The sequence below is a fragment of the Paenibacillus sp. GSMTC-2017 genome (genome assembly GCF_016019935.1).
GTDB lineage: Bacteria > Bacillota > Bacilli > Paenibacillales > Paenibacillaceae > Pristimantibacillus.
On record NZ_JAECMT010000008.1, the window covers coordinates 1 to 57,671 of the forward strand.

The window sequence follows — 57,671 nt, forward strand, 5'->3', positions numbered from 1 at the left end:
GCTTTACGATCCGAAAACCTTCATCACTCACGCGGCGTTGCTCCGTCAGACTTTCGTCCATTGCGGAAGATTCCCTACTGCTGCCTCCCGTAGGAGTCTGGGCCGTGTCTCAGTCCCAGTGTGGCCGATCACCCTCTCAGGTCGGCTACGCATCGTCGCCTTGGTGAGCCGTTACCTCACCAACTAGCTAATGCGCCGCAGGTCCATCTATAAGTGACAGATTGCTCCGTCTTTCCCGATTCRGCCATGCGACCAAATCGTGTATCCGGTATTAGCATTCGTTTCCGAATGTTATCCCAGTCTTATAGGCAGGTTACCTACGTGTTACTCACCCGTCCGCCGCTAACCATCAGAAGTGCAAGCACTTCATCAAGTCCGCTCGACTTGCATGTATTAGGCACGCCGCCAGCGTTCGTCCTGAGCCAGGATCAAACTCTCCAAATTGGTGTTTGACTTGCTCATTACTTTATATTGCTTTTTCATTACATCCGTTAGGATGAATGAGGCAGTTTCGCTCGTTGTTCAGTTTTCAAAGAACAATCTTTTCTTTCATGTCAACCGTTTGTCTCAGCGGCGACTTAGATAATATATCACAGGTGCCTAGAGGAATGCAAGTACTATTTTAAAGTTATATTAAAATAGTTATCAATTAGCGTTTTCAAATATTACTCTTCATATAATACATACAAATCTTGATACTAGAATCTATCCAATAACTTTTCATTACAAGTCCATATACTTTGCTATCAATACAACTAAATAGAGCTATTATTACAAAGTTTCTAGACAAACTAGTGTTTTTCGCATCTTAAGATGCGCTGCCACTTCTTTTTAATATGCAAACAAAAAGCCCGCCATTGGGCGAGCTCTATCTTTATAAATAATATATTAGTACTCTTTAGCTGTTGTATACTTGCTGACATCTTTTAGCATATCCATTTTCTTATTGCCTTTCTTAAAACCAGCATCAACGGTTGTATCGATTGTCACCCATTTACCATTAAGATAAACTTCATTCCATGCGTGATATACATCCACATATTCTGAATCTCCCATTACAAGCTTCGTTGGTACATCCAGACTACGTAGCATCGCTGCAAATAGTGCAGAGTAGCCGTAGCAGATATCTTTTTTATCCGTAAGTGTACGATCGATACTTGGCAAGTAGTCCGTGGATACCGATGCAGCTAGCTTATCATCATATGCAATATTAGTTACGATGTAATTATAAACAGCCTTAACTTTCTCTTCATCTGTTTTTTTATTTGCAGTAAGTTCTTGCGCCTTTGCAATTGCTTTGTTCGAGCTTGTCCAGCTAACATTTTGTACTGAATTCAAGTAAACAACTTTCTCATCATTCAGATTTAGTTCGACTGTTTCTTGTTTCACAACTTTATACGATTTGCCCGATACGTTTTCAAGCATCATTACTTTATATTCTCCATTGCCTAGTTGTAACGGAAACTGTTCCTTCCCCTTACCAGCAACCAAGTTATATGTATAGTTTTCTGTTCCTTTTGCAATTCTTACCTTTGTTTTCACATTTGCTTTAACATCGAAGTTTATAGTAACAATACCATTCGAAAGCTTTGAAACGTCTAACCATTCTGTTGCTTCGCTAGCTTCTACTGCTACTACGTTTACCGACGTGAACAATACAAATATCGCTACTAGCATAAGTACATACTTACGCATAAAAAAAACTCCCTTCGGTGGCCAGGCTGCCATCTTGTTAGAAGGCCCTTTAGCTTTGCGTCCCTACCTTTCGATAGGTTTGCCGTTATCGTGTAAAGTTTTTGGGTGTTCATTATAGACCTATTATTTGTTCAATAAAGACCTAATAAAAACAAAAAAAGCATATCCATTCGGTAGCTGGCTGCCATCTTGTTAGAAGGCCCTGTAGTTTTGCGTCCCTACCTTTCGATAGGTTTGCCGTTATCGTGTATTGCTTATATAGTTCAATACTACCACATTTGTCCAGTATTGCAATACTAGATTTAAGATTATTTTGGAAGATTACTAGACTATTTAATCTCTCTTGTCGAAATCAGTTCCGTTCTTTATATGAGACAAAAAAAGAAGCAGAGAGTCTAGTGACTCAATGCTTCTTTATAGAACTTAGGCATTTGTTGTTGATGACTTTCTTCTGAGCAAAATACCACCCGTTATAAGTGCCATCAATCCTACTAAATAGAACGGCAATGCGCTAGCTTCACCTGTTTTAGGCAATGTTCCAAGTGGAACTTCTTGATCTTCAACTTGTTCCATTTCACTTGCCGTTGCAGTTTCATCCGCAGGATCAACTGAACCTTGTGGTGTTTCATTCTCTTCAACTTCAACAATTTCTGTAGTTTCTGTTTCTTCAGTCACTTCTTCAGCTGGAACTTCTACTGATTCATCAACCCCACCAAGAGGAGTTTCTGTTTCCTCTACTTCAATAATTGTATCTTCAGTAGGGGATGGTGTTGGTGTTTCTACTGGTGATGTTGGTGTTGGTGTTTCTACTGGTGTTGACACTGGTGTTTCTATTGGTGTTGTTGGTGTAGATTCCGGTGTTGGCACTGGTGTTGGTTCCGGTGTCGGCACTGGCGTTGGTTCCGGTGTCGGCGCTGGCGTTGGTGCTGGTGTCGGCACTGGCGTTGGTTCCGGTGTCGGCACTGGCGTTGGTTCCGGTGTYGGCACTGGYGTTGGTTCCGGTGTYGGCACTGGYGTTGGTTCCGGTGTCGGCACTGGCGTTGGTTCCGGTGTTGGCACTGGCGTTGGTTCCGGTGTCGGCACTGGCGTTGGTTCCGGTGTCGGCACTGGCGTTGGTTCCGGTGTCGGCACTGGCGTTGGTTCCGGTGTTGGCACTGGYGTTGGTTCCGGTGTCGGCACTGGCGTTGGTTCCGGTGTCGGCGCTGGCGTTGGTGCTGGTGTCGGCACTGGCGTTGGTTCCGGTGTCGGCACTGGCGTTGGTTCCGGTGTCGGCACTGGCGTTGGTTCCGGTGTCGGCGCTGGCGTTGGTGCTGGTGTCGGCACTGGCGTTGGTTCCGGTGTCGGCACTGGCGTTGGTGCTGGTGTCGGCACTGGCGTTGGTTCCGGTGTTGGCACTGGTGTTGGTTCCGGTGTCGGCACTGGCGTTGGTTCCGGTGTTGGCACTGGCGTTGGTTCCGGTGTCGGCACTGGCGTTGGTTCCGGTGTCGGCACTGGCGTTGGTTCCGGTGTCGGCACTGGCGTTGGTTCCGGTGTTGGCACTGGCGTTGGTTCCGGTGTTGGCGTTGGCACTGGTGGTGTTGGCGTTGGTTCCGGTGTTGGCACTGGCGTTGGTTCCGGTGTTGGCGTTGGCACTGGTGGTGTTGGCGTTGGTTCCGGTGTTGGCACTGGCGTTGGTTCCGGTGTTGGCGTTGGCACTGGTGGTGTTGGCGTTGGTGCTATTGATGGTGTTGGTTCCAGTGTCGGCCATGGTGTTGGTTCCGGTGTCGGCCATGGTGTCGGTGTCGGTGTCGCTGTTGGCTTCGGTGTCGCCGTTGGCGCCGGTGTTGCCGTTGGCTTCGGTGTTGCCGTTGGCTTCGGTGTTGCCGTTGGCTTCGGTGTTGCCGTTGGCTTCGGTGTTGGCTTTGGTGTTGGCTTTGGTGTCGGCTTTGGTGTCGGCTTTGGTGTCGGCTTTGGTGTCGGCTTTGGTGTTGGTTTCGGCTCTTCACAACGATCTTTGGATTTTTTCAATCCATCAAGATAAGCTGATCCAAATGATTCTGCACCCGAAATAACATAACCTGACCCCGCTGTCCAACTAATTACTTTTTTAGAGTTAACACCACTACCATTTAGGAAACTTCTTTCATTACTCCAAAAATCATAATCATCATCGTCATCGTCATCACACTCTTCGTCGTCATCATCATCTCTACCTTTACTAGAGCCATTCGAAGCGAACGCAGTCCCAACCATTGCGAACACTAATGAAAATGCTAGTAAAAATGAGAGAATAGATTTCAGCTTCATACTACTCGTCATTGTTCTTCTACCTCCATTTAAGATTACGTTCCTTCTATATGAAGAAACGTCTTTTCGTGGCAACAAAAAAGACTGCCACGAATTCTCTCATGGCAGTCGGACGATCATGGTATCGCTAAACACGATACTTTAGACTCCAGGCTTTGCGTCCCACCCTTTCAGATGGTTTGCTATTTACATGACTATAGTATTAATTACTGCTAAATCTTACTAGAAATCACTTCCTAAGGCCTAGTCTATTACGCATGACATTTAATGTCAACCATTTATTTCTAATAGAAATGTGTCGCAACTAATCGTATTATGTCGTACATCAGCAACCCCATCTTTTCAAACAAAAAAACCGCTTGGCTCAAGCCAAACGGTTTCATATTTATTCGCCTGAGCGATGATCGCGCATATGCGGGAAAAGTAGTACGTCACGAATCGAAGGTGCATTGGTTAACAACATAACCAAACGGTCAACACCAATTCCTAGTCCACCTGTTGGCGGCATACCATATTCAAGTGCGCGGATAAAGTCATCATCCATCTCATGAGCTTCGTCGTTGCCTTGTTCTTTTTCTGTCATCTGTGCTTCAAAACGCTCACGTTGGTCAATTGGATCGTTAAGCTCAGTAAACGCATTAGCATGCTCACGCGTCACGATAAATAGCTCAAATCGATCAGTGAAACGTGGATCAACATCATTTTTCTTAGCAAGCGGCGAAATCGCAACCGGGTGACCAGTAACGAACGTCGGCTGAATAAGTGTATGTTCACAACGTTCTTCGAAGAATGCATTCAAAATATGTCCAAACGTCATATGAGGATCAACAGGAATCTTATGCTCTTTCGCAAGTGCATGAGCCTCTTCATCACTCATTTGTACGCTAAAGTCTACACCTGTTATTTCTTTTACGATATCAACCATACTTACTCTACGCCACTGCGGCGTCAAGTCAACTTCATGCTCTTGGTACTTAATCTTCGTTGTACCGAGCACTTCTTGTGCGATATGGGCAACCAAATTTTCTGTTAGTGCCATAATGTCTTTGTAGTCAGCGTAAGCCTCATACAATTCAATCATCGTAAACTCCGGATTGTGGCGAGTCGACATTCCTTCATTACGATAAACGCGACCGATTTCATATACTTTCTCAAGACCACCAACGATCAGACGCTTCAAATGAAGCTCAATCGCAATACGCATGTATAACTGCATATCAAGCGCATTATGATGGGTAATGAACGGACGAGCAGCAGCACCGCCTGCAATAGTATGCAATGTCGGTGTTTCTACTTCTAGGTAACCGAGCGAGTCCAAGTAACGGCGCATCGATTGAATAATGCGTGAACGCAAAATAAAAGTTTGCTGAACGTCAGGGTTAACGATCAAATCCACATAACGCTGACGGTAACGCAATTCCACGTCTTTAAGACCATGATGCTTGTCCGGCAAAGGAAGAAGCGACTTCGTAAGTACATCAACATCTAACGCTTTTACGGAAACTTCCCCAGTGTTAGTCTTGAACACAACTCCCTGCACGCCAACAATATCTCCGATATCAAGTAGATCAAAGGCAGCAAACTTGTGCTCTTCTACCGTATCTTTACGTACATAGATTTGAATTCTACCAGATAGATCTTGAATATGAGCAAAGCCAGCTTTACCCATGCCGCGCTTCTGCATAATACGGCCAGCAATGCTTACTTTGTTTCCTTGTGCTTCAAGCTCTTCCTTGCTATGTCCCTCGTGCGCATCCAAAATAGCTTTGGCATTGTGTGAGCGCTCAAACTTTTGACCGAACGGATCTACACCAAGATTGCGAAGCTCATCAAGCTTATCTCTGCGAATTTGCAAAAGTTCACTTAGTTCTTGCTCGTTATTCTCCTGCTCATTGTTCTGATGATCCACTGTATTCATCTCCTTGATACTATCAATAAACGTTCAAAAAGCTTCCTGCAAGGAAGCTTTCGAAAACGTTAATAGCGTACCTTATTTTTTGATATCGATAATTTTATATTGAATAATGCCCGCAGGTACGTTCACTTCAACGATTGTGTTCTTTTTCTTGCCCAAAATCGCTTTACCAACGGGACTTTCGTTCGATATTTTATTTTGCAGTGGATCTGCTTCCGCAGTACCAACAATTGCATATTCCATTGTATCGCCGAATTCCATATCTTCAACCGTTACAATTGCACCTATGCTTACAATATCGATATCTATATCATCGTTATTAATTATTCGTGCGTTACGCAGCATCTTTTCAAGTGTAATCACTCGACCTTCAATAAATGCCTGCTCGTTTTTAGCATCCTCATATTCAGAGTTCTCACTAATATCGCCATAACCAATGGCCACTTTAATCCGCTCGGCCACTTCACGACGTTTGACCGACTTTAGATGCTCAAGCTCTTCTTCAAGTTTTTTTAACCCTTCTTGAGTCAGAATGATTTGCTTATCGATCATCTTTCCGATTCTCCTGTCGTGTGACTAATTTTCATACTATGTATGAATTCACTAATACATTATTATATTACGCAATATTACCATCATACCTGCCGCTGGCAGACGCAGATTTGCATCTTGTTGTTGGATTATATTGCACGATTATATTGCATGGTTTCACGATTGTCAATCAAAGCCAATGCAACCATTAAAACCATTTCGAATTGCTGGGCAAAAATAGAAACCTCGCAGGAAAGTGGTTAATAATAACGATCACCCTTTAACCGCTTGCGCACGTTTAATGAATAGCTTCCTCAATCGTCTCGTTCGAGGATGTTGTAGCGGATACTAAATCCAGCTCGGCTTCAGCTTCCAATGTTTCAATATAAGTTTGCAAGATCGCAACCATTCTGTCGCGTCCTGTTTCTTCCATAATGACATCTTTAACGCGTGCACCGCCTGGTAGCCCTTTCAGGTACCATGCTAGATGTTTCCGCATTTCACGTACTGCGACAGCTTCATTTTTGATAGCAATTAAACGATCTAAGTGTAGAATGGCTACTTCCATCTTCTCACGAGGAGTAGGGTCTCCTAGAAGTTCACCATTTTCTAAATATTGAATCGTCCGGTAGAGCATCCATGGGTTTCCGAGTGCTCCTCTGCCGATCATGACACCATCACAGCCCGTGTGATCGAGAAGCCTGCGAGCATCCTCAGGCGAGAATACATCTCCATTTCCAATAACGGGAATAGATACCGATTGTTTCACTTCTTTTATAATATCCCAGTTGGCCTTGCCGGTATACAATTGCTCTCTTGTGCGTCCATGAACACTAACGGCCTTGCCGCCTGCGCGCTCTACAGCTCGTGCGTTCTCTACAGCATAAATATGTTTGTCATCCCAGCCGATACGCATCTTAACCGTTACTGGTTTATCGACTGCATCGACAACTGCGGATACCATTTCATATATTTTATTTGGGTCTAGCAGCCAACGCGCCCCTGCGTCGCACTTCGTTACCTTAGGTACCGGACAGCCCATGTTAATGTCGATAATGTCAGCATTCGTTTGCTTGTCTACGACCTTTGCTGCCTCTACAAGTGATTCACGGTCGCCTCCGAAAATTTGCAAACTAAGCGGCTTCTCACGCTCGTCGACATACAACATCTCAAGCGTACGTTTGTTTCCATGCAGAATTGCTTTGTCGCTTACCATCTCTGCGCACACAAGCCCTGCTCCGAATTCCTTTGCAATAAGTCGAAAAGCCGGGTTACACACGCCTGCCATCGGCGCCAGTACTACTCTGTTTTTCATCTCGATGTCTCCGATTTTCAGCATGTATCTCCTTACTCCTCCTTTATTGTCATAAGTTCTTCATAACTAATTCCGAGTGTCTTTGCGATATGATTAAGAAGCTTAGGATCGTTTTTGCGTGTACCTCGCTCTAATGAACCTAGAACGGCTACTGAAACGCCTAGCTCCTTGGCCAATTCTTGTTGAGTATAACCTTTCAACTTTCGAAAGGCTCTGACGCGTTGCGCCAATTGATTGTTTTCCATAACGCGATGCCTTCCTTTCCACCCTGAAGCGCTGCTGCAGCAGTCGTTGCAATCCCTTCATGCAGTGGATGCGAATTCATTAACACATCATGCAAAGGGACAAGCACGAACGACCGCTCCATCATACGTGGATGCGGCAGCGTCAGTTCCTCTTGATCCATTCTGACATTATCGTATAGGAGAAGATCGAGGTCAATGGTTCTCGGTCCCCAACGTTCATGTCGAATTCTCCCGAGGCGCCCTTCAAAATCAAGCAAAGTATGAAGTAGCTTAAGTGGCTTTAGAGAAGTTGTTATCGCAATTACCATGTTCAGAAAAGCCGGTTGATCGGTATATCCTACAGGATCAGTTTCGTAAATACCCGATACTCGCAGGGCGCGAATGTCCGGGTCAGAATCTATGAGCTGGATTGCTTCGAGCAAAAGCTCCTCACGATCGCCTATATTAGAGCCAAGAGCTATATACGCCTCAGCTTTATGCTCGAATTGCCCTACCATCTGCATCCCGCTTTCTCCTGAGCTCTATCGTCACACCGTCAAAATGTATGTCGAACGGTGGATTTGGCTTTGTCACTCTAACAGTAACTTCATTTATCATAGTATAAGCTTCCAATACACGTGATGCAATGTGTCCCGTTAATGCTTCTATTAGTTTGAAAGGAGGTCCTTCAACGATTTCTTTCGTAAGAGCGTGTAGTTCTGCATAATTAATCGTTGCGTTTAAATCATCGGATTGAGCCGCTTTTTCCAAATCCATCTGCAAATCTAGATCGACATAAAACTTCTGTCCTAATCTATTCTCCTCGGGAAATACACCGTGATAACCGTAGAAGCGCATCCCTTTGACGATCATATGATCCATTATGTTTCCACTCCTTTATTGCTGAAAAGTTCGGCGTAAGGCTCACACGCGATAGAGGATCGCGTCCGCCATAAGGGCGGTCCGCTTAATCGCGCGGACATCGTGAACGCGCACGATTTGACAGCCGTGCGCGATTCCTAGGGTGACGGTCGCTGCCGTCCCCTCGACTAGCTCTTCTACCGGCAGATTAAGCGTCTGCCGGATGAATCGTTTGCGCGAGGTACCCAGAAGTACGGGGTAACCGAGCGCTGTCAATTCTGATAGACGACCGAGCATAGCGAGGTTGTCGTCGTGTGTTTTGGCGAAGCCGATGCCGGGATCAAGCCACACCCGGTCGTCTTGGACGCCGGCATCTTGAGCGATGCTGATGCTGCTTCGCAGGTCGGCGAGCACTTCCGGGACGAGGTCGTTGTAGTCCCGGGTATGGCGGTTATGGCTGATGATGACGGGACAGCCATATTCGGCCGCTACTGCGGCCATGTCGGGGTCACCCCTCAGACCCCATATGTCATTGATGATATGTGCGCCTGCTTCTAAGGCATGGCGCGCAGTTGCTGCTTTATACGTGTCGATAGATAGCGCCACGTGAGGTAGTGCTTCGCGAACGGCTGTAATAACTGGCAGCACGCGTTTTAGCTCCTCTTCGGGACTTACAGCCTCGAAGCCCGGTCTGGTCGACTCTCCGCCGATATCTAAGATGTCGGCTCCCGCTTCTACCATTTCAATCGCATGCTGCACAGCACGCTCTACGCTCATATAACGTCCACCGTCTGAGAAGGAATCCGGTGTCGCGTTAAGAATACCCATAATGAGTGTCCGCTTCCCTAGTTCCAGCTTTACGCCATCTCCTAGCTCATAGGATCTTTGCCAAAAAGTTGGTTTTATGTTCATAAATGATGGCTCCTCTCTTTACGCTCTACTATGCCCTCTATGGCACACAATTAACGAGTTGTATCCGCTCTGTATAACGATAGTAGCTTTCTTGTCACTTCCCCAGCCTTGCCGTCACTAATAATCGTTTGCTGGAATGTTGTGTCCGTTAGTGTCGTAATCGGGACCAATTCCTGAATCGAATTAGTCATCCATATTTCTTCACTCCTGAGTAGAGTTTCCCACGGGTACAATCCTTCCTCAGTGCGATATCCTGCATCCGCAGCAAGTTCCAACACTCTTTGCCTAGTTACACCTGGCAATATTCCTGTATCTATAGATGGTGTACGTACAACACCATCGCTCACAAAAAACAAATTGCTTACGATACCTTCTGTCAGCCATCCTGCTTCCGTCAGCATCAAACCTTCTGCACCAGCCATTGGTGCAATATACCCATTATTTCCAGTTACTATATCGGAAAGTCCAAGAAGTTCCCGCTTAGCTAATGTATTGTTCATATAATGAAGTGATTTGAAACGAATAGAACCTTCAGGCGTATTCCGTTTAATATGAAGAAGACGAAGCTCCCGTCCTTGAAAATGAACATCGTCTTGAACGACAGGTAGCTCCTTAACAAGAAGCAGTGAGGTAGGATGTTCATAATCACCAGTAGGTAAACCTAGCGCTGCCTCTCCTGCACTTACCGTCAAGCGTACATAGCCATCGGGCAAACCATTTTCCTCAAGTAATCGCGCTACCCAATCCTCTATCTCAGAAACACTCATACTAAATTCAATTCCAAGCTGAGCACAGCCAGATAACAATCTCTCCATATGCCTTTCTAACAAATAAGAGCGACCTCCGTAAGTGCGGAACGTTTCAAATAACCCCAGACCGTACAAAAAGCCGTGATCATATACTGAGATCACAGCTTCGCTAGATTCTACGATAGAACCATTAAGACCAACTTTCATTACAGTGTTCCTGTGCGATGACGTAAGAAGTTACGCAACATTGATAAACCATGATCTGTAATGATAGATTCAGGGTGGAATTGAACACCTTCTATTGCATATGTTTTATGACGAAGGCCCATAATTTCACCTTCTGCTGTCTCCGCACTTATCTCAAGACAATCAGGTAAAGTCTCTCTGCGAACGATCAATGAATGATAGCGAGTAGCAGTAAAAGGAGATTCCAAACCTTCAAAAATCGACTTGCCATCATGCAAAATCGGTGATGTCTTACCGTGCATCAACTTCTCAGCTCGCACAACTTCACCACCGAAAGCTTGTCCAATAGACTGATGTCCTAGACAGACCCCGAGAATCGGAATTTCTCCCTTGAAACGTTCAATCAGCGACAAGCTGATTCCCGCTTCATTTGGAGAACACGGTCCTGGTGAAATCAAAATATGGTCTGGCGCTAATTGCTCGATACCAGCCAAATCGATTTCGTCATTTCTTTTTACAACGATATCTTCACCAAGCTCGCCCAAATATTGAACCAAATTGTACGTAAACGAATCATAATTATCGATTACAAGTATCATATCCCGCACCCCTTTTTCTATAGCTTATAAGTAGGTGAAACGTATACTTCTTCCTATAGCGACCTTCTGAAAGCTACTCTTTACTTTACTGAATTTACTTCCGAAAAACGCTCGCTATATTGGATAGCTTTCCAAAGCGCCTTCGCCTTACTCAAAGACTCGCTATACTCTCGCTCAGGATCGGAATCGATGACAATACCTGCACCTGCTTGAATATGAACTTGCCCATCCCTTACAGTCATCGTTCTAATAATTATATTAAATTCCATATCGCCATTATAGTCAATCCACCCAAGCGATCCTGTATAGGCACCTCTACGGACGGGCTCGAGCTCTTCGATAATCTCCATCGTGCGAATCTTCGGTGCACCTGTGATTGTACCTCCAGGGAACGTAGCCGCGATAACATCATACGCGTCCTTGCCTCCTGCAAGCTCACCCTCCACTTGGGAAACAAGATGCATGACATGGGAATAGTTCTCTATTACCATTAGCTCCTTCACCTCTACAGAACCATAGGTCGATATTCTGCCTAAGTCATTACGCTCCAGATCGACCAGCATAATATGCTCTGCGCGTTCCTTCTCATTCGTACGCAGCTCATCAGCAAAGCGCTGATCCTCTTCCTCGGTACGTCCCCTTCTCCTTGTTCCAGCAATAGGACGTGTAATTAAACGGCCATTAGACAGCTCTACAAGCAGCTCTGGAGAAGCAGATACGAGCTGGAAATCTGGACAACGCAGGAAACCCATATATGGAGAAGGGTTAACTAGTCTCAACCATTCATACAATTCTTCAGGTGTTGTTGTAAGCTCACGAGCTTGACGTTGTGATAAATTCACTTGGAATACATCACCTTGTCCAATATAGTTCTGAATCGTTCGTACCGCATCCATATACATCTCTCGTGAAGTTGGTGACGTTATACCACTGATGGTCTCCACATCTATATGTAGCGAGTCCTTTTCCATAAGTGATAGCCTGCTCGCCTTAAGCTTATCCGCACTCGCGCGTGCTCTGTCATCCTCAAACCATGTCAGCCAGTAGTCAGACATTCCTTCAAGCCTCGATAAAGCCTGCTCATAAACTGATCTTAGCTCATCATCCGAAGCATCCTTTGCAACTGGGCTATGAACGACACAATATACGACAGATTTCGTGTGATCGACAATCCATAGTTCATTCATCCTTAAAAACAGATAGTCCGGTAATCCTGTATCGTCCGCCGCTAACTCAGGAAGACGCTCAATTGTACGAATAATGTCGTAACTCCAAAAGCCCACACAACCACCTAACCACTTAGGACCATCTTTGTCATGAAGTCTTGGCCCATAACCATCGCTCATCCAAGTACGGACAACATCAAGTGGCTTACCTTGCCACTTCTTCCTAGCAGGAGACTGCTCTTCAAGTGGTTGGAATGAAACCGACTCTGCCTCCATACCTTTACCGCTAATAATACTTTCAGGATGAATGCCCAAATAAGTAAACCGTCCATCCTTACCACTCTCTAGTACAAAAGCATGCGGGGACGCATCTTGCCATACTTCTTCCCATGAAGTGATGTTCCCACCCGCTTCAACCTGAAGAGGCAGTTCCTTTATGAGGGGAAGCGTCGTATATTTTCCTTCTGCACGCCACTGAACCCACTCTTCCCATGTGGTGATCATCACATTCAACTCCGTTCATCTTACTTATTTCGCTCAGTATACAGAATCGTACAGCAAAAGAAAAGCGCCCCCCATTCAACAGAATGGAAGGCCCCTCGTAGCGAGCGATAGCGCTCGATTATGACATATATATTAGTTCTCGAAGTTAAATAGTGGCGTACTTAGATAACGTTCACCGTTACTTGGAACGATAGCAACAACGCGTTTGCCTTTACCAAGCTCTTTAGCTACTTTAAGTGCTGCACTAATTGCTGCCCCGGAAGAAATTCCGCACAGGATGCCTTCTTCTTTCGCTGCACGACGAGCATACTCAAATGCTTCTTCGTTTTCAATAGTAATTACACCATCATAGATTTCACGGTTCAAAATATCAGGAACAAAGTTTGCGCCGATACCTTGAATTTTATGTGGACCTGGGTTACCGCCTGATAGTAACGGGGAAGCAGCAGGCTCAACTGCATATATTTTGATACCTTCGAAGTTTGCTTTAAGCACTTCGCCAGCACCAGAGATTGTACCGCCAGTACCGATACCTGCGATAAATGCATCTAGCTTGCCGTCTAAGGAGTTAATTGCTTCTACAATTTCAGGTCCAGTCGTTTCACGGTGAACTTTCACATTCGCTTGGTTTTTGAACTGTTGCGGCATGAAGTATGAGGAGTTTTCTGCTACAAGTTCCTCCGCTTTACGTACTGCACCGTTCATTCCTTCGGAACCTGGTGTAAGAACTAGCTCAGCACCATAAGCACGAAGCAAGTTACGACGCTCAACGCTCATCGTCTCAGGCATAACAAGAATAGCTTTGTACCCTTTTGCTGCAGCTACTAACGCAAGCCCGATGCCTGTGTTACCGCTTGTAGGCTCAACAAGAGTGTCGCCCGGTTTAATAATTCCTTCTTGCTCCGCAACTTCGACCATGCTGATCGCGATGCGGTCTTTTACACTTGCACCTGGATTTTGGTATTCAAGTTTAACATAGATTTCCGCGCTATCCTCAGGCACGAGACGGTTCAAACGAACGAGTGGCGTATCGCCAATTAGTTCAGTAACGCTTTGTACAATTTTTGCCATGAAGTGGAAAGCCTCCTTATTCCGACTAAAATAGTTGGTTTTGACTAATTCCATCTTATCAATGTCATGCTTCCGTTGTCAATAGATACTTTCTATTTCCTGTAAACTCTAATTGAATTATTCAATAGGAAAAAAGGTCGTATCGTCTACTTCAAAATGACTGCTCCATAACGCTCCAGCAGTTCATCCTCAAGCTCTGGAAGCGGCCTCGCTTGCTCAAGGGCAAGCTTCTTGCGTACAGCATTAAATAAATGAGTTCCTGACAAGCCTGAATTCATCTTGCGGCCTACTAATTGTATAATAGCGAAGCCCTGCTCTACCTCAATTGGACCTTCTATCTCCCCAATGGACATCTCGCCCGCTGTGTCTAGCATCTGTTTATTATAGAAAGGATCATCCGCTTCAATCATGCCTAAATCCCCGCCATCCTCTGCCGTAAACTCATCTTGCGAGTAGTTTCTTGCAAGATCAGCGAATTCTTCACCCTGTTGCAACTTATCCAAAATAGATTCCGCTTGAGTTTTTGTGCCCGTCACAATCCATTGCAGATGAAGCTGCAGATTGGGTTCAAATTGCTCAGGATTTGATGTTATGTATCGCTCTACATCATCGTCGGCAATCGGAATGTTGCGAGTAGCTATCTTCTCCATTAGAAGTCGATAGCGCATCTCGTCCATCACTTGTTTCTTCGTAAGACCTAGATGCTCCTTCATCACGATGAAAAATCGTTCTTCGCTATCATAGCCTTCTAATGTAGTTGCAAGCTCCCGATTAAGTTCCTCTTCGGAAACTTCAATTTTTGTAGCCTCAACCTCGACATCTATCGCAAGACGAACCATCATTACTCTGAGCATGTTATTTCCATATTGCTTGTACAATTGTTCTGAAAGCTGTGCCCTCGTAATAGATTGACCATTTACCGTAGCAACTACCTCAGCCCCTCGCTCAGGATCTGCCCATGTATCCCCATCCGAGTGTGGATCTTTGCCACCTTCTTGATGACGGGGAGGATCAAGCTTATCGTTCCGCTCGTCTCCCTTTGTATTCGATTCCGGCCACACCTTCACTAGCACCATGCCCGTCAGAGCAATCATGCAGACAGCTTGAAGGATGACGACCACCTTCAGCACCTCGTATCTCTTCATCGCATGAACTGCCTTTCGATTATTGGATCGGCTTTGGTTTCGCTTGATCTAGCAGCAGCTCAAGCTGCGGCCGTTCAAACGTATACTTCTCATTGCAGAAGTGACATACAACCTCCGCTTGCCCTTCTTCTTTTATAATTTGTTCTAGTTCGTGCTGTCCCAGACTAATTAATGTAGTCTCGACTCTTTCAGAAGAACATTGGCATTTAAAAACCAAATCCATCTTATCGTGGATGACCAAATCCGTGTCACCTACTACAAAGCGAAGTAGATCTTCTGGAGTATGTCCTTGGTCTAATAGTGAGGTAACTTGCGGCATTGCTGCGATAGCCTGCTCAAGTCTTGTAATTTCTGCATCGGTTAGTCCAGGCATAAGCTGCACAATAAATCCACCTGCGTGTCTAACCGAATTATCCGGGTCTACAAGTACACCAGCCCCGATCGCTGAAGGAGTCTGTTCGGATACGGCAAAGTAATACGTAAAATCTTCGCAAAGCTCTCCAGATATAATAGGAACGCTTCCTTTGTAAGGCTCTTTCATTCCTAGATCTTTTGTCACATAGATATAACCACTTGTGCCGACAGCGCCAGCAACATCAAGCTTACCGTGCACGTTGCTCCCATGATGAGCTTGCGGGTGATCTACATATCCGCGCACTTCTCCGTACGAATTCGCATCCACAACAACCGCACCAATAGGGCCATCGCCTTTCACTTGAATCGTCAGTTTCTCTTGTCCCTTGAGCATAGCCCCCATCATTGCCGCTACTGTGAGCGTGCGGCCTAGCGCTGCTGATGCAGTCGGGAACGTATCATGCCGCTGGCGCAACTCCTCTACAAGGTTCGTCGTACGTGCTGCGAATACTCGTATCTTGCCATCCCATGCTGTTCCTCGCACTAGCACATCCTTTAACTGCTCTTTCATTATTGCCCCTCCTGATTGCGTTCATATATAATACGCAGACCTTCAAGAGTCAGTAATGGATCAACTTCCTGAATAGTTTCCGATTCCGCCGCGATCAGTTCAGCTAGTCCACCAGTCGCAATGACGCGCGGCGTAACACTAAACTCAGCGCGAATGCGATTTACAATACCATCAACTTGTCCTGCATAGCCGAAAATAATACCTGCTTGCATCGACGTAACTGGATTACGTCCAATAACACTTTTAGGTCGGGTAAGCTCGATCCTCGGCAATTTAGCAGCCCTCTGATACAAAGCCTCTGTCGAAATGCCAATACCCGGCACAATTGCTCCACCTAAATAACTGCCGTTCGGATCGATATAATCAAACGTTGTTGCCGTACCGAAATCGACAACAATTAGCGGTGTTCCATACTTTTCGATACCCGCTACTGAATTGACGATGCGATCTGCTCCAACTTCTCTAGGGTTCTCATATCTAATATTAAGACCTGTCTTAACGCCTGGCCCAACTACTAGTGGCGCCTTACGAACATATTTTAAGCAAAGTTGCTCCAATGTCCGCATAAGCGGCGGCACTACAGAGGAAATAATAACGCCTTCGATTTGATCCATACGTACACCTGCGTAATGGAACAGGTTGTGAATATTCATCCCGTATTCATCAACGGTTGCAGAACGATTTGTGCTCAGACGCCAATGGTGCAGCAGCTCCTTGCCTCGATAGATACCGAGTACAATGTTCGTATTGCCGACATCGATGACAAAGATCATACCGAGTAGCCACCTTTCTTTTCATTCAGGTCGAGACTAATGTCCAGTGCCTGGAATGAGTAAGTAAGTGCACCAACTGAAATGACATCTACTCCACAAGCTGCAATGCCGTGAATCGTCTCTAGCGATACCCCGCCGGAAGCTTCAATAATTGTCTGTGGGGACCGTCCTTTAATGAAAGTGACTGCTTCCGTCATTAAATCATTGGTCATATTGTCCAGCATTATGATATCTGCGCCGCAGTCCAATGCTTCCGTAACTTCAGCAATCGACTCCGTTTCCACTTCGATTTTCATCGTGTGCGGAATTTGCTTTCTTGAGGCAGTAACTGCAGCTGTTATACCGCCCGCACCTTTAATATGATTGTCTTTAATCATAACAGCATCATAGAGTCCAAAGCGATGATTAGAACCTCCGCCTACGCGCACAGCATACTTCTCAAGCATTCTGTGACCTGGCGTTGTTTTGCGTGTATCAACTAAACGTACAGGTAGTCCTTGCAAAGCTTGTACAAAAGCATTCGTCTTTGTGGCGATACCGGACAAACGCTGCATTATATTAAGCGCTAGCCGTTCACCAGTAAGCAAACTATGTGTACTTCCTTCTACTTCTATAATAACCGTTCCTTTAACGACCGAATCACCATCTTGAACGAATGACTGGAATACTAATGTCGGATCAACCACATCAAACACCAGCTTTGCAACCGGTATACCTGCAATAATGCCAGATTCTTTCATATGAATGACTGCTTTAGAACGAGAATTCGCCGGAATTGTCGTTTCCGTCGTAATATCGCCGCTTCCAATATCTTCAGCAAGCCAGCCTTGAATTTGATTTCGCAAGGCAGCGTCATATCCGCCTGTCGTCCATTCAAACATTTTCTATTCGCTCCTCGGTAATTCCTTGTATCCGGTGCAATACCGTATGTTTCCTTGAACCCTCATCATCACGTAAAGGGAAATCTTCCCGATAATGTGCCCCTCGGCTCTCTTCTCTTTGCAATGCCGCTTCCGTAGTTAACAGTGCACATGTGAGCAAATTCGCGAACTCAAACTCCTCACGGTGTGAAAGAATGGTTTGGAACAGAGGAAGCTGTCGCTTCAATTCCTCAAGTCCCTTGCTGAGACCTGCCTCGTTACGACGAAGCCCGACATAACGAACCATAATCTTTTGAAGTTTCAACCGTCTTTCAACGACAGCTTGAATGGAGATGCTGTTACGTTCCAATTCATTTTCGATCATTGGCTGCTTTTCAAGATTTGAAAGCTCATTAATTCTTTTTACAATACGGTGACCGAATACAACTGCCTCTGATAACGAATTGCTCGCAAGCCGATTGGCTCCATGGACGCCCGTAGAAGATACTTCACCGCATGCGAATAACCTCTTAATGTTTGTCTCACCATGTAGATCAGTCTTCACGCCACCCATCATATAATGCATTGCAGGTGCTACTGGAATCCAATCTGATGTTAGATCAAGTCCATAGCGCAAACAATATTCATATATAGTAGGAAAACGATGTTTTACCATATCTGCAGATTCATGCGTAATGTCGATGTAGACAAACGTTGACTTCGTTTCTTCCATCTCACTAACAATAGCACGTGCAACGATATCTCGAGGCGCAAGTTCTGCCTGCTCATGGTATTTGTCCATAAACCGTTCACCCTTAATATTACGAAGCACTGCTCCTTCTCCTCGAACAGCCTCAGAAATCAGAAACCGTGGTGCTCCTGGGTAGCAAAGAGAAGTTGGGTGGAATTGAATAAACTCTACATCCTGTATGTAAGCGCCCGCGCGGTATGCCATCGCAATACCGTCGCCAGTCGCAACTTCTGGGTTTGTTGTATAGCGATATAGTTGACCTGCGCCACCTGAACATAATATGGTAGCTTTTCCTCTTACAAATAACCGTTCACCGCTTGGCTTCTGTACGATTGCACCACAACATTCGCCATCCTCTGTTACTAGGTCTATTACAAAATGATCATCCCACACTTCGATCTTCGGATTGGCCATCGCATTTTCGGATAAAGCTCGTACGATTTCGAAACCTGTTGCATCACCATTAGCATGCAAAATACGCCTTTGGCTATGCGCACCTTCTTTCGTTAACGCAAACTCGCCATTTTCCAAATCAAATTGTGTTCCCATATGAATAAGGCTTTGCACACCTTGAGGACCCTCATGTACCAACACATCTACCGCTTCGCTCGAACATAATCCTGCACCAGCAATTAGAGTATCTTGGCTATGATAAGCAGGTGAATCCTCATCCGATATAACCGCAGCAATACCACCTTGCGCATAACGAGTGTTGCTTTCCATTAGCGATTTTTTCGTAATCATGAGTACGGAATTGTTTTCACTTGCCCGAATAGCGGTAAAAAGACCGGCAATGCCGGCCCCTATAACGATTACATCTTTATCTAGCACAGGAAGCTTGCTTAGCTCCACATCGATTAAATATCTAGGAATCATACCGGCTCCTCCAGCTCCAACTCATCTTTGGCAATAGCAGTAGCGCATACTACTTTACAAGTAGCATACGCTCTAATGACAAACGAGCTTTGTCAGCAACTGCAGGTGGTACGTAGATCTGCGGCTGCATCGTCTCTAAACATTTTACAAGCTTCTTCAAATTGTTAACCTTCATATTAGGACATACCAAATATTTCGATGCAAAATGGAATGTCTTATTCGGGCTATCAAGACGAAGCTGATAACCTGTTCCATCCTCTGTACCTACAATAAACTCTTGGCAATCGGAGTCTTTGCAATATTTTAAAATAGCTGTCGTGCTACCGACAAAGTCGCCTAATTCCACTACTTCAGGACGGCACTCCGGATGAACAACAAATTGTGCATTCGGGTACTTTGCTTTCATCTCTTCTACATCTTTGACGGTCAGCATATCATGAGTGTTGCAATAGCCTTCCCAGATGATCATTTTTTTGTCTGTGTTTTGCTGAACGTAGTGTCCGAGGTTTTTGTCTGGCACCCAAATCACTTCGTCGCCTTCCACCGAATTAACAACTTTCACCGCATTGGCTGATGTACAGCAAATATCTGTCTCTGCCTTAATCTCTGCAGAGGAGTTGATATAAGTAACAACCTTGGCGTTCGGATACTGAGCTTTAAGTTTGCGTAAGCCATCCACATTAACCATATCTGCCATTGGGCAACCTGCACGCTCATCAGGAATAATAACTGTTTTGTTCGGAGCCAAAATCTTCGCACTTTCGCCCATAAAATGAACGCCGCAAAATACGATAACTTCTGCATCCGTCTCCGCAGCCTTCTGTGCGAGCAAGAAAGAATCCCCCCGGAAATCCGCTACTTCCTGAATTTCATCACGCTGATAATAATGAGCAAGAATGATAGCATTACGCTCTTTCTTTAATTGCATCAGCCGTTCACGCAGCTCACGGTTTTGTTCCGCCTTGCGTTCCAGTGCCAGTGCTTCCACGATAGATCCTCTCCTCTTATGAGGGATGGGGGCTTGAGCTCCCATTCCGTATTACGGCAATAACAACTTTGTGAAATGATGCACAATCTATGAAAGTCGCTTACCTATAGTTTAAACCAAAAGGGATAAATTCATTTGATTAAGATTTAATTTACACGTGGTAGATGGGTCTGTCAATGGATGAGTCCTCATTTTATAGAAAAGAAGCCCACCATCGTAATGGCGGGCCTTTTCATCGTTCATTGTTGATATTACGTCGACTTTATTGCACCTCTATTATTACCCATTCGGTAAGTTTAATTGCCAAGTTACGCCGAATGAATCGGAAACCCAGCCGAACTTACGACTGAATGGATATGCACCCAAAGGCATCAACACCGAACCATTGGCACTTAACCTTTCATAGAGACGATCAACCTCTTCTTCCGACTCACAATTGACGAACAAGGAAATGGAAGGAGTGAATGTGAAGGCATGTTTCACATGACTATCTATACACATATAGGTCTGGCCTTTTAAGGAAAAGGTCGCTTGAATGACTGTACCCTCAGCTCCAGGGCCTTCCGGTCCATACCTTGAGATGCTCAAAATTTCTGAGTTCTCAAATAGTGTGACATAGAAGTTCATTGCCTCTTCGGCTTTCCCCTCGAACATAAGGAATGTATGAATGTTACCCATCGAATTCCCTCCCATCATATTCGTGAATAGAGATTAACGTCTAGCTGGATCGTAAGGTTGACCTAGCGCTGCTGGTGCATGACTACGTCCGACAGCTGCAGCGAGTACAATTAGTGTAAGCAGGTAAGGCAACATATAGAAAATTTCTGTTGGTATTTGCTTGGAGAATTCGAACAGTTGTGCAAAGTTACGGATCGCTTGAGCGAAACCGAAGAACAAAGCAGCACCCGCAAGCCCAAGCGGATTCCATTTACCAAAGATTAGAGCGGCAAGCGCGATAAAACCTTGGCCTGAAATCGTATTATGCGCAAAACTGCTAGTTGTAGTCAGTGTAATTGTTGCACCGCCAAGACCAGCAAGCGCACCACTTAGCATAACACCAATGTAACGATATTTCGCAACGCTAATACCAACCGTATCCGCAGAGCTTGGGTGTTCGCCCACTGCACGAAGACGAAGACCAAATGGCGTCTTGAACAGGACGAAGAAGCTTACGAATACAAGAATGATTGCGATGAACGTTGTAGGGTAGGCACGGAACAAACCTTCTCCGATGATTGGAATCTCGGAAAGGAAAGGTATAGCTACCTTACTAAATACATCTTGTAATTGACTTGTTTGTGCCGAACCATCGTATAGGCTGCGTGTGAAATAGATCGCCACACCAAGCGCCAATATGTTGATCACGACACCAACGACGGTCTGATCTGATTTAAACGTAATCGTCGCGACCGCATGCAATAGCGAGAACAATACGCCATAGATGATGGCAGCTACCAATCCTACCCAAGGTGAACCAGCACCCATACCTGCTTGTGAAGCATAATCTGTTGCAACAGCAGCAGCGAAAGCACCTGATACCATTAGACCTTCAAGTCCAATGTTGACAACACCTGAACGCTCCGAGAACATACCGCCAAGAGCGGCGAAGATAAGCGCAGTAGCAAACACAAGCGTCGTATTAATTAACTGACCCATTATCTCCATGTTACGCCGCCTCCTTCCGCTTGTTCGAGCGTTTAACCATAAACGGCTTAATAATAAACTTCACGATACCATGTGCTGCAACGAAGAAGATTACGGAACCGATAACGATTCGTACGATTTCATTAGGCACGCCAGCGCCGAAGCTCATACCTGCCGAGCCATAGCTTAATCCACCGAATAGAGTAGCCGCTAGGAATACGCCAACTGGTGTATTTCCGCCGAGAAGCGCTACCGCTATACCGTCGAAACCGTAGCCCCATGATGAAGCCATAATCGTTTGATTACCGAACACACCTAGTACTTCAAAGACTCCGCCAAGTCCAGCGAATACACCGCTTATAAACATCGATTTCACAATCGTACGATTAACGTTCATACCTGCATAAAGGGCTGCATCTGAGTTATGACCTACAGCACGTAGCTCATAACCTTGTTTTGTGCGCCATAATAAAATGTAGAAGATGGAGATACATAGCATAGCTACGACAGTTCCCCAGTGCATTCTAGCTTTGTCCATAATGTCGATAAGCCAGTCGATGTTCATAAGCGCAGACTCATGAACGTTTCTCGACTTCTGTTGGCCTTTCTCAAGAAGAAACGTCGCTACAATATAGTTTGCCAAATATAGCGCAGTCCAGTTAAGCATAATGGAGGAAATAACTTCATTTACCCCGCGCTTAGCTTTCAAATAACCTACGATTCCAGCCCACAGACCTCCGAACAATGCTCCTGTTAAGACAGCAAGTGGCCCATGAATATACCATGGCAATTCAACTAATACACCAACAAGTGTAGCGCCAGTCATACCCATGATGAACTGACCTTCTACCCCAATATTAAATAATCCCGTCCGGAATGCGAATGCCACTGCAAGTCCCGTAAAAATAAGCGGGGTAATTGCACGTATCGTCTCTCCGATATCATAAGGGCTTCCGAAAATTTTATCTACTAGGGAACTGTAAGCTACAAGCGGGTTATAACCCCCTGCTAACATCGCAATTGCTCCCACGATAAGTCCAAGGAGGATCGATACGAGCGGAACAAGCAACGATGACTTGTTGAATATTTTTTTGATCATGTCCATATCCGCTAACTCCTTCCTTTACTTGCATTCGAATCACCTGAGCTATTACCTGCCATAAGCAGTCCAAGCTCTTCATCATTCCGATGATCCGCGTCAACTTCACCTACTAGTTTACCTTCATACATAACGGCAATTCGATCTGATAGAGCGAACAACTCATCTAGCTCGAAAGATATAAGCAAGATCGCTTTTCCTTCATTTCGTGCTTCCACTAAGCGCTTGTGCACGAACTCAATCGCACCAATGTCTAAGCCCCGAGTTGGTTGTACAGCAATTAGCAGATTTGGGTTCTTATACAGCTCACGAGCAATAATTGCTTTCTGCTGATTTCCTCCAGACAGTGCTCTTGCATGCGTTTGAATGCCCGATGTCCGTACATCAAATTCAGCAACGAGCTTGTCTGCAAGCTTGTCCATAGCCTTATAGTCAATTAGACCATAACGTCCAAACTCTGGTTTGAAGTAGATGTCAAGAATCATATTTTCGCTAAGCGCGAAATCAAGCACCAAACCATGTTTGTGGCGATCCTCTGGAATATGACCTACACCTGCGACTGAAACATCTCTTGGCGATTTATTCGTTATATCGGAGCCATTGAGCTTCACTGTACCGCCTTGCAGTTTAACCATACCTGTAATTGCGTGAATGAGCTCGCTTTGACCGTTGCCATCAACGCCCGCAATACCGAAAATTTCGCCAGCTCGCACATGGAATGTAGTACCGTTAAGCGCCAGCTTACTTTGATCACCCTTCATAAGAAGGTTGTTCACATCGAGTACAACCTCGCCTGGCTTGTTCTTCGTCTTTTCCACTTGGAAAGTAACATCGCGTCCTACCATCAATTCAGCAAGCTGACGTTCACTTGTCTCGCTCGTTTTAACTGTGCGAATAACTTTACCCCGACGGATAACGGTAACTGAATTCGATAATGCCATAACTTCTTTAAGCTTATGCGTAATAATAATGATGGACTTGCCTTCAGCAGCCAAATTACGAATAATTCCGATTAGTTCTTCGATCTCTTGCACGGTCAATACTGCTGTCGGCTCATCGAATATAACGATTTCAGCTCCACGATACAGCGTTTTCAAAATTTCTACTCGTTGCTGCATACCAACCGTAATATTTTGAATCCGCACCTGCGGATCTACTTTCAATCCATAACGCTCGGAAATATCTTTTACTTTCTTATTTGCGAGCTTGTAATCGATCGTCAGACCTTTTTTCGGTTCATTGCCGAGCACAATATTTTCTGCCACTGTGAATGGTTGTACGAGTTTGAAATGCTGATGCACCATCCCAATACCTAGATCAATTGCTTTCGACGCTCCGTCGATGACGGTTTGCTTGCCATTAATCCATATCTCGCCTTCATCAGGCTGATATAATCCAAACAAAATATTCATTAACGTGGACTTACCTGCACCATTCTCGCCAAGCAAGGCATGTACTTCACCTTTCTTAAGCTCAAAGTTGATGGAATCGTTTGCAACTAAACCTGGAAAGCGCTTTGTAATACCTTTCAGTTGTACTACTGCCCCGCTCTGATCCATGCTCTCATCATCTCCCGGGATCGACTTTTTGACTCTTCATACTCCAAACAGAAAACAGGACAAGACCGACAGATGCCGGTCTTGTCTCATGGTAATGGCCATCGTGCAATATCGTTTTTTAAAAGGGCTTAATTATTCAGCTGGAACTTTAATTTCTCCGTTTACGATCTTAGTTTTATATTCTTCAACTTGTTTCAAAATTTCTGGAGTAACGTTTTTAGTTGAAGTTTCAGCTAGACCTACAGCGTTATCTTTCAAACCAAGCTCCACTACAGTACCGCCAGCCCATTTGCCAGCGATCAAGTCTTTGGAAACTTTATGAACTGCTGTCTCTACGCCTTTAACCATGGAAGTCAACGTTACTTCATGTCCGAACTCAATGGATTGATCTTTATCTACGCCGATAACCCAAACGTTCTCGCCGTTTTTCTTGCGATCGCTTGCTTCGTTAAATACGCCGTTTCCTGTTCCACCAGAAGCGTGGAAGATAATGTCGATGCCGCTGTTGTACATTGTAGCTGCAGCACTTTTACCTTGGTCTGGCTTATCAAATGCGCCAGTATATACAACGTTTACATTGATATCAGGCTTAACAGCTTTAACGCCCGCTACGAAACCTTTTTCAAAACGTTTAATAACTGGAATATCCATGCCGCCTACGAAACCGATTTTGTCAGTTTTTGTCGTAAGAGCTGCTACTACACCAACCAAGAAGGAACCTTCATGCTCAGCAAATACAACCGAAGCTACGTTTGGAGCTTGTACTACTGCATCAATAACTGCAAGCTTAGCGTCTGGGTTTTCAGCTGCTAGCTTTGTAAGCGCATCCGTGAACAAGAAACCAATACCCCAAGTCAAGTTGAAACCTTCACGCACGAAGCTGTTAAGGTTAGGCTCCATATCTGCTTCGCCTTTACTTTCAAGGAACTTCGTTTCAGCACTAGTTTCAGCTGTTACTCTTTGCAAAGCCTCCCAAGCGCTTTGGTTAAAGGATTTATCGTTTACTCCGCCAACGTCAGTAACCATACCGATTTTAAATCCTTTGCCGGTTTCATCAGATACAACCTTCTCAGCCTCTTTTTTCTTGTCCCCTCCGCAGCCTGACAATACAAGAGTGATAGCTAAAACTAGCATGATCATTGTGCTCAATGTCTTTTTCATGCGTCGAACTCCCCTTCTATACTGGTTTGTGTAGTACTAACGAACTGTAGGGCAACGATACCTTTACAGTATTGCTGAACTAGGCCGCTATTATTTCATTATAGTGACAAAAAGTATTACGTCAATCAAATGATGTTAGATTCCCGTATGCGCTGTCATAATTTTTATGTGAGAAATTAGATAGTAGAAATAGCTGGAAAATATGGTCAGATAACGAGAAAATCCCGCTGCTCACAAGGAACAGCGGGACGTTTTTTGACCATATGGACTTGCTATTATTTCTTATCTGGATCTTCGGAGCTGTTGTCAGAATCAGCCGGTGTTGACGGGCTAACTTCATCCTCATCACGAGGTTGAATACGCACCTTCACATCACCAATCTCTTCGATAATTGGCTCTGCAGTTGATAGCGATGCTGATGAACCTTCAGATCCACCATCTCCACTAGTCAAAGTGCCATTCTCGATAAGTGATTTGATCTGCTCCATCTCAAGCGTCTCTTGAGTAAGCAACGTATTTGCAATTAAATGCATTTCTTTGCTCTTCTCGTTAAGTAGCTTGCGCGCTCTGTCATAACAAGCGTTGATGATGGTTTGCATCTCTTGGTCGATCTCATAAGCAATCGCGTCAGAGTAGTTCTGTTCGTGACCGATGTCACGGCCTAGGAACACTTGACCTTGCGAGCTTCCGAACTGCATTGGACCAAGTCTGTCGCTCATACCATACTCCATAATCATGCTGCGTACGATGCCAGTTGCTGATTTGAAGTCACTGTATGCGCCAGTACCGATTTCGCCGATGAAAATTTCCTCAGCTACACGGCCTGCAAGTAATCCAGTTACTTTATCAAGCAATTCTTGCTTCGTTACAAGCATGCGATCTTCCTTCGGAAGCATGATGACGTAACCGCCTGCACGTCCACGAGGGATGATTGTAACTTTATGAACCAAATCTGCATGCTCCAAGAAGAAGCCTGCGATCGTATGTCCTGCTTCGTGATAAGCGACAATACGTTTCTCGCGATCGCTGATGACACGGCTTTTCTTCTCCGTGCCGACAATTACGCGGTCAATTGCATCGTCGATATCTTTCATGTTGATATCTTTTTTGTTGCGTCTTGCAGCTAGAAGTGCCGCCTCATTGAGTAGGTTCTCTAAATCTGCACCACTGAATCCAGTAGTACGCTTCGCGATAATATCAAGTTTAACATCATCAACTAGCGGCTTATTGCGTGAATGAACTTTTAGTACCGCTTCACGGCCCTTAACATCTGGACGGTCAACCGTAATTTGACGGTCGAAACGGCCTGGGCGAAGAAGTGCAGGGTCCAAAATATCAGCACGGTTAGTCGCTGCAATGATGATTATGCCTTCGTTAGCACCGAAACCATCCATTTCAACTAGCAATTGATTGAGCGTCTGCTCACGCTCGTCATGTCCGCCGCCTAGACCTGCGCCACGCTGACGACCTACAGCATCAATCTCATCAATGAAAATGATACATGGAGCATTTTTCTTCGCATTTTCGAATAGGTCACGTACGCGGGATGCGCCGACACCGACGAACATCTCAACGAAGTCAGAACCTGAAATGCTGAAGAAAGGAACGCCTGCTTCGCCAGCAACTGCACGAGCTAGCAATGTTTTACCAGTACCAGGAGGACCTACGAGCAATACGCCCTTAGGAATACGAGCTCCTACTAGATTGAACTTGCGTGGGTCTTTCAAGAAATCGACGACCTCAACAAGTTCTTGCTTTTCTTCATCTGCACCAGCAACATCCTCGAATGTTACTTTCTTTTTCTCTTCGTTGTAGAGGCGAGCACGGCTCTTGCCGAAGTTCATCACCTTACCGCCGCCACCTTGAGCTTGATTCATCAAGAAGAAGAACAGCACGAACAGAAGAATGAAAGGAATGATGGACGTTAGGAATGTAACCCAGAAGCTAGGCACATCCATTGGATCAGATGTTAGTTTGAAGCCATATTCCTTCTCCCAGTCGTCCAACTTTTCCGCTGCATCTGTACTTAGACGAGTTGTGAAATTTTCACTTTCTAGTCCAGGAGGGATTACTTTATATTTACCTTTTACTAAATACGATTGTTTATCGAACTTAGCCTTTACTTCCGCTACATTGCGAGACTCAACCTGAACACGAAATTCATCGTATCTTAACGGCTTGGTCTTATCACCTTGACCGCTAATGTATTGGAATATGCCAACGGTTACCAAAAAGATAATCAAATAAAAACCTGTATTTCGGATGATCCGATTCATCCCCTACCTCCTCTCAGACGCTTCTGATATTTTACCATAGCATGACTTTCCATAACAAGAGAGCCTATGGGAGACGAGCATGTACCGCATTGGTACGATTATTTCTCGTAGACATGAGGCTTCAAAATACCGATATAAGGAAGATTGCGGTACTTCTCTGCGAAGTCAAGACCATATCCTACAACGAATTCATCTGGCAACGTAAAACCTTTGTAATCTGGCTCCAAGTCAACTGTACGGCGTGCAGGCTTGTCAAACAACGTAACAACTGTTACCGATTTAGCGTTGCGACGCTCGAGCACGTCAATAAGGTAGCTAAGCGTAAGTCCACTGTCGATAATATCTTCGACAATAAGAACGTCGCGACCTTCAACTGTAACGTCAAGATCTTTTATGATCTTTACGACACCTGAAGACTTCGTTGAATCACCATAGCTTGAAACTGCCATAAAATCGATTTCTAGAGGAACTGTAATTGTCTTAACTAAATCAGACATAAAAACAAATGCGCCTTTAAGGACGCAAATAACGAGCGGATTACGCCCGTTGAAGTCAGCACTCAGCTGAGCACCCAGTTCACTTACCTTTGCTCTAATCTGCTCTTCGCTGTATAGAACGTCTTTAATGTCGTTTTGCAAAGTTGTAATCCTCCCACATGATACCTATGTTTATGTGTATACCCTTACTTCTTATTCGTTGCTTGCTGAGATGAATAAGACACCTTTAGTCGAGTCGCCCGTTAATGCATGACTCGAACGACGAATGCCTGGTATCCAAAGCAATCTGTCTTCACTGTCGAACAATAGCGGGTATAACTCCCTCCCCGAGGGCGCAATCTTCTCATCAACGAACATATCTTGCACTTTTTTCGAACCATTTAATCCTAAAACTTGAATTCTGTCTCCTGGTTTGCGATTACGTATCTGCAATGGGAAAGTTAACATCGTAGAATCGAAGCTAGCTTCGAATCGTGAAGTCGGTTTACGGTATTGTCCGGGTTCCAGCCATTCAAGATTAAAGTTCCAACCACATGGCGCAACATGAAGTTGTTCCATACCCTTATGTATCTTGTAACCATAACGATCAGAAATCAATCCCTCGTCATACTGTGAAATCCTGACCCATCGCATAACATCATATTCACGCAAGCATTGGATCCGTCCTCCGGCGTCCATTTTCCATGTTGCAGGAGCGTTTGTTGACGCTGCCAGCCTCATCGTTTCGACTCCGCCATAGGATAAGTTTTCCGTTTCATGCGAAAGATAACTTAATATTAGTTTAATCAATCTCCTTTGTAAAGCGACATGGATTCGCCCTAGTTCCGTACAACTGATTGCACACTCATTAGGTTTTCTTCGAACGAGTTTCTCGAACAATTCGAGCCCTTGTTGCTCCATCCAATCATCTTCAGCTCCCGCCACTTCTGCAAGCCGCTGTAAGGACAAAGAAAGCTGTGGATTATATTGCGATAGATAGGGAAGGATGTCGAGACGTATCGTGTTACGGAAGTAATATCGTTCTTGATTACTACTATCCGTACAATATGGTATTTCATATTCTTCGCAATAACGAAGAAGGTCCAACTTGTTCTTACGGAGCAAAGGCCGTATGAGTTCCATGTTTTTTTCGCTTCTTTTGCTTCCCATACCAGCTAGACCTGTAAGTCCTGTTCCCCTAATTAGACGCATAAGAACCGTTTCTGCTTGATCATCAGCGTGATGCGCAAGTGCAATTGTGCTTGCTCCATTACGCTTTGCCACATCGTGTAGAAATTCATATCGTTTCTCGCGCGCTGCGGCTTGCAAATTTAGACGATTTTCTTCTATATATGTAGGTAGATCGAGTGTATCTGTCTCAACGCGCAAACCAAGTTGTTCTGCGTATGCAACGACTACGTCAAGCTCATGTTGGGATTCTGCTCCTCGGAAGCCATGATTGACGTGTCCGACAATAAGAGACAACTTCTGCTGTTCAGCTAAAGAATAAAGCATATGTAGAAGCGCCATAGAATCTGCTCCGCCGGATACGGCTACGACAATCGTATCACCAGTTGACCATAAACCTCGGTCAGCCGCTTCCTTCATTAATTCAATATGTAAAGAATCATTCATCCTGTCCATCCCCTCCTCCGCCAGTATAATAGAAGCTCATCCCTAAACCCTAAAATACGTGACGCAATAGCCAGAAGATTGATATGGCTAACAGAAGGCCTGATGTGGCCATAAACCCTTTCAACCAACCCGGTGTAGAAGCAGATCCCCTTACCTCGCGTCTATGCATCATGAGGCGCCATGACTCAGCACCTTCAGTCGCGTTAGCAAAGTCACCTATAAGCGCTTTTTTGAGCCAAGGGATAATAGGTCTAAGTGCCGTGCACCCCTCTGCGATAACCATTAAATCACTTATTGACCGATTTTGCGGCAATAATTCCTTCGAGAGAGTATGAAGTTTCTTCGGTTCGTGCAGTTGAATACATAATACGCTAAAGGAAAACAAATCGTATTTCGGATCGGCAGAACGAGAACCACTGTTCCAGAAACCACGGTCGTAGATTTCAGTAAATTGGCGGATACTCTTCCCTGTAGCTGTTACACCGCCATAATCAACTAACTCAACATGACCGTAGTCGGCAACCAATACGTTTTCCACTTTCAAATCTCCAAAAACCCAGCCCGTCCGGTGAAGCTTTGCGAGCTTTCCTAGCAAGTTCAGTCCTACTAAAGGGAACCATTCGGACCCTTGTTCCTTCAAGTAGCTTGCGAGCGTCGTGCCTCGTACATATCTCATCGTATAGAAGGAGTATTCTCGTCCATCGGTTCCGTACAAATCATCGACATCGAAGAGGAATGGCTCTTTGCCTTGTTCGTTCTGTCCTGCTAGAGATTTTAATACGTTAATTTCCGATTGCAAATCAACGGCATCCATCCCTACCTTTAGTGCGAACCAGTCACGATCACGTTGCACCAAATAAACTTTGCCATTCGCTCCTTCACCGAGTAAACGTTCCACACGATATCTGCCTTGCTTCCATTTACCGACCACTATGTTTCCTTGCCGGAGCTCGAACTTAAACGACGTAGTCACCCATCATCCCATCCGTTTCATGTCTGCTCTTCCTGCCGTAATCACCTTGCCGATAATAATCTACAACCTGCATAATAGCAGGCCCTGTCGGTGTCGTTCCACCCATCTGCAACTTCGGGAAAATAGTTTGGATACCATTCAGATGACTCGTCCACGCCAAATCCATTAAACAATCATCGCCATGTCTGGAACCAGGGAAATGAAAAACGGATATTTCGCTTCGTCCCTGCCTCGCTTGCAAGCTGAGCATGAGATCGTGAATAGCTTCCTCAACTGCTGCAAGCTTCGGTTTCATGCTCGCACTTGCATCGATCAAGAGCGCTACTTGCAGAGCCGACGTTTCGCCTAGTTCGTCAATGACTCTTACAACCTCGCTCCGTTTCTCAGGCGGCAACGCCTCAATCGCTCCATTGCCAAGCACTTGCTTCAGCTCTTTCTGCACCGCTAGTTGAATCGTTTGCAGCACTGTTTTACGAGTCATCATTTGTACGGTATGCGAAAGTTGCCGCATGTTGACCACCCGGCTTAATCCTCCGCCTGCGCGGGCTATCTCATCAATCTCTGTCGCCCCTAGTTCCCCAACATCCCCATGATCCAGAACGCCTACAACGTTCACATGAATGCCTTCCGACTTCGCATGTGCGGCTGCTACTACTGGGCTCATTCCAACATTGGAACAGCCGTCCGTAATTAATAAAATTTGTTTCATGATCTTATCCCTCCAATATTCCGTGTGCGCGGAAATGAAAAGCTTTTCTATCAGCTTTTCCTTTTTTGGGAGAGATAAACTCACTAGAGTTACAAAATGCGCGAATAGCCACCTTTCTTACTCACATTTTCAACATGATAGGTCTATCATTGGCTAGCTATTGTCCATTTGTGCCTATTATATCATAGCAACCATTTCAAGAGCGCCCCTATTATGGCAAAGTCCGAGTCAGCAAAGCTAGTCCGAATAATATGAAGCTCTTGGAATATGTATAGACTAGCTATCGGTAGAAAGGATACTAATATCCCCTGCATGAAGCTGCCGACAATTGCTCCCTTCTTGCCGCCATAGACACTTCCGAAAAATGCACTTGCTGCACCTGCGAAGAAATGAGTCATAATACCAGGGATAACGACACTCATATTCAGCATCGCTTGAACAAATGCACTACACATACCAGCTGCCAAGCTCGATATAAACCCTATGACAACGAGCGCTGGAGAAATCGGAAATAGTACAGAACTGTCTACAGCAGGAATCGCGTTTGGAACAATCTTGTCACTAATCCCTTTAAAAGAGACTAAAAGCTGCTCCGTGAACATTCGGACGCCACTTATAATGACGTAAAAGCCCGCCGCAAACACAATTGAATATTTGATAGCAAACACTAGTGTATTTTGATCATTACTCATATCAGCCATCACATCTTTATTCGTAAGTAGCGCCGTACCACCAAATAGAATCATCATAAATAGTGTTAACACCATATTTGTATCAGAGAAAAAGGGCAGTGACTTCATTCTCCTTTTTGGTGCCTGCTCCGCTTCAACGACTGCAGCGTCCCTCTTCTTCTGCCTACCGAACAGCCACTTGCCCATGTAACCTGACAACAAACATCCGATTGTGCCAAAAAAACCGACAGCAATAGGCTTATTGCCGGTAAGTTTTCGTACAAACGGCTGTGTAAATGCTGGAAATACGGCTAACATGAACCCAAGAAGAATGCCGCCGCTAATTAATTTACCGAATGATGATGCCCCATTAATGGCTAGAATCGCTGCAATCATCGAAGCCATGTACAGAATATAGTAGCCATTTAAAAAGATATATTTGAATCTCGTAAATCTAGCTACTACAATATTGGCCAATATGCCAATAAACATTACGATTGTTGTCTCAAAACTATAGTCCATTTGCAGAATAGCCATCATCGACTCATTGCTTGGCACGATACCGAATAGCTGAAAAGCATTTTGAAACATAGCAACAAAGATGGACAAGGATTCGATAATCATCCGAGAACCAAAGAGGATAAGCGTATAACCAATCAACGTATGGATGGTGCCCGATGCCACCTGACTCGCACTTTTACGCTGCGTAATAAGCCCAATAAACACAAACAATGCGATGATGAACATCGGCTCTCTAAATAAGGAAAGCACTGTTTGATCAAACATAGTTATTTTCCTTTAAAAAGTGATCGATTTTCCCCTTTAATTCATCTATATCTAATACATTTTCGATTAAGACGACCGTTCCTTTATTGCCTAGAGGGTCAAATTCATGATTGATTGTCGTTATATATAAATCACTTACCGTTGATCGCGCGGTCATTAAGTCTATATGTTGAATGATCGCAGGAATGCCATGGTCTTTGAATATTTGCTCTGTTTGGAGTCGAAGCAAAAAGCTTGTACCGAGACCCAAGCTACACACTACGGACACATTCAAAACGTCTCATCCTTTACCGATTTAATCAACTCTAAGGCCGTTTCGATTCTATAGGTCTGAAGCAATCTTTCAAGCTTATCTTTATCCATTAGAATCCCTGTCAGTTCCTTAAGTGCTGGAAGATGATTATGCCCATCTGACGATGCAAAAATAATAATAAGTCTAACCGGGTCAAACTTGTTATGTCCGAAGGAAATCGGTTTATAGAGCGTAATTAAGCTCATACAAGTCTTTATCACGCCGTCGGACGGCTTTGCATGCGGCATCGCGATTGCTGGAGATATAACGCAATAGGGGCCAAGAGGGCCTGTACGCTCACAACTCTTTAGCAATGCATCGACGTATCTAGGCAATATAACATTTTGTTCTAGAAGCATATTTGCGCCTTCTCGGACTGCCCCCCTCCAATCGGAGTAGCTAGCCTGCAACTTTATCGTACCAGTAGTAAGTAGCTCACTGAGGGATGGTGCTCTATCCGGCATTTCTTGCGCCGGCTCATCCTCATTGATCGGAACATCCTCTGACTCAAGATGTAGCTGTAGCTGAAAAAGCGACTGAAGCTCTGCTCTTAGCCCCTTCTCATCTGTGATGAGACAATGTTTAGCGACTATTTCCATTACATGATCGTATTTCAGCCTCTGATCAGAAGACGAGGAGCTTTTGCTATCTAACAAAGCATTAAGATTGGCACAATCCTCCTCCGTTAGTAACGGATTTACTTGCAAATACGGAATTGGGGTCTGATCCAGATAGATCGTGGAGACGATTAAGTCGATATCCAACATCGTTCGTTGTAGGAAAGCTTGATAGGATAACGTCTCTACTATTTCTAAATTAGGGAACTGGCTTCGCAGACGAGATTCCAAAATACGCGCCGTGCCAATTCCTGATGAGCAAACTGTAACTACACGTATTTTGTGCGATTGATTGTTCATTTGGCGTTCGACAGCAGCGCAAAAATGAAGAGTAATGTATGCAATTTCTTCATCGATGATCTTCTTGCCTGTAAAGCTGTCAATCGATAAACATGCTCGTTTCACGCAAGCGAACAAATTAGCGTACTTCTTCTGTATATCGGCAGCAAACGGATCAATGAGCTGCATATCAAACTGAACACGATGAATCGTCGGGATGAGATGGAGAAGCAGATCGTTAAAAAGCTTTTCAAATCCGCCAAATTTATAACCCAAGCTAAGCTCCACTTGCAAAATCAGATCGTGACAGATGACCTCAATTGGTCTTAGACTAGCCGCAGACTGCTCCTGCCTTGCATCTCTATGGATGCTTGTACACAATATATATAACATCATATTAACGACTTCTGGTTCCGGAAATGCGATACCAAAATAAGTCGCAATGTCATCGCACATCTCACTTACGACGTCGAATTCTCGCAGTTTCTGTAAACCCGTCGCATCTGGTACGACGTAATCGCCAATATTCCCCGTCTTTAGTCGTTCGATCGTCACTCCAATATGAATGATAAGCGTAGAGAAGGAAATGTCAGTAAACTGAATGTCTAGCTGTTTCTCTAGTTGATGCACACTCATCTTCAAAAACTCCACCTTCTTGGCATCAAACAAATCACCAATCATGGAAGCGATTTCAGGATTAAGTTCGCTAAGTGTAAGCGAAAAGTCCTTCACCAATTTAGCGATGTTATCCTTGTTCGCGTCTGCTAAAAGCAGCTCCATTACCGCCCTGCGCTTGAACCGTTCCTCGCCCTCTACATAAACGCCTCTATTTGTTTTTTTCACTAGTTTCATATGTTTCTGCAGCAACCATTCTTCCACACTGCTTAAATCTTTGACGATTGTCGTTCTGCTCACCATCAACGTTTCTGCAAGTTTCTCCAGCGTAATCGGATTGTCCGTCTTAAACAATTGGAGTACAATTCGCATCTTCCGCTCGTCCTTCGACATGAAATAATCATAAGGCTGTAGAGAACGGATAAGATCGGATAATCGTTCACAATCCACAGCAGACAACGTATGAAGCAATCCTTTGGTTTTACTGCGAATAAGCGGATTGAACCAATGTTCTTTCAGAAATTCATCAATAGTATTCAGATCAGATAAAATGGTTCGATAGGTGACGTTAAACGATGTTGCCAGATCTCCAGGTTTCACTTGGTCTTGTGCGATAACAAGTTTCAAAATCTCAATGCAACGGGAATTGATCATATTAGCCCCCAAATCCTTCGTCTGTTAGCCCTTCCAAAAGCTGCTGCATTTCGGCAACTGCCAGTACTTCATCTGCACCCTGTACATCTAGCTGAACTTTAGACCCTTCCTGAACACCGAGCAGCATAAGAGATATTGTACTTCTTAACTCAGCAATCTTTCCATCATAAGAAAGATGCATCCTTGAGAGATAGGTTTCTGCTCGTTTCGATATAATCACACATAATCTAGCATGTAGGCGTGACTTCACTTTAAGTTGTATCGTTATCATTCCAACACTTCCACAATTTGTTTATACCTATTTTAATAGGTATGTCTACAGTCATCAAGACGGGTATTTCACCACTTTATTTCACAATCCAATATGAATAAAAGTGACTTAATGGGTAATTGTGGTATTTAATCTACAACTTTTATAATAAAACTATCATCCAGAAAGGAGAGGATCATCATGAGTCAACTTGCCACCGCAAGTGGAAAATCACCGCCAAAGAAAGAACGCAACAATCCATTGAAAAAACTAGCAAGAGATCCTATTCTTCTTGCCACGATTATTTTCGTTATCGTTTCCCTATTCATATTCGTGGTGCTACCTCTATTCGAAGTATTAAAGCAAAGCTTTGTAGCTACGGATGGATCATTTACTATTCAAGCTTACGTAAGCGCCTTCACTTCTTCTGCAAACTTCACGGCGATTACAAATACACTAGTGCTTGCCACAATTGTAGGTGTACTTGCAACGTTTATCGGATTTATGTTTGCTTATGCCGGAGCTTACATACGCCTCCCTGGTAAAAAGCTATTTAATCTAATCGCAATGCTTCCGATTATTTCACCGCCATTCGCTGTTGCGCTTTCTACTATTCTTCTCTTTGGAAGTCGCGGATTGATCTCTCATGACTTGCTCGGAATTGATAGCGCTAACATTTATGGATTAAAGGGTCTGATCTTCGTTCAGACATTGTCCTTCTTTCCAATCGCTTATTTACTGCTTAATGGTGTTATGAGATCTATTGATCCATCCATTGAGGAGGCTGCTCGTAACTTAGGAGCATCTCGCTGGAACACCTTCTCGAAAGTAACATTCCCACTTGTAAAACCAGCAATCTCGAACGCATTCCTGCTCGTCTTCATCAAATCAATCGCAGACTTCGGTAATCCGATTACTATTGGCGGAGATTACACGACACTCGCAACCCAAATTTATTTGCAGGCGATCGGCAACTATGACATGCAAGGAGCAGCAGCAATGGCTGTCATCCTACTCGATATTTCCATCATCTTGTTCATTATTTCTAAGTACTACTTGGAGAAAAAGACATTCATCACTGTAACGGGCAAGTCCTCTCGTGATCGTGTCTTGATTGGTGAGCGACATATCGCTTTACCTATCTCTGTATTTTGTCTAAGTATATCAACTGTTGTCATCTTGCTGTACGCACTCATCCCACTTGGCTCGTTCGTTAAGCTATGGGGAATCGACTACAGCTTCACTTTTGATCACTATATTTATGCCTTTGAAGTAGGCAAGAAGGCGCTCATCGACACTACTCTTCTATCTTTAATCGCAATGCCAATTACCGGAGTGCTAGGTATGATTATTGCATACTTGCTCGTTCGCAAGAAATTTTTCGGCAAAACGTTTATCGACTTTACGACGATGCTAAGCATCGGTGTACCGGGAACAGTTATTGGAATTGGTTTTGTACTTGCCTTTAACTCTGCTCCACTAGCACTTACAGGTACAGCAGCAATTCTCGTTATCGCTTTCGTATCACGAAGTTTACCTGTAGGGATCAAAGCAGGACAAAACTCATTGCGACAAATTGATCCAAGCATTGAGGAAGCAGCCATGAACCTTGGTGCAAATTCGTTCAAAGTGTTTACGAGCGTTACACTGCCTTTGATCAAAACGGCCTTCTTTGGTGGTCTTGTCTATTCCTTCATCAAGAGCATGACATCGATGAGCGCTATTATTTTCTTAATATCAGCAAAGTACAAACTGCTTACGATTTCTATCTTGGATCAAGTGGAGTCCGGCAAGTTCGGCGCAGCTTCTGCATTCTCGACTATACTTGTCATCATTGTATACATCGTCATCTTTATTCTATATCGTTTGATTGCTCTGCTCGGCGTAAATAAAAAGGACATATCGATGTAAGTTCACTAATCAATCAGTCAAAACGAGGAGTAGGAGGGCCACATATGACTTTCAAATCGGTTACTTTACAGAACGTTACCAAAACGTTCGAGGATCAAAACAAAAAATCGGTGCATGCCGTTGCTGATGTCAACTTGACGATTAAAGAGGGTGAATTTGCTACTCTGCTCGGTCCATCGGGTTGCGGTAAAACGACGATGCTACGGATGATCGCTGGGTTCGAGGAAATTACAGAAGGTACTATTTTATTTGGAGAAGACCCTGTTAATGACTTACCGCCTAATAAAAGGGACTGTACGATGGTGTTTCAATCGTACGCCTTATTCCCTCACTTGAACGTGTTCGACAATGTCGCATATGGACTAAAACTCAAAAAGATGTCGAAAACCGAAATTGCAAGCAAAGTAGATGAAGTACTGAACGTGATGAACTTAGGTGAGCACACGTTCCGTATGCCGAATCAATTGTCTGGCGGTCAGCAGCAACGTGTTGCTCTTGCTCGTGCACTTGTTATGGAACCAAGTGTATTGCTCTTCGATGAGCCGCTATCTAACCTTGATGCGAAGTTGCGATTGCTCATGCGAGATGAAATTCGCCGTATTCAGAAGATGATTGGCATTACTGCAATCTATGTTACCCATGATCAAGGTGAGGCACTGAGCATGAGCGATAAAATTATCGTCATGAACAAAGGTCATGTGGAGCAGATCGGTACAGCTCAAGAAATTTACCAAAAGCCGCGTACAAAGTTTGTCGCTGACTTCATTGGTACAGCTACCTTCTTAGAAGGAACCGTTATCTCACTTCAGGGAGACACGTTCCAAGTAAAAACAGAAGCTAGCATTTTCAGCACAAAATCTATTGAAGGTGCCGCTGTCGGGGATGTGGTAAGTATCGTTCTTAGGCCGGAGTCGATCCGCTTCACAGAACGTTCCGCACATGTCGCTTCCGTTACAAAAAGCGTCTTTATGGGTCAATATCAGGAATACGAGGTCGATTTCGGTGGTCAGTTGTTGCAGATTACCGTTATGGACCCTCTAAGCCATAAGATTTATGAAGTTGGAAACATGGCCTATCTGGAATTTCCAGAGGAATCACTGCATGTAGTTAAACTATAAGGAGGGTTCAAGATGAAAGTATGGTCAACGTTTAAAACGGTAATGGCTGTAACGTTAGTAACTTCACTACTACTAACAGGCTGTGGTGGGAAAAAGAGCGGTGCAGACGATACACCAAAAAGTTTAACCATGTATATTGGAGTCGTTGAGGAGCAAGCGTTACAAATTGCTAAGCAATTCGAAAAAGACACTGGCATTAAAGTAGAATTTGTTCGTATGAGTGGCGGCGAGATATTGGGCCGTATTCGTGCAGAAAAAGACAATCCAAAAGCAAGCGTATGGTATGGTGGCCCTGCCGACTCTATGATCGCTGCAAAGGAAGAAAACTTACTTGAGCCTTATAAATCCAAAAACGCTGAAAATATCTCTACTAACTTCAAAGATGCTGAAGGCTACTGGACAGGCATCTATCAAGGCTACCTCGGCTTTGTCGTCGATGGCCGTTACTTGAAAGAGCGTAACATTGAAATTCCGAAAACATGGGATGACCTCCTTAAACCGGAATTTAAAGGTCAAATTATTGTAGCTAACCCAGGTTCATCAGGAACAGCTTATGCCTTGCTGTACACGCTTATTAATCTTAGAGGCGAAGAAAAAGGCCTTGAATACATGAAACAGCTAGATAAACAAATTAAGCAATATACGAAATCAGGATCAGCACCAGCTAAATCTGCAGCTCTAGGAGAAGCTGCGATCGGCATCACGTTTATTCACAACGGTATTCGCTTGCAGAAGGAAGGCTTCACGAACGTTGAACTGTCTACACCTTCAGACGGTACTGGATTTGAAGTTGGAGCTGTCTCCATTATTAAAGGCGGACCAGAAATGAAGGCCGCACAAATTTTCGTAGACTGGTCACTAACGAAAGAAGTTCAAGAACTTGGCCAACAACATGGCTCGTTCCAATTTTTGACGAACCCAGATGCGAAGATGCCAGATGAAGCCGTTCCGTTCAAAGACACAAAACTTATCGACTACGATCTGGACTGGGCAGGTAAAAACCGTGAGCGTTTAGTTGATGCTTGGGATAAGACAATTAAGGAATAGTTGCCACGGGTATTATTTTGCTATTATTAAAGTACGTAGTTACAAAATGTAAAGGGATGCTCATTCGAGCATTCCTTTTTTTAGCTAAGAGGTTCAGCAGATACCTATTCATTCAAGACTAGCTACCTCCAGCTTAACGTCAGACACAACTGGCGTTAAAAAATTATCCTCTGTATACAAGCCAATACTATATTGATTACGATCATAATCAGACGTTTCAACCTCGATATTAGTCGCTTTTTGTCAATTGTTCCACGTGAAAACATCGGGTACCTTGTTCAAACTCATCCTTTCACCTCTGTTGCTGAGGATAAAATTCATTTATAACACAACTGCACTTCGAATTGTTCCTTTCTCTTTATAAAGAAAAAAACCTTAACTGAATTCCGTAGAATCAGTTAAAGTTTCATCCGTCATATCTATTCCATTTCGTTAATTACCTTATTGAGCATAATCACCTGAGTAGTTAATAAGCGACGCATCATGCACACCTTCAATTTCACTAATCGTTTGTACAAAAGCTGTATTGTCGTCGCGTAGCATAAGCTCTACTGTCAGCTCTGTGAAATCTTTGCGCACCGTCTTAGACTTTAATTTGCTATTTAACTTACGCAATTGAACACGAAGCTCATCATTCGCAGCATCGGTATGACGAACGATTAGCAAATACGCTTGCTCCTTCAGCTTCCGTCTCGATAGCCACGCTAACGTTAGTCCAATTACAATGGAGCCACCAAGCGCTAGTGGGTACATCTTTGCTCCACTTGCTATCCCCGCTGATATCGCCCAGAACATATATACGATGTCGAGCGGGTCTTTAACCGCGGTTCTAAATCGCACAATACTCAGTGCCCCAACCATACCAAGTGATAGAACGATATTTGTGCTAATGGTCATAATAATTAGTGCTGTAATCATCGTCATTAAAACGAATGAAACGTTATAGTTATAGCTGTAAACTACGCCGCGGAACGTTTTTCGATAGATCCAATAGATGAACATACCGATAATAAAAGAGCTAAATAATCCTAGAAACATATCTACGTACGAAACACTGCGAAATGCCTCTAAATGAAGTACGCTTTGTTTAATGACATCTTTAAAATTAATGGTGTCTTCCATGCTCTCACCTCAAACCTTCTATTCTTTATAGTGCTTCAAGTTGACTTCTCGACAAATAACGTATTTGGATATAGAGGATCGAATCTGATTGTCTGGTCGAACAAGTTTGCGAATATGATCCGGAAGAAAGCTGTCAAACTTTACTTCTAATATCGTTTGAGGAACAGGAATAGCTTCTTCAAGCACTAAGTTCGGATCAAACAAATCAAAAGTATTAGTTCCAGCTGATAACTTCTTGTCAAACGTAATTCTAACGTTCCCAAACTCATACACATAAGCTGCTCGCCAATAGTCGACAATGGCCGTTGGACGGAACCCACGATGTTCCAGAGCCGAATAGAACTCCTTAAGCAGCAATGATTCCTTCCCTATCAAACAACGGTAATCACCGTGTAAAATAGAGTCATACTCTTCTCTACTAATTCGTGCAGACTCCTTGCATACAAACTCTCCAAATTTGCTCTTCCGCTCCACGAAGATAACAGAATCGCTACCGTTATACGTTCGGATACGATACTTCTCTCTTATAAAAACCCCATTATTTTTATCATGTAATGCATTGTCTTGTTGACCGTCAAAATATAAACTGCGTATACAATAGCCATCTCCGTTAACTGAATGTTGATCCATCCTAAGCATTGAGGACACCCGATGATGCAGGGATACATAATCGTGCAGATGCAAATAGTATTTATGTTCGGTTCGAAATTTCCTGCCTTGGAATTGCAATCTATTGCACCTCAAATTCTCTCATGCCGTAATAGAAATCGCCCTCTGGATCCAGATAATAATCAAATGAAACATTGCTACTTCCATGACTATCACGAGCAGTGACTCTCCAATAATAAATTCCTGGACTTACCTTGTCAGTTGTCCATTTTGTTTCTGTTAATTCTTTCTCTTGTACTACAATTTGGGTAAATAGAGGATCCTTCGCGACATCGATATCGTAGGACAAATCATCACCTTGAAGATCATATGACATGTCCCAATTAAATCGGAGCTCATTACCGGATTGAATGACTTCCCCTTGAAAGAACGGTTTCGGCCTCTCAATATCCTCTATAAATCGTTTAAAACTTTTTTCCGGTGTATTTATAAACCTCTGTATGACGGATTCATACTCACTGTTTGCTACCGGTAAATACTTAATATCTGGATCTCTATAAAGGAATGGTTCCACTACAGGCCGATAATTTTTAATCATCTTCGAAATGTTTTCTTTATTAATGATTTTAGACAATTCATCCATCTTTACTTTTAATTTATCTACATTGTCTAGCGTACGGAAATAGCGTTTATGTAGTTTGGAATTCCAATATCTACTGATACCGTTACGGGTAGTCTCGCTGTCTTCTGCGTGTCGCTCGATTTCCCATCCACCGTCATAGTCCCAAGGCAAGAAATACCATTTATTAGAATTCAATGGTGAGTAGAGAAAGTAGTTACTTGTATCTGTATCCATATTGTCCATCAATATATTTGCTGCTGTCCAAGTGAGGAAATTATCCAAATCAAAGTGCTTTTCAATGACTTCATCTATCGGAATTTGTGAATTATTTAAATCGTCAAGCATACCAATTAACTTGTCATGTTCTTCTCTTCCCTTAATTTCTAGAAGAGTCTCGAACTCGCTTTTCTTATAATTGGGATCATTATGCGACTTTATTTGATCGGGATACCGATCAAATTCAAAAAAAGATGCTTTATATAGATGGCCGTTAGGATCTAACATATGTGCCTTTAAAAACTGCTTGTTAGGTTGTTCAATATGTGTGAATAGACCATAATCGACAAAATTGGCATCCTTTTCTCCGTTCGATAAATCCTTTACAAATAGATTTACAAACTGGGTTCTTAAACTCGATATATTCGGTATTGTTTCGAATAAATCAAAACTTAGCTTATTTGCGAATTTGGCATCATCATTATTATGCTTATTTAAATTAAAACTTGTTTGATCCAGCCATTGCCCAGCTTCATCATGAAGCTTAATGCGGTATGATTTCTGCGGGGCATACCATGCTGTCCGTCCTCTTAAAGTAATTGAACCATTTGCTTTCGTTGTTCCATAACCAAACATGCCTTGTGCTGGACCAGCACCTTGAGCTGACCCCTCCTGCATAATAATAGAAAGAGATTTATCCTCACTTTTATCTGGAAGCCTGTTTAGTCCGTACCAATCCAACGTCTTCTCCGAACCGGATTTATCTGGGAGTATGGTTACATAAACAGTCTTTAAAGAACGGTCATCATCTCGCTCGTATAACCGCTTATCTTCTATAAGCTGCGAAGATACCCCGAGTCCCATAGCACTTGTACTTTCATTATTCACCTTAATATCGGATGATTGGCTCCCACTCTCTGACTCCCCCAAACAAGCTGACAATAACAATGTCATAATCAACAATACAGAAACAGCCTTTCCTGGCTTCAATAGAAATGACTTTTCCTTGCTTTTCTTACTCTGGTTAATTGGTTGAGAACAGAATGTAAAGTAGTCAATATTTCTTAATACATAAAGTAGTCTCACAATAACAGCCACTAACGTTATAAACGATGCAAGGAACATACCTAATCCATCATAATCAAGCATCATCATCCAATAGGATAAAGTAATATTTAATAGGACAAAAATAGCTCCAATAACAACCACACCTTTTCGATCATCAAAGTACATAAGAACGTGTACTAGAACAAACATAATAATAAATAGGAAGTACGCCAGTGTTAAAATACTAAATAGATCAAGCTGAGCCATTGTAAAACCGATGCTAGGGAAAAACTTAATACCTAGCGCGATTGCCATAACTGTAAATAACAATTGTACTTCCATAAGAAAGCTAATCTCTTTCACTAACGTATTTTGCATCTTTTTCTTAGCTGTTTGTATGTCCTGAATCGTGCCCCCATTAGTAATATGAAGATAGTACGTTCGGAATTTCTCATAAAAAGAAGTTTCGACGGACACAACAAATGTGACTAGAGTTGGCATGACTGACATAAAGGCATAAAATACGGGCAAATCATAATAAGACATCACTAGAAATCTACCTGCTATCTCTTCACCGTCCGGCCCAAGCCAATATACAAAGTTGTGTAAATAGACACCGGAATAAACGAAGCATCCTGCAAAAAACAACGAACTATACCTTTTAAAATATTGAATAAAGGAAAATAATAATTGTTTATTGGCCTTCGGAAATTTTTGTTCAAAATGATGAAAAGAGAGCACCACAATAATAAAAAATCCGATATCTATGCCGAGTAATGCTGCAGTTGTATGTTGAAGATCAGTAAATAAAAACAACATCCAGCCACTTAGAAGCGCGGCAGCAGATCCAATAATAAAACCGCGTACAATACGCATATAATCTTTGAGCGCTGATAGATAAACCCCTTGAAGCCATATCACTATAAGCTCCATAAAAAATAGATAGGCCGCAAACTTATAAGCAAGGCCAGCATCAACTTCTTTTAGAAAGAGCCATGCAATTATTGCACATATCGGAAGCATGATAGCTAATGCTCCATAGAAGGATGACATTAACCGATCATATTTCTTCTCATAAATCATGTCAGCGATATAACGAGTCAGAACAAGGGATATTCCGCTTGTAAAAATAATTGAAAAAACGAAGCAATACGAAACCGTCGCTATGTATAGTTCCCACTCCATATAACTGCTGCTATAAAAATCCATTATTCGCTGCAATGCAATAATAAGGAACATACATAAGATCATTGGGCCAACAGTCGTCAGTGAAGAATAGGCATAGGCTTTTACATTATTAATGAGTCCCTGCTCTCGAAATAACTTTCTTAATTCGAAGCCAATTCCCGCCATTTGCTATCACCTCCGAGCGATTGATATAAAGCACGATAGTTTTTAATTACATCACTTTGACGATAATATTTTTGAACACGAAGAAAAGCATTACGTCCCATTTCTTCTCTTAATGCTCGGTTCTTACATAATTGAATTGCAGCGATCGCAATTTGTTCATAGTGCATGACAGGTGCGATTAAACCTGCTGGTCCAATACCATCATCCAATCCGTCGAGTAATTCCTTGCAGCTTCCTACATTTGTAGATACGAACGGCTTCGAGCCCGCCATTCCCTCCAATATCGCAAGAGGCTGACCTTCACTTATACTAGTCAACATCAATAGATCCATTCGACCTAAATAGTCCTTTACCCTTACAGAACCTGTAAACGTTACATCCTTAAGTGCCAATGTTTCCACCAGCTGCAAGCACTCTTCATAATACTGCTCGTCCTCTTCATACGGCCCCATAATAGTGAACTCTGCCTGAGGAATCTCGCGTTTGATCAGTGCAAAGCTTTGTAACATCGTCTTAATATCCTTGATGGGAACTACACGAACAATGGCACCTATTCGAATAATATTATCTTCCGGGTTTACCACTCCAATATTCGTATATTCCGTACTATGCACACCATTAGGAATGATCCTTATTTTATTGCTGTTGCAACCAAGCTCAACTTGAATTTCTTTGTTTCGGTTAAATAAGGTAACGACTTCATCTGCTTCCTCATAGGCACAGCTCGAAAGTTTGTAGAAATATTCAATCCACACATCTTTGAAATAGCCCTTAACCCAGTCAGCTTTAATAATCTCTTCTTCCCTCTCGCGGGAATAAATGCCATGCTCTGTTAATAGGAGAGGTTTGGTATAAAGAAACTTAGCAAGTGCTCCTACTACCCCGGCATACCCAGTTGAGACACTATGATAAACATCTGCTTCAGGAATATCATTACGTATCGTTAGGAACAATGGAAGAATCATGGAGCGTACCGTCCAGAACATTTCTGTGAAAGGAATCAGATTGTATTTCTTACTACACAGCTCCTCTAATATGTCGAAAAAGTCTTTGCTCGAAAGAAAATCAGCTGCATTTTTGAATTTTTCACTTCTGAGCACTTTAAAGAGATTGTTCCAATGAATATCTTCGCCACTACCTAGCAACGACTGTATATTTTGTTTATTCAATGAGGATAAGCGAAACCTACTACCCCATTTCCCTTCTTCCTCGAGGTAAGTATCCAAGAAGGTTTCTTTCACTTCAATAATGTTAGCCGGAAGCTCATATTTGAACTTGCCAGCTTGTTTGCTCTGAGCGCCAATGGAATAAATAATAAATTCATGTTCTGGCATTTGTGAAACAATATTGTGAATCCAGCTAGATACCCCTCCAGTTATGTAAGGGTAAGACCCTTCTGCAATCATACAAATTTTCATTTCATCACCCGCCCAATCCAATTGTGAACTTTGAATCGAATACTGTTACTAAATACACATTCTCATCAATTTTTTTGACTGAGCAGTTGTCTTGCCTCGCAATCTTGCGTTCCGATCGCAAAATATAGTGTAATGGAGCATCGTAGTGAGTAACTTCACCACTGAAACCATCATCTTGTTTCGTTATTTTAACTTCTGCATGAATCGTTTTGGCTAGATCAAGCGCAGCCTCGGTCGATGTCTGGTTTCTAAGCCATGGATAACTTTTATCCAATCTCTCTAACATGGCGACAAACTCTTTGTAAAGTTCCTCCCACGATTTGTTGTGGCTTCTTGACTCCACTAATAGATCATCAGGATGAACAAAGTGCGAAAATACGCCAACTGAGGTCATCGCATTGGCTTCAATCCATCTATAATGTGGGGTTTCAAAGTAACCCGATGATATTCTCGGCATTTCAATGATTCCGTCTTCTGCTATTTCAAATTCCTGAACGTAGGACATATTGCTATAGTCTGTATCGTATAGAGATGAAATAACGGTTAAATTGGGCCAAGCTGCCTTCAAAGCTTCACGACCATCCACACCCAGTACATTAGAAGGTGGGACATAGGACATGACAGAATATTTCGGGAAGGCACTGTCTACATACTTTAAAACGCCCTGAATGGATTGTTCCATGTCAGACTGACCGCTCCAAATGTTATATTCCAAAATATTTGCTGTTTCTTTATTAGTCTGTAACGACTGATGATTATAACCATGCAGACCAATTTCTCCTCCACTCTTAATTACTTCACGACCATAAGCGATAAGATTATGTCGTTCCTCGTCAACCGGAGCAAGAAATGGCGGTGTTACCTTGTCGTTATAAGATTGAATAACAGCGGCGGTATATTTAACCGAATAACGTTTAGCTGCTTTTAGCATGTCAGGCCACCATATTTTGTGGTAGAACGTGGGGATATCCACGCCATATTTTTGATAGATGGACGGTTCAAGCCCCTTTTTAATCGGGGCTGGAAAGTCATCAATAAAAAAAACTTTGGAATTAAAAATAGGATATATTGTATCCGCTTGTAACAATCCGATGGCTCCTGCAATTAGTCCTCTGTTTCCTTTAATTTGAAGCATATCTCCATTAAAAACGAGGAATTGTCCTGATCCATACTCTCGTTTCCACATCAGCGGAATACCTTCTAAGCTTTCTGCTAATAATTCAACCTTCTCATCAAGTTCCAGTCTTAAAGAAACATTAAAGATAAAATCATGTCCTGTTTTCAATCCCTTTTCAGCAATCAGTACATTTGAAGTCAGATGAATACCCTTCGTCACCTCAGCATAATCAAATGCAATAATTCCGAGCTTTCTGTAAATTTGAACAAAGGTATTATCTAGCTCAGGAGTATTCATTAAAAATACCGATCCGCCATTATGGACGTAATCCACCATAGCGGAATTTTCGTTAATGACTTCAAACTTCCCAATCGTCACGAGAACACTTGTGCATCTGGAATAGTTAATCTTCTCCGAACTCAAATCTATAGGCAGCGCTGCTCGTTTCATGTACTTAAGTGTCTGGATAGCTTGATTCTTTATGTTTACACTGCTCTCATTATTAGAGTTAAATGCTATACAGTACTTTTCATCTTCTATTAGCGCTGCCATTGGTTCGTTTATTGTTTTTGTTTGTTCCAAAATACTTTGCCGCTCTTCTAACCACTGCTCATTATGATTAAATTGTAGTACGAACTGAGAACGTGCAATTTGAATCAATATTGCCAGTGCTAATATAGTTACCATAATGATATAAACGTTCCTTCTGAATTTTACATCCTTGTTCATCTTAGACTGAGGCTCCTTCCGACCAAAATCGAACCAAAGTTAGCGCTTGATTGGAAAGTCTTATTGGTGATCGCTTCAATTGATCCAATGTCTGGTGAAGCCTTAAGGCAGATCTCGTCGTAAAATATACCTTTAGCAAACAAAGATATGCCTCTTCACTATGCGGATACTGTTCTAGATAACGTATGCTAGTAGATTCAGCTACGGCATAGAGTTCTAACTTAAGCTCCGTCTCCACTTTATCCTGATAAGCCCATTCCGCTTCATCCGATAATTCTATAAGCGTCTCCAGTACATTTATGTATGTATATTGATATTTTGTAATGGTTCTTTCATCAAGAAACCCGCTACGCAGGAAACCTTTAAGTACTAATGAATAGTTATGTACGACGTATTCATCCTTTTTGTGTTGTTCATATTGAACAGACAACTCTTGAATAGCAATCAAGAGCTTACGCTTCACTTCCATAATGGCACTAACAGCGTAATGAGATGTTTCCGTATCCTCATTACTTACCGCTGTTTGCAATATTTCAAGATAATGAATAGAGTCCTGCTTGAGTACATCAATCATGACTCTACGTCTAGTTTGATGCTCACTGACGACAAGAGCATCCTCAATTGGAATAACATTAAGCTCTTTCTCTGCTTCAAGCACGGAATAAATGCCGACATGACGTACCTTATGTTCCTCTTGCTGCTTTGTAATGTAGTCGTGAAAGTCTTCCCCGGCATTAACATACAGCCTCTTTGGCCAAAATATCGGAAATAGCCATCCTATAATCGGAAATACAGTCACTATTACGAGCCTAATTAATAACTGTGGATAGGAATGACCATAACGCAGGTAAAGTAAAATTGCAGATAAGAGCATATACGCTACAAACAACCAAACAACCATTTTATATGCCCTCTTGAACCACGCTTAACGTGATTCCCTTCTGCGCAAATCTGCCGAGTACATGTTCGGCATCCTCTCTATTTGTATTCGATAAAAGAATCATAATATTGTGGTTGCTATCAAGACCGGTATAATCCGTTTCCCGCAGCATTCCTGAAATTTTATTGCCGATATCTACAAGATTGATATTAAAAACATTTCCCTTCAGCAATAAATAAGGTGTCTGGTTTTTTTCCCAAGCATTTTTTTTAGTTGCGAGTACTGTTTCGAATGCTTCACTCCGCATAATTGGTGTGCCTTCTACATATCTCTGGCTTTCAGTTGCCTCAATGTAAGCAAATGCTTTTGATAAAGCTGAGGATACAAGATCCGTCGTCGTCTTAAATAAGTTTTGATGATAAAGGGAAAATTTATCGAATGACAAACCATCAATAGCAACGACAGCAGCGATTTCATTTTTATAATAAATAGGTGCGCACATTAATGGAGTACCCTCCATTAATTGCTTGTTAACAAACATTTTGCCGTCCGTTAATACAGATGTAAGGTAGGAGTGTTCACTAACCTTCAATGATTTTTCCATCTGATTAGCGCTATTAGATGACTGTGCCACTAAGCGCAAGTAAGTTCCTGTACGATTTACCGTATAGATCGATACAGATGGAACGGACATGATCGTTTTCACAACATTAACCGTCGAAGTAAATACATTTTCCGGCTCAAGGCTTTCCAGCTCTTTCGTTATCGAATATATTTTCCCGTAGCTGTCACCAGAATTTAGTATGCGGAGTTGTAACTCATCCTTCACTTCACGAACCTCTTGGTAGACACCGTTAAGGAAATCATATTTGCTTTCAAGCTCATTATTTTTCTGTTCTTGTCCTAGGATAAGCGCATTTTTTCGTTCAATGGCATAACCTACGACTAGTCCAATGAATAAATAGATAGCTATCTGGAAGAAAACATCCGTATCATAGAGTAAAGAAATAAACTCGCGACCATCACTTAATTTTTGATAAATGAATAACCCAATCGACATGATTACAGCTAATATGGATTGTCGATTACCATATAAAATACCCATTATCGTAATATAAAAAAGTTTGACGTCAATTACACCGTATTCGGTATACATTTGTCCTAGCGTCAACCATGCAGTCAAAGCAAATGCCAGCACATTTTCACCATAGGGAACAAATAGCTTTAGTCTTGAACGTAAAAGTGATGGTTCTTCAGAAACGGCTGCAGCTGTTTCTTTCTCCGCTTTGTGAGTAAGAAAATAGGTATACGTTCGCTGTAATCCTTCTTGTAACGTATACATCGGAGACCAGTCCAGATCACGTTGAATCTTTGTATTGCTTAAAGAAGAACGCTCAATATCGCCAGTACGTTTCTCCGTATGAGACGTTTTTGCTAGCTCCTTCAAAGCACCCATAGTTTCCACTAACTCATTTACGCTACATTCCGTATTCGTCGACAAGTTATATATACCGGTTAGATCGGAGTAAGAAGCGCGATATATTGCATCAGCAACATCCTCTACATAAATAAAATCTCGTGTTTGTTTTCCATCTCCGTGTATAATCAGGGATTGCTCGGACAACAAACGATTCATAAATATAGAGATAACCCCCCCTTCGCCAATCGCATCTTGCCTTGGGCCATATACATTAGAAAACCGAAATCCGAGTGTTTCTAATCCATATAATTGCTGCCACTTCTGACTATATGATTCACCAACCCACTTACTAATACCGTATGGCGAAATCGGAATTAGTTCCTCTTCTTCACGAATTGGCAATACAGTCTTCATTCCATATACCGCCGCAGATGATGCATATATAAATTTTTTGACGTTATATTTCTTAGATAAATTCAACATATTTACTAGTCCAGATACATTTGATTGTGAATCTAATCTTGGATTAGAGATAGAAGCCGAGACACTTACTTGTGCTGCCATATGAATGACGACATCAAATTTATTTGATCTAAAAATCTCTTCACACTTGGCATCTTCCACGTCTAACAAATAAGATTTATGCTTAATGGCTACATGTTCTTTCTTGCCAGAAGACAAGTTGTCGATAATGAAAACATCATATCCCTCCTTTTTGAACCGGTCTGCTACATGAGATCCGATAAACCCGTAACCACCCGTTATTAGTACTTTCATCCTATACCGACCCCTCTAGGCAGAGTAAAATAATGAAACTAAAGACTCATATTTTTTAGTAAATTATAGTAAATTAAAGCTAATGGATATGATATCATATCCATTTCTACCAATCTATCTTTTTATTATTTTTATCCATAACTAGATAAATTTCGACAAATTATGACGTTAAAGTGTTTTTGAAAACAAAAAAACTTCCATTCTCTGCACATAATTTCAGTCATAATGACGAATTTTGTGAGCATGAATAGAAGTTTAAATGTGAGCTAATGGACCTAATTAATTTCTCATTTTACCGAATATGACGCCATTTCTCCGCTAATAGGAAGCTTCTTTAATTTATCATCATTTAGCATAACGCCGATCAATATATTTGCACCAGAATGCAAATTGAGTGTAGACAACGGGATTACCATTTCCACCACGCCATCCTTGTGTATATACCTATTTTCATTTGTCATATTTTCCAATCGGTTCCAAGACCAATTATTTCCCTTTCCTTTATATGAATATAACCGTCCATCTTCTATTAGGAATTCTATCCCACTGGAACCCCATTTTGAGGTCCGATACCCAGACTCGCTATTTTGATCTGTATTCAGATATACCTGAGTTTTGGAAGCCGTTCCACTGCCCTCAATAAAAATATATAGATTTTCGTTATCGTTAGTCATTCGCAGCAAGCTAGGGTCGGAATCCCCAGTACTTAAGTCGCTTACATCCAACCAATCGTTACTGTTACCATCTACCTGTATACTAGCATTCTGGCTCGGACGTGGCTCAGGACTATTAATACCATCGTACTGAGCAGAAATTAAACCTTTTCCTACTGGAAGCCTATTTTCATGTGAATCCTTCCATACATACCCTAGCTGTACAGTATCAGACTGAGATGCCCCTAGATCTGCTAGTAAAAGTGATACTTCAACTGCTGTTGAAGTTGCAATGAATTTCCCTGTCTTTTTGTACGAACGAACTTCCTTCCAACTCCAACTGTTTCCTCCTGTACCGCTGTACGTATAGAGAATGCCGCTCTCTAACAAATAATCTGCACCCGCTCCATTCCAGTAAGGAGCTTGAAATCCCGATTTGTCGTTTCCATCTGTATTCATGTAGAGTTGGCCTTTTTCTCCAAGTAAATGACCTGTTACAAGAACATGCAGTTCTCCCTCTTTTATGACAGACTTTATCGATCGAACATTAGACTCCCCTGTCGCTATTTCGATGATTTGTTCCCAGTCATCGAAATGGCCATCAATCTTAAATGCCCCGCTCGGTGGATTTGCACTAGGCAATGGCTGAGTTGGAGCCGTACTCGAAACCGGATCGACCGTCACCTCAGGTACAGTAGATGTACTTTCCGGCATATCTGTTGGCACAGGAGTCTGTTCCGGTGTCGGCTGAACGGGATCAGATTTAGTTGGAACTGGCGCTCCTCCAAACTCTGACGCGCCGATATCTATTGCAGCACCTTGCTTACGTACCGCTCCGAAAAAGTCATATGCAATTGGATGATCTTTTCCTCTATCAATGGCTGGCGATTTATCGCTTAATGTAATGATCCCTTTATGGGGATCTAATAAAAGCGGGTCAGTGAATATCGAATGAGCATCATAACCTGTCGCAGCCTGAAATTGTTTTAAGGTAGCATACGATTTATTTTCCCACTCCCACGTTTCATCATCGCCTCCGGCTGTTCTAAAGTACAAATTATGATCCAGCTTATTGCCGCTACCACTTGTGTTGAACTTACTCAAGATTGGATTTTCAGCATTGCTGTAGAAGATATTATTCATTATTGTGTTATTGAACGTATTTTCCTGAAACGCAATTTCTCCGAACCCTTGACGCAGAACATCATTTTTTACCAAAGTATTATTGATTATAACGTTATCGGTAGCGCCACCATTCGTTACCTCGGAGCCGCCCATAATGATACCTGCTCCATCATTGTGATGAATACTGTTGTTTTGCAAGGTGATCCGGCTCGTCGTTTTTCCTTTCTTTTCACTTGCAATAGATATTCCAAAATCATTATTGTAAACATGATTGCGTTCAATAATTACATCGGCCGAGCCATCTGCATATATTCCCGCAGCACTGTTAAAGCCCTCTTCATAAGCCGGATTAGTTGATGAATCAATATTAAACACAATATTCCCGCTCACTACACCATTCCTTGCCTGATCCAAGCACGGTGCTGAACAAGCTCCATAGGACCCTGCAATATCGATACCTATATTATTGTTGTCATGAACAATATTGTTGTCGATGGAGAAGCCGTCAACATTACCGCTTACGGTTAATGATTCACTGGATCCAAGAATAAGTTGATGAATCTCGTTTCCGCTAACTTTAATATTTGTAAGGGGTACAACTGTGTTTCCGTATATGTGAATGCCATGTGCATTTCCATCTGGGGACAGATTCTGAATATGATGGACATTATTATTCAAAAGATGAATGTTAGATCCACCCCTCGTAACCCTAATTCCTACTGGATCTTCTGAACTGCTAGCTGAAGTTAGATTACGAAGCTCGAATCCTTCAACTACAACATAATTTGCCCCACGAATCATTATAAGTGCCTCATCACCATTAGACATAGATAGATTACCGCCGTCTATAATGGGTTGCTCACCGGGATATGCCTGAAAGATAATATACCCTTCTGGCTCCGAGCCTGACGAAGTAATGGTTACAAACTCTTCATAGACACCATCCCGAACAAAAACAGTGTCACCGCCAATAACCGAATTCGCCGCCTTTTGTATCGTGCGCCAAGGTGCTTCCAGTGTTCCAGGTGCTGCATCGTCACCTGAAGTAGCTACATAATAAACAGTTCCAGCATTGCTTGAGAAGACCGCACTAGGGAAATACGATGCGATTACCATAAGTGCAAGGAGAAAAATGAATGTCGATTTAATAGATCTAAAAGCCGTAGTTTTCGATTCTATAGACAACATAGTTGTAATTAGCTCCTTTTTGATCATCCTATGAAACATATTGTTGGATGTAGCAACCTATCTTCTTTGCCCTTTTCATAACGATGGTTTGTCTTAATTACGATTATCATTTTTCTTGTTACATAAATTCTTTATATAATTGAAAATCCCTCCATGAAATGAAAGAAATTTATATTTTTTTATTCAGTTATGTTCATTGTTTTATTCTAAAGATTTATAGTAATCCCGAGATCGGCATTCATTGTTATGTTATTATAAAAGTATAAATTTCCCAAGTTAAGGAGTCTGTACATGGAACCGCTACTAATAACAGCAAATGTAGGGATTGGACCGTTTAAATTAGGAATGCGCATAGAGGAAGTTTATAAAATAGAGGACTATCCTGCCATAGACAATAGTAACGAATTTAATAGTGTAAGCGGCTATTTTCAAGAGCAATTTATTAAACTTGAATTTGATTCCAACGGCAGTTTACGTTTTATTGAGATTAGTAAGCCAGATCCCACAGATGCCCAGGTTTGTTTGTTCAATGGTATGGATATCTTCCGGACAAAGGTTGACGACCTCATTCCTAAAATTGATAAAATCACACCATATGACCGCAATGATTTTGAGTTAGGCTGCTCCTATATATTTCGCGAATTAAATATATGCTTCTGGCGGCCAACTATAATAACTGAAGCCGATTTAACTTCAGAAGATTTTTTGAAAATGAGTACTGAAAACCAAGAGTTAGAAAAACGATACTTCTATTTCACAACCATTAGCATTCATGCGCCAGGATATTATACGTAAAGCCGAGACAGCACACCCCCATTGCTATTACATCTGGCAACTAATCCATTAAGCACTCCTTTCAATACTGCTCTGTTTATAAACAAAGCACAACAGGCATATAGGTCTCGTTGTGCTTTGTTTTCCTTAGCACTTGGCATTCTGCACCCCACATGCTACTCTTCTAACTCACCGTCCTTGGTCTTTCCATTCTGTTAATTCCCGGCCAGCGGAACGAAGCCCACTCAGGTAAGTGTTTATCTATACGTGCGACTAGAACCGTCATATCATCAACAATTTCACCTTCATGATAACGCACAACTGTTTCAAGGAGCGCATCCGCCATCTCCTGTGGATCATCTGTACCAAGTTCGCTAATAATTCGTTTCATCCACATCTCCTTATTTACTGCATGGCCAGGTGCATCGTAGATACCGTCACTCATCATGACAAGTGTATCTCCCGGCTGCATCTGCATCGAAATAAAATCGACGTCAATATCTTGAATAATGCCAATCGGCAAATTATTAGCTGAGATTGGAATAACCTCTTTCCCCCGTTTAATAAAGCTCGGTGTCGAGCCAATTTTCATAAAGGTCGTATGCGCTGTATACAAATCTACAATAGCAAGATCAACCGTTGCATACATCTCCTCTGATGAGCGAAGCAGCAAGACAGAATTAACCGATTTCACCGCAAGCTTCTCATCCATTCCTGATTGCAATAGTTGCTGTAGTATCGAAAGAGCCGCACTACTCTCTTGACGTGCCCGCTCTCCATTTCCCATACCATCACTAATAGCTACAGCAAACTTGCCATTTCCAAGCTCTACTAAGCTAAAGCTGTCTCCAGACAGCAAGTCGCCCCCCTTGGCTGCACCTGCTACACCTGTCTCTACCTCATATTGCTTCGCAGAACCGAAAGTAACCATAGTCGGTTCACCAAGCTTCGAAGGCGGCAACTCCGTTTTCACCGCAATATGCTCCCCCAATATATCGCTAAGAAGCGGCGCAATAATTTTGCGGCATTCGTCAAAGCCTCTACCGAACGAATGATACACTTCTATCTCAACATTGCCCTCCTCCAAGTTAACAATATCAACCCCTTGTACCGATAATCCTAAACCTTCCACCGCCTCTCTTATTTGTTCCTCTTGCAAATGCAGCGTCTGCCCTTCTCGCTTAATCTCCTTAGATAAGTCCTCCATCACTTGAGAAACACCAAGCAGTTGATCTGCTACAAGTTGACGAGAATCGAATATTTGCTTTTTCCAATGCATATTATTTTGATAAAGCTCGTACTGATGTCGCATAACGGTAAGCACTTGAGAGGACTTCGGACAATGGGACGTCCATGTTCGAGGATGCTCCTTCGTTCCCGGAATTTTTTGTTCTTCTACCGACGTCATCATATCCGTCATCATTTTATAGGTGTGAAAATATTTATCGTTCCAGCATGTATTTTGACGATGGCAACTAGCACAACTCCTCTCAGCTACTGCATTCATAAAGTGACCAATCTCCTCCTCACGTTTCACTTCTGTTACATTTTGATTCAATTGACCAAAACTTTTTGATAATTGACGGAATACGTCAGAGAACTGTACGACACGTTCAGCCGTCACCTCCCTTACACGCTTCGCATAATCATGCTGCGACTTTACATGCTCATTCGTCCCTGGCACGTATCGAGCAATCGTCCGAATGATTCCGCGCGGTGTGAGCATAAGCAGGGTAGCAGCCGCGACCGATTCCCATATCGAGCTCATCACATCGGCGCCTGTGCCGATGTATATCGATAGAATAGACGTACCGAGCAACAAGCCAAATGCAGCTGCCATCTTTCCCCCATCACGTAATAGTCCTGCAAGTAACCCTGCAAAAGCGAGCATACTCATTTGAACGATTGCACTAAAGTCTGCAAGGCTAAGTATAAGGCCTGCTACAACGCCAACTGCTGCTCCGAGCGGAGCACCGCCTGCCATAGCGAACAAGAGCAATAAGAACCGTGACATCACATGCTCAATAGACATACCGTATACGATCCACCCGACAGCTCCAGTCATTACTGAAGCTAGCAGAATCATTACACAAATAATTTCTTCATGTTTCAGTACAGCCGACTTTTTCGTCATCGTGAGTACTGGTAAAGCATGAATAAAGACAAGTGTGAGTACGAAAGCTAGCGCTGCTTCCACAACAACTAACATGAAACTATACCAGCTAAGGGTATCCCCTATAAATACACTAAACATCTGAACGAGCAAGGTGGCTGCAAACACAAGTATAGGAGCTGTTGAGAGCTCCGCCCTCTCATAAGCTTCGAGCCCCTTCATAAAGAGAAACAGTACTGCAACCTCCATCGCTATCCACATAGGTGCAGGATCAGCGGCTAGCCAGCTTCCTGCAACCAATGATATAGCAACCAATACATGTAGATCCCGCCTCATAAAATAAATAACAGCAAAGTATGCTGCAGCAAAAGGCATAAGCGACTCCAATATGACAGCACGTCCCA

Annotated in this window: 46 protein-coding genes, 1 rRNA gene and 3 riboswitches (1 of these 50 running past the window's edge); of the genes, 4 read left to right on the forward strand and 43 right to left on the reverse strand. The window is 42.9% G+C overall.

Translation table 11 applies throughout. From position 1 onward, the window contains the following. From I6N90_RS22995 to I6N90_RS23160, 34 genes are all read right to left on the reverse strand, one after another. A 16S ribosomal RNA gene (locus I6N90_RS22995) occupies positions 1-444 on the reverse strand; the annotation flags it as partial. A 444-nt stretch (positions 445-888) separates the two neighbouring features. Next, entirely contained in the window at positions 889-1,695 is an 807-nt protein-coding gene (locus tag I6N90_RS23000) for a transglutaminase-like domain-containing protein (protein ID WP_197938121.1), read from the reverse strand. A gap of 13 nt (positions 1,696-1,708) precedes the next feature. Next, positions 1,709-1,789, reverse strand: a riboswitch (cyclic di-GMP riboswitch). Positions 1,790-1,864: 75 nt separating this feature from the next. Further along, positions 1,865-1,944: riboswitch (cyclic di-GMP riboswitch) on the reverse strand. Positions 1,945-2,118: 174 nt separating this feature from the next. Then, the gene (locus I6N90_RS23005; protein WP_197938122.1) at positions 2,119-3,993 is read right to left on the reverse strand and encodes an LPXTG cell wall anchor domain-containing protein; all 1,875 of its coding nucleotides are present in this window, start codon (positions 3,991-3,993) and stop codon (positions 2,119-2,121) included. A gap of 88 nt (positions 3,994-4,081) precedes the next feature. Continuing rightward, positions 4,082-4,175: riboswitch (cyclic di-GMP riboswitch) on the reverse strand. A gap of 191 nt (positions 4,176-4,366) precedes the next feature. Next, the gene (lysS, locus tag I6N90_RS23010; RefSeq protein ID WP_332262505.1) at positions 4,367-5,890 is read right to left on the reverse strand and encodes a lysine--tRNA ligase; all 1,524 of its coding nucleotides are present in this window, start codon (positions 5,888-5,890) and stop codon (positions 4,367-4,369) included. An 81-nt stretch (positions 5,891-5,971) separates the two neighbouring features. Then, a complete protein-coding gene (gene greA, locus I6N90_RS23015; RefSeq protein WP_197938124.1) occupies positions 5,972-6,448 on the reverse strand; it encodes a transcription elongation factor GreA in 477 nt (158 codons plus the stop codon). A gap of 277 nt (positions 6,449-6,725) precedes the next feature. Continuing rightward, positions 6,726-7,766, reverse strand: a complete 1,041-nt coding sequence (gene dusB, locus I6N90_RS23020; protein ID WP_197938126.1) for a tRNA dihydrouridine synthase DusB — start codon at positions 7,764-7,766, stop codon at positions 6,726-6,728. An 8-nt stretch (positions 7,767-7,774) separates the two neighbouring features. After that, complete coding sequence (locus tag I6N90_RS23025; protein WP_197938128.1) at positions 7,775-7,987, reverse strand: helix-turn-helix domain-containing protein; 213 nt, start codon at positions 7,985-7,987, stop codon at positions 7,775-7,777. Then, positions 7,939-8,484 carry a 2-amino-4-hydroxy-6-hydroxymethyldihydropteridine diphosphokinase gene (gene folK / locus I6N90_RS23030; protein WP_197938237.1) on the reverse strand — a complete coding sequence of 182 codons (546 nt, stop codon included), beginning with the start codon at positions 8,482-8,484 and terminating at the stop codon, positions 7,939-7,941. The genes I6N90_RS23025 and folK overlap by 49 nt, the downstream gene beginning before the upstream one ends. Beyond that, on the reverse strand, positions 8,462-8,848 hold the full coding sequence (gene folB, locus I6N90_RS23035) for a dihydroneopterin aldolase (protein ID WP_197938130.1): 387 nt from the start codon (positions 8,846-8,848) through the stop codon (positions 8,462-8,464). Before folB ends, folK begins: the two co-directional genes overlap by 23 nt. Before the next feature lie 42 nt (positions 8,849-8,890). Then, positions 8,891-9,739 (reverse strand): dihydropteroate synthase, encoded by an 849-nt coding sequence (gene folP, locus I6N90_RS23040; protein ID WP_197938131.1) that lies wholly within the window; start codon positions 9,737-9,739, stop codon positions 8,891-8,893. Positions 9,740-9,789: 50 nt separating this feature from the next. Next, on the reverse strand, positions 9,790-10,695 hold the full coding sequence (locus I6N90_RS23045; protein ID WP_197938132.1) for an aminotransferase class IV: 906 nt from the start codon (positions 10,693-10,695) through the stop codon (positions 9,790-9,792). Continuing rightward, a complete protein-coding gene (pabA, locus tag I6N90_RS23050) occupies positions 10,695-11,273 on the reverse strand; it encodes an aminodeoxychorismate/anthranilate synthase component II (protein WP_197938133.1) in 579 nt (192 codons plus the stop codon). The genes I6N90_RS23045 and pabA overlap by 1 nt, the downstream gene beginning before the upstream one ends. 80 nt (positions 11,274-11,353) lie before the next feature. Further along, positions 11,354-12,943 (reverse strand): anthranilate synthase component I family protein, encoded by a 1,590-nt coding sequence (locus I6N90_RS23055; protein WP_197938134.1) that lies wholly within the window; start codon positions 12,941-12,943, stop codon positions 11,354-11,356. Between the two features lie 132 nt (positions 12,944-13,075). Continuing rightward, positions 13,076-14,014, reverse strand: a complete 939-nt coding sequence (cysK, locus tag I6N90_RS23060; RefSeq protein ID WP_197938135.1) for a cysteine synthase A — start codon at positions 14,012-14,014, stop codon at positions 13,076-13,078. Between the two features lie 146 nt (positions 14,015-14,160). Then, positions 14,161-15,159: a peptidylprolyl isomerase gene (locus I6N90_RS23065; RefSeq protein ID WP_197938136.1), complete on the reverse strand. Its 999-nt coding sequence runs from the start codon at positions 15,157-15,159 to the stop codon at positions 14,161-14,163. Positions 15,160-15,178: 19 nt separating this feature from the next. Then, positions 15,179-16,084 carry an Hsp33 family molecular chaperone HslO gene (gene hslO / locus I6N90_RS23070; RefSeq protein ID WP_197938137.1) on the reverse strand — a complete coding sequence of 302 codons (906 nt, stop codon included), beginning with the start codon at positions 16,082-16,084 and terminating at the stop codon, positions 15,179-15,181. After that, on the reverse strand, positions 16,084-16,857 hold the full coding sequence (locus I6N90_RS23075; RefSeq protein ID WP_197938139.1) for a type III pantothenate kinase: 774 nt from the start codon (positions 16,855-16,857) through the stop codon (positions 16,084-16,086). The genes hslO and I6N90_RS23075 overlap by 1 nt, the downstream gene beginning before the upstream one ends. Then, positions 16,854-17,738: a carboxylating nicotinate-nucleotide diphosphorylase gene (nadC, locus tag I6N90_RS23080; RefSeq protein ID WP_197938141.1), complete on the reverse strand. Its 885-nt coding sequence runs from the start codon at positions 17,736-17,738 to the stop codon at positions 16,854-16,856. Before nadC ends, I6N90_RS23075 begins: the two co-directional genes overlap by 4 nt. Continuing rightward, positions 17,731-19,344, reverse strand: coding sequence for an L-aspartate oxidase (gene nadB / locus I6N90_RS23085; protein ID WP_197938143.1), 1,614 nt, complete (start codon positions 19,342-19,344; stop codon positions 17,731-17,733). Before nadB ends, nadC begins: the two co-directional genes overlap by 8 nt. A 49-nt stretch (positions 19,345-19,393) precedes the next feature. Then, positions 19,394-20,332, reverse strand: coding sequence for a quinolinate synthase NadA (nadA, locus tag I6N90_RS23090; protein WP_197938144.1), 939 nt, complete (start codon positions 20,330-20,332; stop codon positions 19,394-19,396). A 279-nt stretch (positions 20,333-20,611) separates the two neighbouring features. After that, positions 20,612-21,010: a VOC family protein gene (locus tag I6N90_RS23095; protein WP_232243287.1), complete on the reverse strand. Its 399-nt coding sequence runs from the start codon at positions 21,008-21,010 to the stop codon at positions 20,612-20,614. A 33-nt stretch (positions 21,011-21,043) separates the two neighbouring features. Then, positions 21,044-21,997 (reverse strand): ABC transporter permease, encoded by a 954-nt coding sequence (locus I6N90_RS23100; RefSeq protein ID WP_197938148.1) that lies wholly within the window; start codon positions 21,995-21,997, stop codon positions 21,044-21,046. Position 21,998: 1 nt separating this feature from the next. Beyond that, positions 21,999-23,081: an ABC transporter permease gene (locus tag I6N90_RS23105; protein WP_269669553.1), complete on the reverse strand. Its 1,083-nt coding sequence runs from the start codon at positions 23,079-23,081 to the stop codon at positions 21,999-22,001. A 5-nt stretch (positions 23,082-23,086) separates the two neighbouring features. Continuing rightward, complete coding sequence (locus tag I6N90_RS23110; protein ID WP_197938149.1) at positions 23,087-24,634, reverse strand: ABC transporter ATP-binding protein; 1,548 nt, start codon at positions 24,632-24,634, stop codon at positions 23,087-23,089. Positions 24,635-24,766: 132 nt separating this feature from the next. After that, entirely contained in the window at positions 24,767-25,795 is a 1,029-nt protein-coding gene (locus tag I6N90_RS23115; RefSeq protein WP_197938150.1) for a BMP family lipoprotein, read from the reverse strand. 275 nt (positions 25,796-26,070) lie between these two features. Further along, positions 26,071-28,071, reverse strand: a complete 2,001-nt coding sequence (ftsH, locus tag I6N90_RS23120; RefSeq protein ID WP_197938151.1) for an ATP-dependent zinc metalloprotease FtsH — start codon at positions 28,069-28,071, stop codon at positions 26,071-26,073. Positions 28,072-28,169: 98 nt separating this feature from the next. Continuing rightward, positions 28,170-28,709 (reverse strand): hypoxanthine phosphoribosyltransferase, encoded by a 540-nt coding sequence (gene hpt / locus I6N90_RS23125; protein ID WP_197938152.1) that lies wholly within the window; start codon positions 28,707-28,709, stop codon positions 28,170-28,172. Positions 28,710-28,760: 51 nt separating this feature from the next. Then, positions 28,761-30,182, reverse strand: coding sequence for a tRNA lysidine(34) synthetase TilS (gene tilS, locus I6N90_RS23130; protein WP_232243288.1), 1,422 nt, complete (start codon positions 30,180-30,182; stop codon positions 28,761-28,763). 49 nt (positions 30,183-30,231) lie between these two features. Beyond that, positions 30,232-31,155: a protein kinase domain-containing protein gene (locus I6N90_RS23135; protein WP_197938154.1), complete on the reverse strand. Its 924-nt coding sequence runs from the start codon at positions 31,153-31,155 to the stop codon at positions 30,232-30,234. Next, on the reverse strand, positions 31,139-31,864 hold the full coding sequence (locus I6N90_RS23140; RefSeq protein ID WP_232243289.1) for a vWA domain-containing protein: 726 nt from the start codon (positions 31,862-31,864) through the stop codon (positions 31,139-31,141). The genes I6N90_RS23135 and I6N90_RS23140 overlap by 17 nt, the downstream gene beginning before the upstream one ends. A 182-nt stretch (positions 31,865-32,046) precedes the next feature. Beyond that, on the reverse strand, positions 32,047-33,321 hold the full coding sequence (locus I6N90_RS23145) for a PTS transporter subunit IIC (protein ID WP_197938156.1): 1,275 nt from the start codon (positions 33,319-33,321) through the stop codon (positions 32,047-32,049). After that, a complete protein-coding gene (locus I6N90_RS23150; protein ID WP_332262509.1) occupies positions 33,314-33,589 on the reverse strand; it encodes a PTS sugar transporter subunit IIB in 276 nt (91 codons plus the stop codon). The genes I6N90_RS23145 and I6N90_RS23150 overlap by 8 nt, the downstream gene beginning before the upstream one ends. Before the next feature lie 2 nt (positions 33,590-33,591). Next, complete coding sequence (locus I6N90_RS23155; protein WP_197938158.1) at positions 33,592-35,778, reverse strand: BglG family transcription antiterminator; 2,187 nt, start codon at positions 35,776-35,778, stop codon at positions 33,592-33,594. A gap of 1 nt (position 35,779) precedes the next feature. Further along, positions 35,780-36,049 (reverse strand): HPr family phosphocarrier protein, encoded by a 270-nt coding sequence (locus tag I6N90_RS23160; RefSeq protein ID WP_197938159.1) that lies wholly within the window; start codon positions 36,047-36,049, stop codon positions 35,780-35,782. 180 nt (positions 36,050-36,229) lie between these two features. Here I6N90_RS23160 and I6N90_RS23165 point away from each other — a divergent pair, with 180 nt between their 5' ends. The 3 genes from I6N90_RS23165 to I6N90_RS23175 are packed head-to-tail and all read left to right on the forward strand — an operon-like array spanning position 36,230 to position 40,104. Beyond that, entirely contained in the window at positions 36,230-37,939 is a 1,710-nt protein-coding gene (locus I6N90_RS23165; RefSeq protein ID WP_197938160.1) for an ABC transporter permease, read from the forward strand. Between the two features lie 44 nt (positions 37,940-37,983). Further along, entirely contained in the window at positions 37,984-39,057 is a 1,074-nt protein-coding gene (locus I6N90_RS23170) for an ABC transporter ATP-binding protein (RefSeq protein ID WP_197938161.1), read from the forward strand. 12 nt (positions 39,058-39,069) lie between these two features. After that, positions 39,070-40,104, forward strand: coding sequence for an ABC transporter substrate-binding protein (locus I6N90_RS23175; RefSeq protein WP_232243290.1), 1,035 nt, complete (start codon positions 39,070-39,072; stop codon positions 40,102-40,104). A gap of 441 nt (positions 40,105-40,545) precedes the next feature. Here the strand turns inward: I6N90_RS23175 and I6N90_RS23180 are convergent, their stop codons facing one another. The 8 genes from I6N90_RS23180 to I6N90_RS23215 all read right to left on the reverse strand — a co-directional run bounded on the left by I6N90_RS23180 (position 40,546) and on the right by I6N90_RS23215 (position 54,380). Beyond that, entirely contained in the window at positions 40,546-41,226 is a 681-nt protein-coding gene (locus I6N90_RS23180; RefSeq protein ID WP_197938162.1) for a DUF4956 domain-containing protein, read from the reverse strand. Between the two features lie 18 nt (positions 41,227-41,244). Then, on the reverse strand, positions 41,245-41,970 hold the full coding sequence (locus tag I6N90_RS23185; protein ID WP_332262506.1) for a polyphosphate polymerase domain-containing protein: 726 nt from the start codon (positions 41,968-41,970) through the stop codon (positions 41,245-41,247). Further along, entirely contained in the window at positions 41,957-45,073 is a 3,117-nt protein-coding gene (pelG, locus tag I6N90_RS23190; RefSeq protein ID WP_197938165.1) for an exopolysaccharide Pel transporter PelG, read from the reverse strand. The genes I6N90_RS23185 and pelG overlap by 14 nt, the downstream gene beginning before the upstream one ends. Then, complete coding sequence (pelF, locus tag I6N90_RS23195; protein WP_197938167.1) at positions 45,049-46,491, reverse strand: GT4 family glycosyltransferase PelF; 1,443 nt, start codon at positions 46,489-46,491, stop codon at positions 45,049-45,051. Before pelF ends, pelG begins: the two co-directional genes overlap by 25 nt. Before the next feature lie 4 nt (positions 46,492-46,495). After that, positions 46,496-48,337 (reverse strand): DUF2194 domain-containing protein, encoded by a 1,842-nt coding sequence (locus tag I6N90_RS23200; protein WP_197938169.1) that lies wholly within the window; start codon positions 48,335-48,337, stop codon positions 46,496-46,498. A 1-nt stretch (position 48,338) separates the two neighbouring features. Then, complete coding sequence (locus I6N90_RS23205) at positions 48,339-49,238, reverse strand: hypothetical protein (protein WP_197938171.1); 900 nt, start codon at positions 49,236-49,238, stop codon at positions 48,339-48,341. Position 49,239: 1 nt separating this feature from the next. After that, complete coding sequence (locus I6N90_RS23210; protein ID WP_197938173.1) at positions 49,240-51,414, reverse strand: NAD-dependent epimerase/dehydratase family protein; 2,175 nt, start codon at positions 51,412-51,414, stop codon at positions 49,240-49,242. Between the two features lie 287 nt (positions 51,415-51,701). Beyond that, positions 51,702-54,380 (reverse strand): right-handed parallel beta-helix repeat-containing protein, encoded by a 2,679-nt coding sequence (locus I6N90_RS23215; RefSeq protein WP_197938175.1) that lies wholly within the window; start codon positions 54,378-54,380, stop codon positions 51,702-51,704. A gap of 291 nt (positions 54,381-54,671) precedes the next feature. Here I6N90_RS23215 and I6N90_RS23220 point away from each other — a divergent pair, with 291 nt between their 5' ends. Beyond that, positions 54,672-55,175 (forward strand): hypothetical protein, encoded by a 504-nt coding sequence (locus I6N90_RS23220; protein ID WP_197938177.1) that lies wholly within the window; start codon positions 54,672-54,674, stop codon positions 55,173-55,175. A 163-nt stretch (positions 55,176-55,338) separates the two neighbouring features. Here the strand turns inward: I6N90_RS23220 and spoIIE are convergent, their stop codons facing one another. Beyond that, positions 55,339-57,671, reverse strand: the 3' portion of a protein-coding gene (spoIIE, locus tag I6N90_RS23225; RefSeq protein WP_442950984.1) for a stage II sporulation protein E. It continues 160 nt past the right edge of the window; the window shows 2,333 of its 2,493 coding nt (coding positions 161-2,493); the start codon falls outside the window, past its right edge; its stop codon occupies positions 55,339-55,341.

Coding starts and splice junctions, on each gene's coding strand:
- I6N90_RS23175 (WP_232243290.1), top strand. CDS start 39,070: ATGAAAGTATGGTCAACGTTTAAAACGGTAATGGCTGTAACGTTAGTA.
- I6N90_RS23115 (WP_197938150.1), bottom strand. CDS start 25,795: ATGAAAAAGACATTGAGCACAATGATCATGCTAGTTTTAGCTATCACT.
- folP (WP_197938131.1), bottom strand. CDS start 9,739: ATGAACATAAAACCAACTTTTTGGCAAAGATCCTATGAGCTAGGAGAT.
- pelG (WP_197938165.1), bottom strand. CDS start 45,073: ATGGCGGGAATTGGCTTCGAATTAAGAAAGTTATTTCGAGAGCAGGGA.
- I6N90_RS23200 (WP_197938169.1), bottom strand. CDS start 48,337: ATGAACAAGGATGTAAAATTCAGAAGGAACGTTTATATCATTATGGTA.
- I6N90_RS23205 (WP_197938171.1), bottom strand. CDS start 49,238: ATGGTTGTTTGGTTGTTTGTAGCGTATATGCTCTTATCTGCAATTTTA.
- cysK (WP_197938135.1), bottom strand. CDS start 14,014: ATGGCAAAAATTGTACAAAGCGTTACTGAACTAATTGGCGATACGCCA.
- nadC (WP_197938141.1), bottom strand. CDS start 17,738: ATGTTTGAATGGACGACAGGCGGATATGACGCTGCCTTGCGAAATCAA.
- folK (WP_197938237.1), bottom strand. CDS start 8,484: ATGGTAGGGCAATTCGAGCATAAAGCTGAGGCGTATATAGCTCTTGGC.
- ftsH (WP_197938151.1), bottom strand. CDS start 28,071: ATGAATCGGATCATCCGAAATACAGGTTTTTATTTGATTATCTTTTTG.
- I6N90_RS23075 (WP_197938139.1), bottom strand. CDS start 16,857: ATGATCTTTGTCATCGATGTCGGCAATACGAACATTGTACTCGGTATC.
- I6N90_RS23170 (WP_197938161.1), top strand. CDS start 37,984: ATGACTTTCAAATCGGTTACTTTACAGAACGTTACCAAAACGTTCGAG.
- I6N90_RS23160 (WP_197938159.1), bottom strand. CDS start 36,049: ATGATAACGATACAACTTAAAGTGAAGTCACGCCTACATGCTAGATTA.
- I6N90_RS23210 (WP_197938173.1), bottom strand. CDS start 51,414: ATGAAAGTACTAATAACGGGTGGTTACGGGTTTATCGGATCTCATGTA.
- I6N90_RS23065 (WP_197938136.1), bottom strand. CDS start 15,159: ATGAAGAGATACGAGGTGCTGAAGGTGGTCGTCATCCTTCAAGCTGTC.
- I6N90_RS23045 (WP_197938132.1), bottom strand. CDS start 10,695: ATGAAAGTTGGTCTTAATGGTTCTATCGTAGAATCTAGCGAAGCTGTG.
- folB (WP_197938130.1), bottom strand. CDS start 8,848: ATGGATCATATGATCGTCAAAGGGATGCGCTTCTACGGTTATCACGGT.
- I6N90_RS23165 (WP_197938160.1), top strand. CDS start 36,230: ATGAGTCAACTTGCCACCGCAAGTGGAAAATCACCGCCAAAGAAAGAA.
- tilS (WP_232243288.1), bottom strand. CDS start 30,182: ATGAATGATTCTTTACATATTGAATTAATGAAGGAAGCGGCTGACCGA.
- nadB (WP_197938143.1), bottom strand. CDS start 19,344: ATGATTCCTAGATATTTAATCGATGTGGAGCTAAGCAAGCTTCCTGTG.
- pelF (WP_197938167.1), bottom strand. CDS start 46,491: ATGAAAATTTGTATGATTGCAGAAGGGTCTTACCCTTACATAACTGGA.
- I6N90_RS23155 (WP_197938158.1), bottom strand. CDS start 35,778: ATGATCAATTCCCGTTGCATTGAGATTTTGAAACTTGTTATCGCACAA.
- I6N90_RS23220 (WP_197938177.1), top strand. CDS start 54,672: ATGGAACCGCTACTAATAACAGCAAATGTAGGGATTGGACCGTTTAAA.
- I6N90_RS23055 (WP_197938134.1), bottom strand. CDS start 12,943: ATGATCACCACATGGGAAGAGTGGGTTCAGTGGCGTGCAGAAGGAAAA.
- pabA (WP_197938133.1), bottom strand. CDS start 11,273: ATGATACTTGTAATCGATAATTATGATTCGTTTACGTACAATTTGGTT.
- I6N90_RS23110 (WP_197938149.1), bottom strand. CDS start 24,634: ATGGATCAGAGCGGGGCAGTAGTACAACTGAAAGGTATTACAAAGCGC.
- greA (WP_197938124.1), bottom strand. CDS start 6,448: ATGATCGATAAGCAAATCATTCTGACTCAAGAAGGGTTAAAAAAACTT.
- I6N90_RS23140 (WP_232243289.1), bottom strand. CDS start 31,864: ATGAAACAAATTTTATTAATTACGGACGGCTGTTCCAATGTTGGAATG.
- I6N90_RS23105 (WP_269669553.1), bottom strand. CDS start 23,081: ATGGACATGATCAAAAAAATATTCAACAAGTCATCGTTGCTTGTTCCG.
- I6N90_RS23095 (WP_232243287.1), bottom strand. CDS start 21,010: ATGGGTAACATTCATACATTCCTTATGTTCGAGGGGAAAGCCGAAGAG.
- dusB (WP_197938126.1), bottom strand. CDS start 7,766: ATGCTGAAAATCGGAGACATCGAGATGAAAAACAGAGTAGTACTGGCG.
- I6N90_RS23180 (WP_197938162.1), bottom strand. CDS start 41,226: ATGGAAGACACCATTAATTTTAAAGATGTCATTAAACAAAGCGTACTT.
- hslO (WP_197938137.1), bottom strand. CDS start 16,084: ATGAAAGAGCAGTTAAAGGATGTGCTAGTGCGAGGAACAGCATGGGAT.
- I6N90_RS23145 (WP_197938156.1), bottom strand. CDS start 33,321: ATGTTTGATCAAACAGTGCTTTCCTTATTTAGAGAGCCGATGTTCATC.
- I6N90_RS23025 (WP_197938128.1), bottom strand. CDS start 7,987: ATGGAAAACAATCAATTGGCGCAACGCGTCAGAGCCTTTCGAAAGTTG.
- I6N90_RS23100 (WP_197938148.1), bottom strand. CDS start 21,997: ATGGAGATAATGGGTCAGTTAATTAATACGACGCTTGTGTTTGCTACT.
- I6N90_RS23000 (WP_197938121.1), bottom strand. CDS start 1,695: ATGCGTAAGTATGTACTTATGCTAGTAGCGATATTTGTATTGTTCACG.
- I6N90_RS23215 (WP_197938175.1), bottom strand. CDS start 54,380: ATGTTGTCTATAGAATCGAAAACTACGGCTTTTAGATCTATTAAATCG.